The 49,627-nt window shown below is 58.3% G+C and carries 46 protein-coding genes, 2 tRNA genes and 2 pseudogenes; 17 read left to right on the forward strand and 33 right to left on the reverse strand.

The annotated features are described in order from the left end of the window. Window positions 1-335 (forward strand): hypothetical protein (locus RWS31_RS09970; protein WP_314598018.1); only part of this gene is annotated, 335 nt, incomplete at its 5' end. 286 nt (window positions 336-621) lie between these two features. Here RWS31_RS09970 and RWS31_RS09975 read toward each other — a convergent pair. The 6 genes from RWS31_RS09975 to RWS31_RS10000 form a co-directional block, all read right to left on the reverse strand. Further along, window positions 622-1,092: a hypothetical protein gene (locus tag RWS31_RS09975; RefSeq protein WP_314598020.1), complete on the reverse strand. Its 471-nt coding sequence runs from the start codon at window positions 1,090-1,092 to the stop codon at window positions 622-624. A gap of 30 nt (window positions 1,093-1,122) precedes the next feature. After that, window positions 1,123-1,845: a zinc-ribbon domain-containing protein gene (locus RWS31_RS09980; RefSeq protein WP_314598022.1), complete on the reverse strand. Its 723-nt coding sequence runs from the start codon at window positions 1,843-1,845 to the stop codon at window positions 1,123-1,125. Between the two features lie 156 nt (window positions 1,846-2,001). Next, window positions 2,002-2,370: a DUF1232 domain-containing protein gene (locus RWS31_RS09985; protein WP_314598024.1), complete on the reverse strand. Its 369-nt coding sequence runs from the start codon at window positions 2,368-2,370 to the stop codon at window positions 2,002-2,004. Between the two features lie 96 nt (window positions 2,371-2,466). Next, a complete protein-coding gene (locus RWS31_RS09990) occupies window positions 2,467-3,075 on the reverse strand; it encodes a hypothetical protein (protein ID WP_314598026.1) in 609 nt (202 codons plus the stop codon). Next, window positions 3,038-3,640 carry a hypothetical protein gene (locus tag RWS31_RS09995; RefSeq protein ID WP_314598027.1) on the reverse strand — a complete coding sequence of 201 codons (603 nt, stop codon included), beginning with the start codon at window positions 3,638-3,640 and terminating at the stop codon, window positions 3,038-3,040. Before RWS31_RS09995 ends, RWS31_RS09990 begins: the two co-directional genes overlap by 38 nt. 102 nt (window positions 3,641-3,742) lie before the next feature. Continuing rightward, window positions 3,743-5,575, reverse strand: coding sequence for an acyltransferase family protein (locus RWS31_RS10000; RefSeq protein ID WP_314598029.1), 1,833 nt, complete (start codon window positions 5,573-5,575; stop codon window positions 3,743-3,745). A 260-nt stretch (window positions 5,576-5,835) separates the two neighbouring features. Between RWS31_RS10000 and thiT the strand changes: the two genes are divergently transcribed. From thiT to RWS31_RS10040, 8 genes are all read left to right on the forward strand, one after another. Beyond that, on the forward strand, window positions 5,836-6,477 hold the full coding sequence (gene thiT, locus RWS31_RS10005; protein ID WP_314598031.1) for an energy-coupled thiamine transporter ThiT: 642 nt from the start codon (window positions 5,836-5,838) through the stop codon (window positions 6,475-6,477). A 40-nt stretch (window positions 6,478-6,517) separates the two neighbouring features. Then, on the forward strand, window positions 6,518-7,396 hold the full coding sequence (rarD, locus tag RWS31_RS10010; protein WP_314598033.1) for an EamA family transporter RarD: 879 nt from the start codon (window positions 6,518-6,520) through the stop codon (window positions 7,394-7,396). A gap of 169 nt (window positions 7,397-7,565) precedes the next feature. Then, complete coding sequence (locus RWS31_RS10015; RefSeq protein ID WP_314598035.1) at window positions 7,566-8,525, forward strand: YybS family protein; 960 nt, start codon at window positions 7,566-7,568, stop codon at window positions 8,523-8,525. Between the two features lie 48 nt (window positions 8,526-8,573). Further along, entirely contained in the window at window positions 8,574-10,607 is a 2,034-nt protein-coding gene (locus tag RWS31_RS10020) for a DHH family phosphoesterase (protein ID WP_314598039.1), read from the forward strand. Next, entirely contained in the window at window positions 10,558-11,004 is a 447-nt protein-coding gene (gene rplI, locus RWS31_RS10025) for a 50S ribosomal protein L9 (RefSeq protein WP_006193949.1), read from the forward strand. Before RWS31_RS10020 ends, rplI begins: the two co-directional genes overlap by 50 nt. Window positions 11,005-11,020: 16 nt before the next feature. Continuing rightward, window positions 11,021-13,075: a Lon family ATP-dependent protease gene (gene lonC, locus RWS31_RS10030; protein ID WP_314598040.1), complete on the forward strand. Its 2,055-nt coding sequence runs from the start codon at window positions 11,021-11,023 to the stop codon at window positions 13,073-13,075. Between the two features lies 1 nt (window position 13,076). Then, entirely contained in the window at window positions 13,077-14,402 is a 1,326-nt protein-coding gene (gene dnaB, locus RWS31_RS10035; RefSeq protein WP_314598042.1) for a replicative DNA helicase, read from the forward strand. A gap of 15 nt (window positions 14,403-14,417) precedes the next feature. Beyond that, on the forward strand, window positions 14,418-15,899 hold the full coding sequence (locus RWS31_RS10040; RefSeq protein ID WP_314598043.1) for a glycoside hydrolase family 32 protein: 1,482 nt from the start codon (window positions 14,418-14,420) through the stop codon (window positions 15,897-15,899). A gap of 87 nt (window positions 15,900-15,986) precedes the next feature. On the opposite strand, the gene cptIN is transcribed toward RWS31_RS10040, so the two are convergent. The 10 genes from cptIN to RWS31_RS10090 form a co-directional block, all read right to left on the reverse strand. Next, window positions 15,987-16,463 carry a type III toxin-antitoxin system CptIN family toxin gene (gene cptIN / locus RWS31_RS10045; protein WP_314598045.1) on the reverse strand — a complete coding sequence of 159 codons (477 nt, stop codon included), beginning with the start codon at window positions 16,461-16,463 and terminating at the stop codon, window positions 15,987-15,989. A 179-nt stretch (window positions 16,464-16,642) separates the two neighbouring features. Further along, window positions 16,643-18,295, reverse strand: a complete 1,653-nt coding sequence (locus RWS31_RS10050) for an FAD-dependent oxidoreductase (RefSeq protein WP_314598047.1) — start codon at window positions 18,293-18,295, stop codon at window positions 16,643-16,645. A 1-nt stretch (window position 18,296) separates the two neighbouring features. Continuing rightward, the gene (gene ahpC, locus RWS31_RS10055) at window positions 18,297-18,860 is read right to left on the reverse strand and encodes an alkyl hydroperoxide reductase subunit C (protein WP_314598049.1); all 564 of its coding nucleotides are present in this window, start codon (window positions 18,858-18,860) and stop codon (window positions 18,297-18,299) included. A 266-nt stretch (window positions 18,861-19,126) separates the two neighbouring features. Further along, window positions 19,127-19,903: a histidinol-phosphatase HisJ family protein gene (locus RWS31_RS10060; protein WP_314598051.1), complete on the reverse strand. Its 777-nt coding sequence runs from the start codon at window positions 19,901-19,903 to the stop codon at window positions 19,127-19,129. Beyond that, window positions 19,900-20,766 carry a 16S rRNA (adenine(1518)-N(6)/adenine(1519)-N(6))-dimethyltransferase RsmA gene (rsmA, locus tag RWS31_RS10065; protein WP_314598053.1) on the reverse strand — a complete coding sequence of 289 codons (867 nt, stop codon included), beginning with the start codon at window positions 20,764-20,766 and terminating at the stop codon, window positions 19,900-19,902. Before rsmA ends, RWS31_RS10060 begins: the two co-directional genes overlap by 4 nt. Continuing rightward, entirely contained in the window at window positions 20,763-21,362 is a 600-nt protein-coding gene (rnmV, locus tag RWS31_RS10070; protein ID WP_314598055.1) for a ribonuclease M5, read from the reverse strand. Before rnmV ends, rsmA begins: the two co-directional genes overlap by 4 nt. A 149-nt stretch (window positions 21,363-21,511) precedes the next feature. Further along, entirely contained in the window at window positions 21,512-22,186 is a 675-nt protein-coding gene (locus RWS31_RS10075) for a thymidylate kinase (protein WP_314598057.1), read from the reverse strand. A 55-nt stretch (window positions 22,187-22,241) separates the two neighbouring features. Next, on the reverse strand, window positions 22,242-23,666 hold the full coding sequence (locus tag RWS31_RS10080; protein ID WP_314598095.1) for an ATP-binding protein: 1,425 nt from the start codon (window positions 23,664-23,666) through the stop codon (window positions 22,242-22,244). Between the two features lie 43 nt (window positions 23,667-23,709). Continuing rightward, a complete protein-coding gene (locus RWS31_RS10085; RefSeq protein WP_314598059.1) occupies window positions 23,710-24,474 on the reverse strand; it encodes a response regulator transcription factor in 765 nt (254 codons plus the stop codon). A 106-nt stretch (window positions 24,475-24,580) separates the two neighbouring features. Continuing rightward, a complete protein-coding gene (locus RWS31_RS10090) occupies window positions 24,581-25,456 on the reverse strand; it encodes a LysR family transcriptional regulator (RefSeq protein ID WP_314598061.1) in 876 nt (291 codons plus the stop codon). A gap of 432 nt (window positions 25,457-25,888) precedes the next feature. On the opposite strand from RWS31_RS10090, the gene RWS31_RS10095 reads away from it, so the two are divergent. Further along, window positions 25,889-30,682: a TonB-dependent receptor domain-containing protein gene (locus RWS31_RS10095; protein ID WP_314598063.1), complete on the forward strand. Its 4,794-nt coding sequence runs from the start codon at window positions 25,889-25,891 to the stop codon at window positions 30,680-30,682. Between the two features lie 210 nt (window positions 30,683-30,892). Here the strand turns inward: RWS31_RS10095 and RWS31_RS10100 are convergent. The 15 genes and pseudogenes from RWS31_RS10100 to RWS31_RS10170 form a co-directional block, all read right to left on the reverse strand. Then, a pseudogene (locus RWS31_RS10100) lies at window positions 30,893-31,231 on the reverse strand (autotransporter outer membrane beta-barrel domain-containing protein); the annotation flags it as partial. Continuing rightward, window positions 31,176-31,379 (reverse strand): hypothetical protein, encoded by a 204-nt coding sequence (locus RWS31_RS10105; protein ID WP_314598065.1) that lies wholly within the window; start codon window positions 31,377-31,379, stop codon window positions 31,176-31,178. The pseudogene RWS31_RS10100 and the gene RWS31_RS10105, both read right to left, overlap by 56 nt. Before the next feature lie 16 nt (window positions 31,380-31,395). Further along, window positions 31,396-31,487, reverse strand: a tRNA-Ser gene (locus RWS31_RS10110). A 294-nt stretch (window positions 31,488-31,781) separates the two neighbouring features. Next, the gene (hypE, locus tag RWS31_RS10115) at window positions 31,782-32,783 is read right to left on the reverse strand and encodes a hydrogenase expression/formation protein HypE (RefSeq protein ID WP_314598066.1); all 1,002 of its coding nucleotides are present in this window, start codon (window positions 32,781-32,783) and stop codon (window positions 31,782-31,784) included. After that, window positions 32,773-33,879 (reverse strand): hydrogenase formation protein HypD, encoded by a 1,107-nt coding sequence (gene hypD, locus RWS31_RS10120; RefSeq protein ID WP_314598068.1) that lies wholly within the window; start codon window positions 33,877-33,879, stop codon window positions 32,773-32,775. The genes hypE and hypD overlap by 11 nt, the downstream gene beginning before the upstream one ends. A 16-nt stretch (window positions 33,880-33,895) precedes the next feature. Beyond that, window positions 33,896-34,126, reverse strand: a complete 231-nt coding sequence (locus tag RWS31_RS10125; protein ID WP_006192758.1) for a HypC/HybG/HupF family hydrogenase formation chaperone — start codon at window positions 34,124-34,126, stop codon at window positions 33,896-33,898. After that, complete coding sequence (locus RWS31_RS10130; RefSeq protein ID WP_314598070.1) at window positions 34,126-34,863, reverse strand: HyaD/HybD family hydrogenase maturation endopeptidase; 738 nt, start codon at window positions 34,861-34,863, stop codon at window positions 34,126-34,128. Before RWS31_RS10130 ends, RWS31_RS10125 begins: the two co-directional genes overlap by 1 nt. Further along, window positions 34,860-35,525: a hydrogenase nickel incorporation protein HypB gene (gene hypB, locus RWS31_RS10135; protein ID WP_314598072.1), complete on the reverse strand. Its 666-nt coding sequence runs from the start codon at window positions 35,523-35,525 to the stop codon at window positions 34,860-34,862. The genes RWS31_RS10130 and hypB overlap by 4 nt, the downstream gene beginning before the upstream one ends. 4 nt (window positions 35,526-35,529) lie before the next feature. Next, on the reverse strand, window positions 35,530-35,871 hold the full coding sequence (gene hypA / locus RWS31_RS10140; RefSeq protein ID WP_314598073.1) for a hydrogenase maturation nickel metallochaperone HypA: 342 nt from the start codon (window positions 35,869-35,871) through the stop codon (window positions 35,530-35,532). 101 nt (window positions 35,872-35,972) lie between these two features. Further along, entirely contained in the window at window positions 35,973-36,215 is a 243-nt protein-coding gene (locus RWS31_RS10145; protein WP_006192754.1) for a hypothetical protein, read from the reverse strand. A gap of 15 nt (window positions 36,216-36,230) precedes the next feature. Next, complete coding sequence (gene cybH / locus RWS31_RS10150) at window positions 36,231-36,947, reverse strand: Ni/Fe-hydrogenase, b-type cytochrome subunit (protein ID WP_264918159.1); 717 nt, start codon at window positions 36,945-36,947, stop codon at window positions 36,231-36,233. 81 nt (window positions 36,948-37,028) lie between these two features. After that, complete coding sequence (locus RWS31_RS10155; RefSeq protein WP_314598075.1) at window positions 37,029-38,936, reverse strand: nickel-dependent hydrogenase large subunit; 1,908 nt, start codon at window positions 38,934-38,936, stop codon at window positions 37,029-37,031. Beyond that, a complete protein-coding gene (locus tag RWS31_RS10160) occupies window positions 38,933-40,039 on the reverse strand; it encodes a hydrogenase small subunit (protein WP_314598076.1) in 1,107 nt (368 codons plus the stop codon). Before RWS31_RS10160 ends, RWS31_RS10155 begins: the two co-directional genes overlap by 4 nt. Window positions 40,040-40,373: 334 nt before the next feature. Next, on the reverse strand, window positions 40,374-40,757 hold the full coding sequence (locus RWS31_RS10165) for a hypothetical protein (RefSeq protein ID WP_314598079.1): 384 nt from the start codon (window positions 40,755-40,757) through the stop codon (window positions 40,374-40,376). A gap of 130 nt (window positions 40,758-40,887) precedes the next feature. Then, on the reverse strand, window positions 40,888-42,420 hold the full coding sequence (locus RWS31_RS10170) for a Ppx/GppA phosphatase family protein (RefSeq protein ID WP_314598081.1): 1,533 nt from the start codon (window positions 42,418-42,420) through the stop codon (window positions 40,888-40,890). A gap of 259 nt (window positions 42,421-42,679) precedes the next feature. Between RWS31_RS10170 and glyA the strand changes: the two genes are divergently transcribed. From glyA to RWS31_RS10185, 3 genes are all read left to right on the forward strand, one after another. Continuing rightward, on the forward strand, window positions 42,680-43,927 hold the full coding sequence (gene glyA, locus RWS31_RS10175) for a serine hydroxymethyltransferase (protein ID WP_314598082.1): 1,248 nt from the start codon (window positions 42,680-42,682) through the stop codon (window positions 43,925-43,927). A gap of 11 nt (window positions 43,928-43,938) precedes the next feature. Next, window positions 43,939-44,589 carry a uracil phosphoribosyltransferase gene (upp, locus tag RWS31_RS10180; protein ID WP_314598083.1) on the forward strand — a complete coding sequence of 217 codons (651 nt, stop codon included), beginning with the start codon at window positions 43,939-43,941 and terminating at the stop codon, window positions 44,587-44,589. A 120-nt stretch (window positions 44,590-44,709) separates the two neighbouring features. Beyond that, window positions 44,710-44,797, forward strand: a tRNA-Ser gene (locus tag RWS31_RS10185). A 167-nt stretch (window positions 44,798-44,964) separates the two neighbouring features. On the opposite strand, the gene RWS31_RS10190 is transcribed toward RWS31_RS10185, so the two are convergent. Next, window positions 44,965-45,222 (reverse strand): hypothetical protein, encoded by a 258-nt coding sequence (locus RWS31_RS10190; RefSeq protein WP_314598085.1) that lies wholly within the window; start codon window positions 45,220-45,222, stop codon window positions 44,965-44,967. Between the two features lie 183 nt (window positions 45,223-45,405). Here RWS31_RS10190 and RWS31_RS10195 point away from each other — a divergent pair, with 183 nt between their 5' ends. From RWS31_RS10195 to RWS31_RS10210, 4 genes are all read left to right on the forward strand, one after another. Next, window positions 45,406-45,789, forward strand: a complete 384-nt coding sequence (locus RWS31_RS10195) for a helix-turn-helix transcriptional regulator (protein WP_314598087.1) — start codon at window positions 45,406-45,408, stop codon at window positions 45,787-45,789. A gap of 189 nt (window positions 45,790-45,978) precedes the next feature. Beyond that, complete coding sequence (locus RWS31_RS10200; RefSeq protein WP_314598089.1) at window positions 45,979-46,380, forward strand: DUF4236 domain-containing protein; 402 nt, start codon at window positions 45,979-45,981, stop codon at window positions 46,378-46,380. Between the two features lie 337 nt (window positions 46,381-46,717). Further along, window positions 46,718-47,758 (forward strand): hypothetical protein, encoded by a 1,041-nt coding sequence (locus RWS31_RS10205; RefSeq protein WP_314598091.1) that lies wholly within the window; start codon window positions 46,718-46,720, stop codon window positions 47,756-47,758. A gap of 319 nt (window positions 47,759-48,077) precedes the next feature. After that, on the forward strand, window positions 48,078-49,133 hold the full coding sequence (locus tag RWS31_RS10210) for a mechanosensitive ion channel family protein (RefSeq protein WP_314598093.1): 1,056 nt from the start codon (window positions 48,078-48,080) through the stop codon (window positions 49,131-49,133). Here the strand turns inward: RWS31_RS10210 and RWS31_RS10215 are convergent. Then, window positions 49,070-49,627 (reverse strand): annotated as a pseudogene (locus RWS31_RS10215) (hypothetical protein); the annotation flags it as partial. The gene RWS31_RS10210 and the pseudogene RWS31_RS10215 overlap by 64 nt on opposite strands.

A 49,627-nucleotide genomic window follows, 5' to 3' on the forward strand; every position in this document is an offset into this window, starting at 1 on the left:
CGCCAGCGTTCGTCCTGAGCCAGGATCAAACTCTCCGAAAAAACTTGGTCTTTTTCCGCTATGCTGCGTCACGGCTTCGTCGCGTTTCCTCAGCGCACACGAGTGCGCTTCCGGGTCGCGACTTCGCCGTTCCTTGCCTAGCGAAAAAATCCCTGCGTTTTTTCTCTACATCCAACATGGTTGCATTGGATGCAGAGAACTTTGCATTCAGTTTGCAGAGAGCCGAATTGGCTCTTTTTATCTTTGGATACGATTCTTTCGAACCGCATAAAGAAATTGTCGATTGCTTTTACAATTGTAGTTCACAATCGATGTTTCATCAAGATTTCTCTTGATGGACATCTGGCTTGAATCATATAGATGATTCATTTCTGCATTGTTTAGTTTTCAAGGAACACCGCCGAATTGCTTCGGCTGTTCGCCGCTCGTTCTTCACAGGCGGCTCGACTATCGTACTTCATCCACGAGGGATTGTCAAGCACTTTTTTGAAGTTTTTTCGAGCGTCTTGCTGTCACTCGCCGCAACAGCAAATAGTATGATACACGAAAGCGGACGGACTGTCAACACCTTTTTTTAAAAAGTGGAAAGTCCGCCCGCCGATTGATGCACCAGAAGTATGCTCAGTCGGAATATCCTGTCCAGATCTTATAGACCTTGCCTTTGCCATCGACATAGAAATCCAGCGAGATCAGCCCCCAACCATAGGAATAGCAGTAGCCTTGATTTTCCTTGTGCCCCTGTGGCAATGTGCCATAGGCGCGCTGTATATCCGTCAGTGTGCTGCCCACATGGATGCCGCGCGGCGTCGCGATGCCGTTGTTTGCCGTAGTCATAATGGAAGATACACTCATCCGCGTGGCCTCAATCGCCACAACGAACGAATCGCCGTAGTGATAAATCCAAAGCGGGATATCACCAGAATATGGCGTTCCCTCATGATAATCGACCCAATCAGGCTCCCCGTAGACATTTTTCACATAGTCCGCATCAGCGCCGAACTTTATGCCGCCGAGCGCATAATCCGCATCAGGCAGACGCGCCGCCGAGCAGAGATTCGCTGCAAGCAACAGGGCGGCAATCAATGAAAGCATCACACATCTCTTCATAAAGAACAACCCCTTTCACTGCAGTGGGTCTGGACCGAAACGATTCGGACCGGGTGTGCCGGGCTTGAAGAGGAGCAACAACTCCAAAACAATATTCGCAAGCGGCACGAAACCGAGAAGGACGAGCCACCCCGACCAATCATTGTCGTGGCAACGACGGATTTCTAAGGAAATGCTAATGACCGTTGCTGGAATATATAAGACGAAGATGACCGCATAGAGGAAGATCAAGAGCACTATACCAAGCTCAGCCGAACTTCCAGCAATCTTAGCGATAATTAGACCGAGGATAAAGGAAACAATCTGCACGATAATGGAACTGACAAACCAGACGGCCAGAAGGCGCAAAACGTACGGCTTGCGATTCAATCGGCCTTCAAAGGAAAGAAGCTTTTCCTTCCATCCGACCAAAGCTCCGGCCGCCCCCGCTGCACTTGCCCCGTCACCGAAAGCGTCTCCTCGCATGCCAAGCGGCGGAATATTGGTCGGGCGAGGCATCGGCTGTTCATCAGTCGGCGGTGCAGACGGTACACCTGGTGCTTGCGCCTGCGACGCCTGCTGTGTCGTTCCTTCAGAAACAGCCTGTCCGCATTCAGGGCAGAAGCACATACCTGCCTGCACAGCGGCGCCGCAGTGTGCACATTTGCACTCTTCGGGCTGTGTCATACCGCATTGCGGGCAATATTTCGCGTCGCTCCCCAATGGGATGCCACATCCCACACATTTTTTCAAGGCCATAAATCTCATCTCCTTGCAACTACAGAAAAATCATCTTCTTGTTTCACTATAAGAGTATCTTTCTCTGCCGGATGAGAAAATCCTTCCCTCTAAAAAGAAAGCAGCCCATAATCCTATGAGCCGCCCAAATCCATGCATCCCTATACCGTATAATAGTCAGCGAAAGATCGCCACGATGCCCCAGACGATCAAGGCGATCCACGCGATAAGTACAATTGAGGCGAGTGCAACGATGTACGGCAGACGTCGTCCGAGTCGCTCAGCCTTCACCTGTGCATCCGCACGCACGTGTGGCGGCAGAAAGCGGATCAGACCGAAGACCGCCGCCGGCAAAATCACCGCATCGTCGACCATGCCGAGAACAGGAATGGCATCTGGAATGATGTCGATCGGGCTGATGCAGTAGAACAGTCCGATGAGAAACGCCGCCTTGATTGCTACAGGCGTGCGAGAATCCTTGAGTGCCACCATCATGACGAGCAAATCTTCACGAAACATCTTCAAAAAGGAAAAGAGCTTCCACATAAAAACGCCTCCCTGCCAAAATCATCTCGCAACAGAGTCACAAGCGAAAAGAGAGAACGCCCTGCGTCCTCTCTCGTATTCTTCCGCCTTGTATGTTCACGGCGCTGCAGCGACCTTTTCCTGCTCACACATGACCTGAGCCAAATCTTCCTTGGAAACGCCCAGATCGACATCCGTATCGACGACAGCCGTAAAGAATGAACCTTTCTTGTAAACGGCCTGCGCGCCCTTGATGAAAAGGCCGCCGACAACCCCCTGTGTGAGAGCATTGTCGTGATGGGCGACCTTCTTTTCTTCCGTGCCGCGCAGTGGAACCGTGATTCCGTTTTCCGTTTGCACAGACTTCATCTCTATCACGAGGAGACCCGAGCGCCCATATACGCCAGCAGGGCGGTTCTTTGCGACAACGGCGCGCACATCCGCCTTCGAGCGAATCACCACCACGCCGTTCAACCGCAAGTCACCGAGCACGACGACGGGAACAAAATCTCCCTCGCTTACATCCTTGGATGACACCTCTCGCTCCAAGCGAAGGGAAAGCTCCGTGCCAGCGGGGATATAGGCATGTCCTTCTTCCACCCCCTCCGGCGCAGAAGCCTCTGCAAGATGTGCAAGCAGCATCAAGCACGCAACAAGACCCGTAAGGCACAGAAAATGCCCCCACGCCTCACTGCGCAAGGTCAACGCCGCTATTTTCTGCCACAAACGACTGAATCTTTGCATTTCCCTTCTCCATCGCATCCGTCAGCGCATTGACGATCGGGGACTTGAATCCGACACCGCCAAATACCGTCTTGTTATCGTCCGAACTCGTCGTCTTGAAGGCGTACAGCTTGTCTGCTTTTGCCGCATAAACTTTGTACGCGAGCTTCGTCTTCACCGTGACCTTCACCTGAAAAAATGACTCGTGGCGCGAAGCGTGTAATTCGGCAATTTCCATTGCCACGACGTAGTCTGCGCCCGTCGCCTCCGCAACGGCCTTCATCTGATCCTTGTCGGGAAGCTCCTCGTCCTCCGTCGTATAGCCAGTCGTTGAGAGGGCGCTTTGCGTTTCAGCATTCGGCACGACCATGTAACCTGCCGCCGAGAAGTAGTTCGTGTACTTTTCCGCCACCGTTTCGTCCACATATCCCTGTTTTTCCTCCGAAGAATTGAGATATTGAACCACGGCGATTTTCGCGCCATTTTGCATGCCTGTCTCTGCGGGAGAAGCCGCACAGATGCTGCAGACAGAAAGCGCCATAAGTAAAACACAGAAAATTTTGTTCATCCAAAACACCTCACAAATAGAACCATAAAAACCCTCTACGCCTTGTAAAATTCGACTAAAATTTCTCAAATCCTTTTCTTATCTCATATTTCTTAGCAAATCTCACTTCGCCAACGCTTCCGCCAGCGCATCGTGCACGAGCTTTGCGTACTGCTCCGTCCCCGCGTCGTTCGGATGCACGCCGTCGCCCGAGAGCCATTCGGGGTGCTTCGATACGAGTCCATACCAGTCGATGACTGTCACATTCTTATTCTCGGCGGCCATCTTTCGGATGTATTCATTGTTCGGATCCTGCCACGAAAGGTGCGGCGCGTATACATTAACCCAGAAAATGCGGCGGCTCGATCCCAAAAGCTTCAAAAGTCCCTGCGTCTGTTCCACATAGCGCTCGCCGGCAGCGAGTGGCCCGTTCGTGCCGAGCGAGACGACGACGATGCTGCCGAGCCTGCCCTGCGCCGCAAGGCTTTGCGCGGCTTCGATTCCGCCGCCCACATAGCGCGAGACTTCCGCATCGACCGCGCAGCCGGGCAGCGCCTTCTGCAAATCTTCCGCCGCAGAGAGCATGACCGAATCGCCGATGCAGGCGACGCCTGAAAGATCCACCGCCTTCATGCGTGCCGCCTTGTCCTCTGCGGCTTTTGCCGCCGCTGCCTTCTCAGCTTCTTCCTTCTGCCGCGCGAGTTCTGCTGCATTCTTTTCAAGACGTGCATTGAGCTGCGCGCGCGCTTCCGCCTTGTAGCCAGCAGGCGCCGCAAGCCCCTTGCAACCGAAGCCCATCAAAAAGACGCCGCACAGAGTGAAGGCGAGAAAGCACGCTCCCTGCACATAGACGAGGCGATTGCCGAACGCAGGCAGTTCACGCCTGCCGATGCTCTTCGTCAACGCCTCCGTCCACATGGCGAGCAGCAAGATGACGGCGATCTCCCACGCGGCAAAATACGGCATCGCTTCCCAGCCCTTTTGTTGAAACAGGAAGATCACGGGGTACTGCCAGAGAAAGATGCCATAGCTGCGCGTGCCAATCCAGCGAAAGACGCGCATATCAAGAAACTTGCCAATCGTCATGCCGCGATCCGCCGTGATCGCGAGCAAAAGACAGAACAGAAGCGTCACAAGGAACATGCCGCCCCGATAGAGCAGCGGATTCGCGCCGTCGAGGAAAACGCACGCGAAGAGGGCGGCGACGAGCAGAAGCTCGAAGCTGACGAACTCTGCGATCTCGCGCCAAAGCGGATTCTTCTTCGCCGCAGAAGTCCCCGCACGCCAAAGCCCCATCGCCGCTCCCAAGAGGAGCGCAAAGACACGCGTATCCGTGCCATAGTAAAGGCGCGTCACATCTGCCCCCATCTGATACGAAAGCGGCATAAGGAACGCCGTCCCCAAACCGAGCGCGGCGATGATCGCTATGCCCGCCCCTCTCCCCAAGCAATGCGAGGCAAGCGTATAAAGAAGAAAGAGCAGCGGCCATAAGATGAATGCATATTGCAGCTCGATGCCCATGAACCACAGATGCGTGAACGGCGATGCATTGGCGATGCGCGTGAAATAGTCGGCGTGCGCAGCAATCTGCCACCAGTTGTTATAGCCGAGCACGACGGAAAGGACTTCTTCGCGCATGTCCATGACCGTCTCGGGAAGCACGAAGGAATACACGCCGAGAGTCACGAGGAGCACGACGACGAGAGCGGGATACATGCGCAAAAGGCGTTTCAAAAAATAGCGTCCGAGAGAAAATTCGCCCGCGAACCGTTCTCGCTCCGTCGTATAGGCGAGAAGATACCCCGTCAAAACAAAAAACAAGGATACCCCGAGGTATCCTCCTTTCACCACATCGGGAAATATATGAAACAACGTGACGCCGACGATCGCCAAGGTGCGCAGAGCATCGAGACCTTGAATCCGATTCGTCGGTCTTCCTCCAACGTAATCCGCCATAAATCCACCATCCTTTGTGTGCTCTCCATTATCGCATAAACGAAAAGGCTCTTCAAGGGATTTTCGTTTGCTTTCGTGAGGGACGAATTGTATAATTAAGAAAACGACGCCCCCTGCTCGGACTTTTGAAAGAGGCTCCTGCAGATCTAGATACAGAGTCTATACGAAAGGAGCGTCTGCAGCGTCATGAAGGCACTCTGTGATACAAATATCATTCTCGACGTACTGTTGGCAAGAGAACAATGAAAGGACGGATAAATATGGACACTCTGCTGCAAAACATCTCAGCCATTCTTGAGCATCCGGCGAGCCTCATCGCGCTTATCGCCGTGCTCTTCGCGATTCTCTCGCACCTCTACTTCAGGCGCGTGCGGCTCACGACGCCGATGATCGTGACCATCGCCCTCATGCTCGCGATGACCGTCATACTGCACCAGTTTCGCCTCTACCACATGCCGCAGGGCGGCAGCGTGACGCTCGGTGCGATGGTGCCGCTACTCTTCGTTTCCTATCGCTATGGAGTCGGTACAGGCTGCCTTGCCGGCTTCCTCTACGGCATCTTCAACATGATGCAGGATCCCTATCTGCTGCACCCCGTGCAGGTGCTCTTCGACTACCCGCTGCCCTACATGGCGCTCTCGCTCGCCGCACTCTTTCCCGCACACCGCATGGCGTCGACGGCGCTCGCCTTCCTCGCGCGCTTTTTCTGCCACATCGTGAGCGGCGTCGTATTCTTCGCGTCCTACGCTCCCGCAGGCACAAGCCCCCTCGTCTACTCGCTGACCTTCAACGCGACGTACCTCGTTCCCGAGTGCCTGATCTGCTTCGCCCTCTTGAAGGTGCTGCCCGTAGATAGGCTCATGGCTGCGATGGATCGCCAAACGGCGCCGCACGCGCACTGATCATCCCATTCACACAAAACAGAAAGAAGTTTTTCATCCTATGGAACAAAAAAAGCGCGGCATGATCGCCGCCCTCTCCACCTATATCATCTGGGGTTTTCTGCCGCTCTACTGGAACCTCCTCACTGCGGCTTCCGCCGCTGAAATCCTCGCGCATCGCATCTCATGGTCGTTCGTCTTCATGCTGCTCGTCCTCGCCGTCTCCAAACGCTGGCAGAACTTCTGCCAGGATTGCAGCGCACTCCGTCAAAACCGACGGCGTGCGCTGCTCCTTTTCGGCGCTTCGATCCTCATCACCATCAACTGGCTGACCTATATATGGGCGGTCAATAACGGTCACGTCATCGACACGAGTCTCGGCTACTACAGCACTCCGCTGATGAACGTCGCGCTCGGCGTCGTGCTCTTCAAGGAACGGCTCACGCCGTCCGCACGCGTCAGCGTCCTCCTCGCCTTCTGCGGCGTCGTGCTCATGACCGTGCAGATCGGCAAACTGCCGTGGGTCGCGCTCGTGCTCGCCCTGACCTTCGGGCTCTACGGCGCACTGAAGAAGAAGCTCGCGCTGCATCCCTTTTCAAGCATCACGCTCGAAACCCTGCTCGTACTGCCCATATTCCTGCCCTACGCCGTCTATCTAGCAGGTGAGCCGACGAGTCAGTTCAGCCTGGCGACGCCGCGTGAAATGCTGCTCCTCATCGGCTCCGGCGCTGCCACCGCCACGCCGCTCATCCTCTTCTCCTACGGCGCGAACCTCCTGCCCTTGAACGTCCTCGGCTTCTTCCAATACCTGAGTCCGACGATCGCACTTCTCCTCGGCGTATTCTTCTTCCACGAGCCTTTCGGCGCAGCTCAGCTCTCCGCCTGCGCCTGCATCTGGACGGCTCTTTTGATCTTCACGCTCTCCGAGCGCGTGCGTTGAGCTGTGACTTCTCACATAGATATGCTCAGGTGTAGCTTCAATCTCGCCACTATTGCTCCCGCTATATATAATGTTTAACAATCGCCGCCTTTTCTGCTATAATAGAGTATCGCGACAAAAATAGCCGCGGCTTGAAAAGAGCGTCGGCTTGATTCAGAGAGGATGGAATATGACGATGCGACAGATCTCGCCGGGGCAGGAGCGTTGGGCTCTCCTCATCATGGCGTTTCTCTTTGCGCTTGCCGCACCGTTTCTGCCGGTTTTGGGCGTGGTCTTTCTTCTGGGCTGGACAGCGCCGCTGGTCGTCTTGATCGTGCGCCATGGCTACGTCTATGCCGTGCCCAGCGTCGTCCTTGCGGCCGGTTTCTACTACGCCGTGCTCGGCGCTCTGGGGGCACTGCATACGCTTTTTCTCGTCGTGCCGCTGGCGTTCTTCTTAGGATTCGGCCTTCGCCGCAAATGGGAGGCAGTGCGCCTCATCAAGTGGGGCCTCGTGATCTCGCTTTCGGGCACGCTCGTCTCGCTGCTCTTTGCAGCGCTCATCTTCGGCGTTGACCCGCTGGCGCCCTTTATCGAAGCTGTGCGCGAGTCGTACCAGGGACTCGGCTCTGCCATGCAGTCGAGCGGTAGCCTTACGCCGACCGAGACACAGGCTTTGGAGAAGCAGGTCGCCTCGCTCGTCGAGACGGTCTCTCTGATCGCACCGACAATCTTCGTCGTGGAATCGGCTCTCGCTGTCCTCGTGAACTTCGTCGCCGCGGGCGTCCTATTCTCTCGTATTGGTCAGAAGATGCCGTCCTTGCCACCGTTTCGCGAGTGGCGCTTTTCCGTCTACTTCCTCTTCCTCTTCGGCTTTTCCCTCGTGGGGCTTTACTGGGGCGGCACGCGACACATTTCTCTTCTCTACGAAGCGTCGCTCAACGGCGATATCATCGCGACGTTCGCGGGTCTCATCCAGGGCTTTTCGCTCTTGTGGTATGTGGCCGACCACTGGAAGATCGGACGCTTCTGGCGCTTTACGCTCGTCGCCTTCGCCGTTTTGAGCGCATTTCTCATGCAGCTCATCGCCTTTACGGGGCTTTTCGATATGTACTTCGACTACCGCCGCCGCTTCAGCCGTCGGCGCTAGGAGATGCCGTCCCAGCGGCATTTTCCAATCTCATAGGAGGTGGCTTTCTTGCCCCGAAATCTGTCGGCGTGGGTGGACGCCTGCGTCCACCTCGCCGCTTTGCTGGCACTCGTTTTGGTGCTGTCTTATTACAACACTTATGTAGCTTCGATCGCTTTTGTCGTCTGGCTGCTCGTCGCGCTCTTCGCGCGTGAGCGCTGCCGTGCACGGCACTCCGCTTTCGACTCCTACTGCCGCGACGTCGTGCGCAACGTCAGTGAGGTGACGAACTTCGCGATCGAGCGACTGCCGCAGGCAGTCGTCATCGTCAACCCCGAGGGGCGCATCGCTTGGACGAACAGTATCGCCAAAGAGTATCTGGGGGAGAATCCCGAGCCGGGACTTTCCCTCAAGGATTTCTGGCCGGGCGTCATCTTAGAGCCAATCTGGGGCGCGTCGGGCGAGTATGTGTTCGCCCATGAAACGCACTATTACAAGGTGCGCTACCGCCCCATCGTGACGTCGGACGACATCCAGGGCCTCATGGCGCTCTACGTGGAAGACTGGACGGAATACGAGGAGATGCGCATCTTCTTCAAGAACAGCCGCGCCGTACTCGCCTACATCCAAATCGACAATTTCGACGAGGTCATGCAGGGACTTTCAGAGGCGGAGCGCACGGCGCTGCTCTTCGAGGCGAACCGCCGTCTTGACGAATGGCTCAAGGGACTCGGCGGATTCATGCGCCGCGTGAGCGACGATCTCTACGTCGCTGTGCTGGAGCGAAAATCCCTCGACCGCGCGATCGAGGAGCACTTCGATATCCTCGACCGCGTGCGCAACCTGCAAAGTACGAACCGCCTGCCGCTGACGCTTTCCATGGGGCTTGCCGTCGCGGAAGAGCAGTCGATGGAAGAGCTTGGCCGAGAAGCGCAGGCGGGACTCGACCTCGCGCTCGGGCGCGGCGGAGACCAAGTCGCCGTGCGCATGGGCGGCAAGAACCAGTTCTTCGGCGGCAAAGCGAAGGCGGTCGAGAAACATACGCGCGTCAAGGCGCGCGTCGTCGCTCACGCCGTGCGCGAGATCATCGAGAATGCCGACGAAGTCTTCATCATGGGGCACCACAACGAGGACTTCGACTGCTTCGGCGCAGCGATCGGCGTGGCGAAGATGGCGCACGAACTCAAAAAGCCCGTTCATATCGTCTTGAGCGATATGAATGAGGGCATCGACAAGCTCACCGATCTTTTGCGGAACGCGCCCGAATACGAGGGCCTGCTCATTCGTGCCGAGGACTTGGATACGATCGATTCCTTGAATCCCGTGCTCTTCGTCGTCGACACGCACATCCCGCACCTCGTCGCCGCGCCCGTGCTCCTAGAGCGCATCGCGCAGGTCATCGTCATCGACCACCATCGCCGTTCGGGCGAAAGCTTCATCAAGTCGCCGTTGCTCGTCTACATCGAGCCGGCATCGAGCTCGACGAGCGAGCTTGTGACGGAGCTTCTGATGTACTTCAGCGACGACCTCGTGCTCTCGCGCCTCGCGGCGACAGCGCTCTATTCAGGCATCGTCGTCGATACGAAGAATTTTACCGTGCAGACGGGCATCCGCACCTTCGAAGCAGCGGCCTACCTTCGGCGAGGAGGCGCGGATCCCGTCGTCGTACGACATCTGTTCCGCGCGGACTTCGATACGGAGAAGGCGCTGTCCGCAGCGAAAGCGGGAGCGCGTCTTTTCCCTGGCGGACTCATCACGGCGCGATTCCCTGCCGTCATTCCGAACGTGCAGGCGATCGCAGGCCAAGTCGCAGACGCACTCCTTCGCATCGAGGGCGTGCGCATGAGCCTCGTCTTCTTCCAGCTCGATGCCGACACCGTCGGCATCAGCGCCCGCTCAACGGGCGAGCTGAACATGCAGGTCATCATGGAAAGCTTCGGCGGCGGCGGCCATCAGAACGTCGCAGGCGCACAGGTCAAGGGCGAGCCGCTCGCCTCAATCGAGGAGCGCGCCATCGCCATCAGTGAGAAACATATAGAGGAGAATGATAAAGATGAAAGTGATATTGCAGCAGGACGTCAAGAAGGTCGGAAGCAAGGGTGACATCGTCGAGGTTTCGGAAGGCTACGGCAGGAACTTCCTGTTGCCCAAGAAGCTCGCCGTCGAAGCGACAGCGGCGAACCTTGAGACGGCGAAGCAGAAGGCGAATTCCGCCGCAAGGAAGAAGCAGCAGGCGACCGACGAAGCGCGTCTTCTGGCCGCGCAGCTCGAAAAGGTCAGCGTCAAGGTCGCCGTACGCATCGGTGAAGGCGGCAAGCTCTTCGGCTCGGTCACGGGAAAAGACGTCGCCGACGCACTCGCCAAGGAGCACGGCATCGACGTCGACCGCCGCAAGATTTCTCTGAAGAGCGAGGTCACGGGCGCGGGCGAATACGAGGCAGTGATCAAGGTACATCCCGAGATTCAGAGCACGATCCGCGTTCTCGTCGTCGCCGAATGAAGAGGAAAGAGGTATCATGCTGAAATTTTTCAAGCGTCTTTTCTCAAGCCCTGCAACGCCCGCACCTGAACCTCAGGCCGATGCGGCGACAGAGCGCCTCGACCGCGAGATCGACGCGCTCTATTCGATTCTCGCCGACGAGGCGGGATCGGACAGGCTCGTCATCAAGGCGGGCAAGATGGATGCCATGCGCCTCATGCGCTCGCCCGTTCGCGGCGAGCGCGTTCTTGCGCTTGAGCGCATCGTTTACGAGAACCCGACGATCGAGCGCGTGCCGACGGAGTCGGAGATTCCCGCCATCCTCGTCGAGCTTTCCGAGCGCATCGCCGACATCATGGCGCGGCGCAGCATGGAGGACAAGATCGAGCAGAAGATTCAAGAAAAGCTTGAAGAGAACCATCAGGACTATGTGCAGGACATCCGCATGCAGGTCTTGAAGGACGAGAAGAGCGCGATCGAGTCGCCGCAGGCGGCGAAGAAGCGCGAGGAACTTGAAGCGCTCGAAAAGGTTCACCTCACGCAGTCCGTCATGGAGCTTCTGCGCCCCAAGACGCTCGAAGAGGTCATCGGCCAAGAGCGTGCCGTCAAGGCGCTCGCCTCGAAGCTTGCCTCGCCCTACCCGCAGCACCTCCTGCTCTACGGACCTCCGGGCGTCGGCAAGACGACGGCGGCACGCATCGTCCTCGAAGCCGTCAAGAAGGAGGCGCACTCGCCTTTTGCCGAGAACGCGCCCTTCGTCGAGACGGACGGCACGACGCTGCGCTGGGATTCGCGCGACATGACGAACCCGCTCTTAGGCTCGGTGCACGATCCGATCTATCAAGGTGCGCGCCGCGACCTCGCCGACGGCGGCATCCCCGAGCCGAAGCCCGGCATGGTCACGGAAGCGCACGGCGGCATCCTCTTCATCGACGAGATCGGCGAGATGGACGAAATGCTGCAGAACAAGCTCCTGAAGGTGCTCGAAGACAAGCGTGCCTTCTTCGAGTCCGCCTACTACGACCATACGGACGAGAAGGTGCCGCCTTACATTCGGAAGCTCTTCGAGGAGGGCGCACCGGCTGACTTCGTGCTCATCGGCGCGACGACGCGCGACGCCTCGCACATCAACCCCGCGCTTCGCTCGCGCTGCGCGGAAATCTACTTCGAGCCTCTGACGCCCAAGCACATCGAGGAGATCGTGCAGAATGCGGCGAAGAAGCTCAAGGTCGAGGTCGCAGAGGAAGTCGTGCGCCTCATCAGCGAGTATACGACGGAAGGCCGCAAGGCGATCAACATCCTCGCCGACGCCTACAGCCTCGCGCTCTCGCGCACAAAAGAAGGCGAAGACGTCAAGATCTCCAAGGCAGACATCTACGAGGTCGCACAGGTCAGCCGCCTCTACCAGTTCGTGACGAAGAAGGCTTCGAAGAAACCCGAGGTCGGACACGTCTTCGGACTCGGCGTCGCGGGATTCCTTGGCTCCGTCATCGAGATCGAGGCCGTCGTCTTCCCCGCCGAGGAAAAGGGCAAGGGACAGGTGCGCTTCAACGAGACGGCGGGCAGCATGGCGAAGGACTCCGTATTCAACGCGGCCTCCGTGCTTCGTCATCTGACGGGCAAGAGCATCCACGACTACGACGTGCACATCAACGTCATCGGCGGCGGCAACATTGACGGCCCGAGCGCGGGCACGGCGATCCTCGCGGCGCTCGTCAGCGCCGTGACAGAGAAGCCGCTCAGGCAGGACGTCGCGGTCACGGGCGAAATCTCGCTCGCTGGACGCGTGCGCCCCGTCGGCGGCGTCTTTGAAAAGGCGTACGGCGCGAAGCAGGCGGGCATCCGGACGCTCGTCATCCCGAAGGAGAACGACAAGGACATCCCCGAGGGGCACTTGGGGCTTGACATCCACGCCGTCGAGACGGCGGAGGAAGCCTTCGCCGTGCTCTTTGCGCCCGAGGCGGACGGCGAGCCGCTGCGGCTGAAACTCGAAAAGCCGCAAGACAGTGAAAGAGACCGCGCCGACAGCGCGATGATCGACACGAAAAACTCCGCTGAATCATCACTCGAAAAGCCAAAGGAGGCCGTCTGAAATGGATCGCATGCCGCCCGCAAGCATCGAGGCCGAACAGGCCGTTCTCGGCGCAATGCTCTTAAAGCCCGACGCCGTGACGACCGCCGCCGAGGAACTGTCGGCGGACGACTTCTACCGTGAGACGCATCGTCTGATCTTCGAGGCCATGATGGAACTCAAGGAGCGCACGGAGCCTGTCGACCTCGTGACCTTGACCGAGCAGCTCAAGAAGGCGGACAAGCTCGCGAAGATCGGCGGCATCCCCGCGCTCTCTCTGATCGCGAACTCCGTGCCGACGGCGGCGAACGTGCATTACCACGCACGCATCGTGCATGAGAAAGCGCAGCTTCGCTCGCTGATCAACGCCGCGACGGAGATCGCGAGCGCCGCCTATGAGAGCGCCGACGAAGTCGAGGACATCATGGACAGCGCGGAAAAGCGCATCCTCCAAGTCGCTTCGGGCAAGCGCAGCAAGGACTTCGTGCCGCTGCAGGACATCCTTCTCGACACCCTGGAACAAATCGATCTGCGCTACAACAACAAGGGCAGCATCACGGGACTGCCGACGGGCTTTACGGAGCTTGACCATCTGACGGCAGGGCTTCAGAAGTCCGACCTCATCCTCGTCGCTGCACGCCCCTCGATGGGCAAGACGGCATTCACGCTCAACATCGCGGCGCACGTCGTGCTGCGCGCGAAAGAACCCGTTGCCTTCTTTTCTTTGGAGATGAGCAAGGAGCAGCTCGTGCAGCGTCTCCTGTGCTCGGAAGGGCGCATCGACTCGCAGCGCCTGCGCGTCGGCGAGCTTGAGGAAAAGGAGTGGGGCGACCTCATCGACACGGCGAACCGCCTTTCCGCCGCGCCGCTCTACATCGACGACACACCGGGCATCACCGTCATGGAACTGCGCTCGAAAGCGCGCCGCCTGAAGGCCGAGCACGGGCTTTCTCTCATCGTCATCGACTATCTGCAGCTCATGCAGGGACGCGCGAGCAAGAGCGGAGACAACCGCCAGCAGGAGATCTCGGAGATCTCGCGCTCCTTGAAGGCGCTCGCGCGTGAGCTGAACGTGCCCGTCATCGCGCTCTCGCAGCTTTCAAGAAGCGTCGAGTCGCGCCAGATCAAGCGTCCGATGCTCTCCGACCTGCGCGAATCCGGCTCTTTGGAGCAGGACGCCGACATCGTCATGTTCCTCTACCGCGAGGATTATTACGATCCCGAGACGGAGAACAAGAACATCACGGAAGTCATCATCGCCAAGCACAGGAACGGCCCCGTCGACACCGTCGATCTTACGTTCCTCAAACAGTTCACGAAGTTCGGCAATCTCTCACGCATGCAATAGACCTAGGAGGACACGATGGAATACGACAAGAAGGAACTTGACGCCCGCTTGAAGGACGAGCTGCACCATGCGGGTCACCGCTGGCGCAACCGCTTTCATCTGGAACTGCCATTCGGCTTCACAGGCAGTGTGAAGGGCCTCGTTTTCTTCCAGGGCGAGTACCATCTCTTCTGCCAGTGGAATCCCTTTTCTACCGAGGACAAGAACAAGGGCTGGGTCGAATTCAAGACGCGCGATTTCGTCTATTGGACCGATCCAAAGCTCGTCCTGTGGCCGACGGACGACAACGACCGCGACGGCTGCGGCTCCGGCTGCGCCTTCATCAACGGCGGGAACTTGCGCGTCTTTTACACGGGCAGACGCGAGGAAGAGGGAAAGCGTGCAAACCGCCAGATTCTCGGGACCATGACGAAAGATGGTGTCATCCGCAAAGACATGGTGCTTATCAAGGAACAGCCCGAGGGTTATACCGACCTCTTCCAGGGGCCACACTTCTTCGTGCGCGACAGCCATGCTTACGCGCTCCTCGGCGCACAGGCGGCGCCCACGGACGACGCACGCGGCTGCCTTCTGCTCTACCGCGAGGAGAAGGGACTCTTCCAATTTGCTGGTGAGCTCAAAACCCAGCTCGGCTTCTTCGGCAAGGTCTGGGAATGTCCTGCGCTCCTCTCCTTCGGCAAGCACGACGTACTCTTCTTCTCGCCGCGCGGCCTCTCTGATCGCGAATTCGATTGGCAGAACCTCTTCCAGTCGGGCTACATCGTGGGGCATCTGTCTCTTGCGGGACGCGAGATGATCCACGGCAAATTCCATGAGCTTGACCGCGGCTTCGACTTCTTCGCGCCGCATGTGGGCGTGCACGAGGGGCGTGCGCTGCTCTTCGGCTGGCTGAGCATGCCGCACAAGGATGAGGACTATCCGACGGGAGAGCACGGCTGGATGCACACCTTGACCCTGCCGCGCGTCTTGACGCTCAAGCAGGGCAAGATTTTCTCAAGACCCGCGCCCGAACTCAAGGCGCTTCGCGTAGCGAGGAGCGCGCGCGAACTCTCGGGACGCGCCATGCCGTCCCTCAAGACGGAGCTTGCCTACTGCTCGGAGATCCTCATGAACATCGTCATGGGCGTCGCCCAGCGCATCAAGATCGAGCTTCGCTACGGCAGGGAAAAGGTGAAGGTCAGCTACAACCGCGAGACGGACATCGTCGAGGTCAGCCGCGAGGGTATGAAGCTCGGCGGGCGCGGCGTGCGGAGCTTCAAGCTCTACACCTATCATTCGCTCGCCATGAACATCTTCATTGACCGCACAGCCATCGAGATCTTCTTCCAGAACGGCGAGGAGGTAGCTTCCTTCCTCGTCTTCCCCGAAGAGGACGTCGCTCCCGTCTTCTCTGTCGAGGCCGACTCCCCTATGGAAAAGGTCATGGGTTCAATCTGGGATCTCGACCGCCTGCGCTACGGAGAGCTCAAGTCACAGAAGAGAAAGTACAGGTTCTAGGAAATGAGAAAAAAGCCGCAGTCCACGCAATTTTGCGTCGACTGCGGCTTTTTTCTATGCGTAACGACTCCCAGTATAGCAAGTGTATCATCGTTGTGGCTTCTCAGACAATATATGATAAATTCGCATCACATCTGGCTGCGTAGGCAAAAACTTCACGCCATGTCGTATGAGCTTCAATACTTTGCGCGCTTTTTTCTCCAGTATTTTAATCTCATGTTCACTGGTAAGTCGGAGATGATTTCCTGCAATCGTATATTCTCGTTCGATGTATGAGGCGGTGATAGGAAACATATCTTGCAGAAGAAAGACGCTTTGATGGGAATCATCCAGCTTGATGATATGAAGCGTGTCGCATGGCTTTCCCTTTTGCGTTTTTTGCTTAATGATCCGCTGGAACTTTTCTATTTTGCTGGATAAAGGAATCATCCAATAGATGCCATCTTGTTCATCTTGAAAGCAATAGTAATGAGGACGGTTTCCCTGCTTATTTCCTTTCAGAAAGGGATCTGACATATCTGTGAAAAATTGCTCTTTAATGATATAAAACCCACTTGTTTTCATCCTATCACCTCAAAGAAATGACCCTCCGCATAATGCGGAGGGTTCACTTACAACCCGACCACTTATATACCGCATATCGGTCAGCGGTCCACTTGCAACCCGACCATTTATATACCGCATATCGGTCAGCGGGATACTTTCTATGCTCATTATAGCAAAGCTTCAAACACCTTGTCAATTCATGCGTGCGCTTCTTCCTGTTCGAGCAGGTCGAGGAGCTGCGAGATGTTCTTCTTGCCGAAGTGGAATTTCGCATCGTCGTCGATGAAGAAGCACGGCACGCTCATGATGTTGTACTGTTCCTTGATCTCGGGGAAGAGGCTCAAGTCGTAGACATCCGTCTTGACATGCGGGTTGAGCGTCGCGATGCGCTGAGCGCTCGTGACGAGCTCGGGGCACATCGTGCACGAGAGGCTTACCATGATGGTAATATGGTGATCCTCCTTGATCTTCTCGATGCGTGCGAGATCCTCGTCGGCGACCTTCTGTCCGGCGCTCGAGGCGTTGTAGAGGCCGAGCACGAAGCTCGTGAACTCGTGCCCGCCGGGGACGCCGTGGAAGGCGAGTCCCGCCCAGCTGCCGTCCGCATTGTAGATGCGCACGTTCGGCACGCCCATGCCGCCTGTGATCTCGACGGACAGCTTGTCCGTCATCTCTGCGAGCTGCGTCATGAAGTCGAGAAGCTCGCTTGAGCGCGGATCGTCACTCAGCGCGACCTCAAGGTGCAGAGGACGCTCCATGCGATCAAAGACCGTCATGAGCTGCTTCTTCATGTCGGCCGTGAAGGGGCCGGTCGTCGGAGCCGCCGCCTCTCCCTTCCCCGTGTCCTTCGCCGTGTGCTGCGCGGCGCGGCACACCTTGTGGTCTGTCTTCCGCCCCGTCTTCTCCTCCATCTTCATGGCGTACTTTTCCATCTCGGTCGCAGCGAGAGCGCCGTCTCCCGTCGCCGTCACGACCTGCCTGAGCGGCTTGATGCAGACGTCGCCCGCCGCATAGAGTCCTTCGACCGTAGTCCGCTGCTGGCGGTCGGTCACGATGTAGCCATGCTCGTCAAGCTCCGCCAGTCCCTTGACGAGATCGGTCGACGGCTGGTATCCCGCGAACACAAACACCCCGAAGGAATCTCCGCCCTCGGGTGTGAACACCGTGCGCTCGCCCGTCGCGAGATTTTTCCATGTGAGCTTTCGTGGCAGGGTGTCGCCCTCGACCGACTCGACCTCCGTCTGGAAGTGAATCGAAATCTTCTCATTGTCGCGTGCGGGCTGCGCCGTCGCGGGAGCGCATGTGAAGTCTTCCTCGCGCACGAGGATCGTCACATGCTTCGCGTACTTCGTGAGGAAGACGCTCTCCTCCGCCGCTGCAAAGCCGCCGCCGATGACGAAGACGTCCTTGCCCGTGAAGAACTCACCGTCGCACGTCGCACAGTAGGCGACGCCGTGCCCGCGAAATTCCTTCTCGCCCGCAAAGCCGATCTGGCGCGGATGTGCGCCCGTCGCGAGCAGTACGGTAAAAGCCTCATAGTCGCCGCGGCTCGTATGCACATGCCAAGTATCGCCCTTCTTTTCGAGCGAATTGACTTCGGCGAGCAGAAACTCCGCGCCGAAGCCTTCCGCCTGACGGTGCATCTTCGCCGTGAGGTCAGCGCCGCTCGTAGGGTCGCTGCCCGGATAGTTCACAACCTCCGCCGTCAGGGCGATCTGACCGCCGAAAGTCTCCTTCTCCACCACGAGCACACGGCAGCAGGCTCTTGCCAAGTAAAGCGCGGCGGTCAGCCCCGCAGGGCCGCCGCCGATCACTACTGCATCATAAAGCTCGTTTTTTTCCGCCGCCATCTCAGAGCGCTCCCACGAGGTCGAGCGTCGGCTTCAGCGTCTCGCCGCCAGGCTGCCATTTCGCCGGGCAAACCTCGTCGCCATGCTCCGCCACGAACTTGCAGGCCTGCAGCTTCCGCAGAAGCTCGTCCGCGTTGCGGCCGACATTGCCCGCGTTCACCTCGTAGGCGACGATCTTGCCCTCGGGGTTCACGATGAACGTGCCGCGCTCGGAAAGGCCGGCGTCCTCGATAAGCACATTGAAGTCACGCGCAAGAACGTGCGTCGGATCGGCGAGCATCGGGTAGGTGATCTTCTTGATGCGCTCGGAATGGTCATGCCATGCCTTGTGCACGAAGTGCGTGTCGCACGAGACGGAATAGACCTCGCAGCCCGCTTCCTTGAACTTCGCGTAGTTGTTCTCCAAGTCTTCAAGCTCCGTCGGGCAAACGAACGTGAAGTCTGCCGGATAGAAGAAGAATACGCTCCACTTGCCGAGCACATCCGCCTTCGTCACCGTGCGGAAGGCCTCATTCTGGTAAGCCTGTACAGCAAAATCTCCGATTTCCTTGTTGATTAACGACATTTTCAATCACTCCTAGCGAATAATTATTATTTGTTAGCTGATGAATAAAGAATATCACAGCATGCGACGATTGTCAAGCACTTTTTGAAATAAATTTTCATTCACGTCTGCTGTTCCTTTCTTTGAGAGATTCGCGTCGCCTAGAAAGGCGCATGACTCCTCCCCATAAGGGCGTGTACGACGATGGCTGCGAAGCGAAGTTCACAGGCAGCCGTCTGTTTCCATCCCCCCGGTCGGTCGATCCTCCTCTTAAAATTCGCTAAGATTCAGCAATATTCCTTCTTGCGGGCAAAAAAAGTTACGATGTGAAGGCCGAGATTTTCTGCCATATCGTGCGCTTCACGAAAGGCGAAGCCGATCGCAGCCGCATTGTGCGCATCCGAGCCGAGCGTGACCTCGCGCCCGCCCAGATCGCGGTAGCGACGGAAGATCGGCACGAGCGACGACTTGCCCTGCGGCGCGTCGAAGCGGCGCGTGTTCAACTCAAGCACGGTGTCCGTCTCGATGAGTGCAGCAAGTACCTCGTCGATCTCCTCACCGTAGGCCGCATAGGTCAGTTCCGTATCGAGGTAAGCGGCATAGCGTGCGATGTAGTCGATGTGCGCGAGGATGTCGATGAAGTCGCCGTGCGAGCGCACGCAGTGCGCCATCGTTTTGAGGTAGAGTCGGTAGACCTCGTCCTTTTTGCGTCCCTCGTAGAGAGTCTCGTAGTAGAGGTCGAAGCCCATGAGCGTGTGGATTGAGCCGATGACCTGATCGAAGGGCGCTCGAAGGAGAAAGGCGCGGTTCTTTTCGGCAAGGCCTTCCTGCATGCCGAGTTCGACGCCGAGCCGAAGCCGCTCTCCCTTGCCGCGAAGCGCTTCGTACTTCTTCCAGTAGTCTTCGGGCGAAAAGGTGAAGTCCTTCTCGCCCGGAAAGTCCATGTCCTCGTGCTCAGTGAATACCGCGCCGACGCCGAGCTTTGCGGCTCTTTCGAGTGCGTCCTCGGCCTTCATCGCGGAGTCAGCGGAGACTTCCGTGTGCATGTGACTGTCGAATATCATGCTTCTCCCTCCATTTGCATGGCAGAAAAGACGTTGGCAAGGCGCGCGAACTCGGCAAGACTCAGCGTCTCGCCGCGCCTTTTCTCGTCGATCGCGGCCGCGTCCAGCGCACGGCGCACGGCATCCTTCGACGCTCCCGTGCCGAGGAGCGCGTTGGCGAGCGTCTTGCGCCTCTGGCCGAAGGAGGCGCGCGCGACGCGGAAGAACATGCGCTCGTCGGTTACCTCTACAGGCGGTTTCCCGCGCTTTTGGCACGCGATGACGGCGGAGGCGACCTCGGGCGCAGGAATGAAGGAGCGCGGCGCGACCTCACGCACGATGCGCGGCTCCGTATGGTACTGCACGGCGACGGAGAGCGCACCGTAGATCTTCGAGCCGGGCGCGGCGATCATGCGTTCCGCCACTTCCTTCTGCACCATGGTCACGATGTGCGTGATGGGCAGATGCTGCTCAAGAAGTGCGAGGAGGATCGGCGTCGTGATGTAGTAGGGCAGATTCGCCGCGACTTTGAACGGCTGATTTTCCATGAGGGCACGGATGTCCGTCTTCAAGATGTCGCCGGGCACGATGCGCAGATGATCGTAGGCAGCGAGCGTCTCGGCGAGGACGGCAGGCAGCTTCTTGTCGAGTTCCACGGCGGTGACGCGTGCGCCGGCTTCGAGAAGCCCCTGCGTCAGCGTGCCGATGCCCGGGCCGATTTCCAAGACGCGGTCGCCTTCTTCAATTTCCGCCGCCGCCACGATGTCCTTGACGACAGAGCCGTCGACGAGGAAGTTCTGCCCGAGCCGCTTCGAGGCGCGAAGGCCGAAGGCCTTCAGAATGTGACGCGTGACGGCAGGACTGGCAATCTCGGGAGCGATCATAATGCGCCTCCTTTCGCGGCTGCTTTCGGCTCGTCATTTCGCACGGCAGCCATTTCAGCGCCGTCCTCCAATGACGCCAGCGCCGCCTCGAACTCCTCGCGCGTCACGCCGTAGCTGTTGAGGCGCTTGCAGAATGTACGCGCGTTCGCCCAGCCGACGCCGAGCTGCTCGCCGAGCTGCGCGCGCCGCCGACTCGCATCCTCGCCGCCCGAAAGCCCCGCGAGGATGAGATCTCGGCTCGTAAAGACTTCGCGCGGTGTGATCGTGCACGTGCGCACCTTGGCAAGTGCTCGGCGGATCGACTCGGGCGAGGCCTGCTCGACGCCGATGTCGCCCTTGGCTGTCGCCTCCTCCTTCGGGATGAAGGCATGACCCGCCTCGGGAAATCTCTTCGCGAGGAAGCGCCTTATGCGCTCGCCCGCAGAATCCGGATCGGTGAGGATGATGATGCCGCGCCTCTTGTACGCCGCCTCGATGTCGGCGAGCGCACGCCTGCCCAGCGAGAAGCCGCCCGTCACGATGCAGTCGGCGTCGAGCGCCTTGCGGACAGCGACGACGTCCATCTTTCCTTCCACAACAAGAACTTCTTTCAGCATATCTTTCCCTTCCACAAAGGGGCTGTGCATAAGCCCGCTTCGACTCATGCACAGCCCTCGTTCACTGCAAATCATATATCCGCCTTCCACAGGGGCGGTTTTGCGAGCGGCGCACAATGTCCGCTTTGCGGACACTGTGCATGTATTCCTCACAGGATGCTCCGCACCGCTTCGTAAATTTTTTCATGCACCGCCTCGCGCGAAAGCGGCTCGCCCGCCTCGCTGCAGCGGATGCGCTGCCAGCCGCAGCGCGTGGCAAGATTGACCGACGCCCGATGGCAGCGCACGAGGTAATCCTCGTCGCGCTCGTGGATATCCTGTGCCATGCCGCTTGCTGCTGCGCGCGCTGCGATGAGGCGACGACTCACGGCTGGATCCATGTCGAGAAAGAGGACGAGATCGGGGCGCGGCAGCGCAAGCTTTTCGTACTCGAAATCCTCAAGCCACGCGAGAAACAATTCGCGCTCTGCTTCATCCTCGATCTTCACGGCCTGATGCACCATGTTCGCCGTCGTGTAGCGGTCGGCGAGGACGATCGCACCCGCCTCAAGATCTGCACGCCATTTCATCTGAAACGAAGCGTAGCGGTCGACGGCAAAGAAGGTGGATGCAGCGTAGGCGTCGACTTCGGACGCACGTTCGCCGAAATCGCCGCCGAGGTACATGCGCACGAGCGCCGACGACGGCGAAGCATAATCGGGGAACTCGACCTGCCGCACGCAGCGGCCTTCGGCGACGAGCCTTTCCTTGAGCATCTTCGTTTGCGTCGCCTTGCCCGAGCCGTCGCCCGCCTCCAAGACGAGGAGTTTCCCATTCGCCTGCAAGTTTCCAACCTCCTTCACACTTCCGCGATTTCCATCCTTGGGGCAGCTCCTGCGCTCACTCCACACACGGCACATGGAGGATGAACTTCGTGCCCTTGCCGAGATCGCTCTCCAGCTCGATGCCGATCGCATGCTGCTCAGCGATCCAGCGCGCGATCGAAAGCCCGAGTCCCGTGCCGCCCGGCGCATCCTTGCCGCGCGTCCGCGCGGAATCGACGCGATAGAATCGCTCGAACACTTTGTCCTGATGCTCCTTCGCGATGCCGATGCCGTTGTCGGCAAGCGTCAGAACCATCTCACCCGCTCCACGGCGCAGCTCGATTGTGATGCGGCCGCCCTTGGGCGTATACTTCATGCTGTTTTCGAGGATGATGCGCATCATGTGCTTCATAAGCAGCGGATCGGCGTAGACCGCGCCCGGTTCATTTGCAAGAAGCTCGACCTCGTGCCGCGTCGCGATGAGCGCCATCTTCTTCACGACATCCTCAACCAGAGGCGCGAGTTCCAACCGCTCCTTATGCATGGCGAGCCGCTTCTGGTCAGCGCGTGCGAGGAACAAGAGCTTCTCGATCAGCCCCTGCATGTCCTCGGCTTCGGAAGCCATGGCAGCGAGTCCCTCTTCGAGCGTTTCGGGATCACTCGCACCCCAGCGGCGCAGCATGTCCGAATAACCGCGGATGACCGTCACAGGCGTCCGAAGCTCGTGCGAGGCGTCGGATACGAAGCGCCGCTGCTGCTCGAATCCTACCTGTATGCGATCAAGCATGTGGTTGAACGTCTCGGCAAGCTCGGCAAGTTCGTCCTTGACAGGAGGTACAGCGATGCGCCGCCCAAGGTCGGTGACCTCAAGGGAACGCGCCGCCTGCGTCATCGTGCGGATCGGCCGCAGGATGCGGCAGCTGATGAAGTAGCCGGCGGCGAGCGCCAGAACGATGCCCGCGAGATTCGTGATGGTCAGCACCTTCTGCAAAGTCGTGAGGAAGTGACGCTCCGCTGTGATCGTGCGGAAGAAGTGCAAAACATAGGTATGTCCGCTCTGGTTGATGATGATCTTGTGGTAGTAAATGTGTGTATTGCCAATGGTCGAAACGTACATTGCCGAATTCGCCCAAAGCGGTGGATGCTGGTCAATGTGCGCCTCGACGAGGCGGATAGACGGATAGTGCGTATCCGACTCGTAGACAACAGGGCCATCCGCGCCCTCCGTCACGCGCAGCACGACGCCGGGCATCAAGAGATCGTCCTCGTAGATGGAGAAGGCGAGTGGATAACGATGGCGCATGTCGGGCGCCGTCTCTTTAAAAATCTCCGTGCCATGCTCGATCGCGGAGAGCACATGCTCCTGTGATCGCGTAAGTTCGATCTCCGCCTGATGATAGAGGGAATAATAGATACCGATGGCGGAAACGATGCTCGTGAACACGAGCACGAAGACGAGCACCGCCGCATAGACGAGCGTCAACCACGTCGATATGCGCATATGGCGCGAGGAGCGCAGGCGGGAAAGTGCACGCCAGAGCCACCTAGCCTTTGATCGCATAGCCGACGCCCCGCACCGTGTAGATGTACTTGTCGTCGAAACGCTCATCAATCTTCGCACGCAGATAGCGGATGTAGACATCAACCACGTTCGTGTCTCCTACGTAATCGTAGCCCCAAACCTCCTGCAGGATCTGGTCGCGCGTGAGGACATTGGGCTTGTTGCGCAGCATATATTCAAGAAGTGAATACTCCTTCTTCGTCAGTTCAACGAGATCGCCCTTGACGCGCACCTCGTAGCGCCCCGGATAGAGCACGAGATCCTTGACGGCGAGCACGCGTTCGTCGCGGTTACCCGCCTCGTTCGCCTTGTGCACGCGAATCGCCGCGCGCACGCGGGCCAGCAATTCCTGGATAGCGAAGGGCTTCGTGATGTAGTCGTCCGCGCCGATGTCGAGTCCGTTGACCTTATCCTCGACATCGTCCTTCGCCGTCAGCATGATGATCGGCACGTCGCTGATCTCGCGCACACGGCGGCAGACCTCAAGGCCATCCATATCGGGCAGCATGATGTCGAGGAGAACGAGATCGTACTGCTCCTGCACGATGCGCTCGTAGGCGCGGCGTCCGTTCTCCTCGGACTCCGTCTCAAAGCCCTCGTGCTCCAGCTCCATCTGCAGAAAGCGCGCGATGCGCCTCTCGTCCTCGACGATCATGATCTTCTTCGGGGACTCTGCCGTCTCCGCCGCACTCACGGCTTCCGCCGTTATGCTTTTCGTTGCTTTTTCTGCCTTTGCTGCTCTCGCCATGCTGTATCCTCCTGTTCTTCACTGCGCCCCGCGCTTCTTTCGTGCGGACGCTTCCTCTCATCACTCCCGGCGGCTTATAGGAAGCGCGGACCCCCCCCACTGCATCCTATCGAAGTCGCTCGCGAAGGAGCGACAAAAAGCTTGCAGCCGCCGCCGAAAGCGGTCGATCACGTTTCCACGCGATCACCGTATGCGTCAAGATCTCCGGCTCGACGATCCGCTTGCAGACCATCGATTCATCCGTCAGAAGGCTCTTCGCCGACTGCGGTAAGATCGCCGCGCCGAGTCCTGCCTTCGCTGCCAGGACATCCTGTACGATACTGTCGCTCAGGCACAGGATGCGCGGCTCGAAACCTGCCTTGCGGCAGGCAGTAAGAAAGATGCCCTGCCAACGAAGCGGGATGATGATTGACTGCTCGGCAAGCTCTGCGAGCCGCACGAAATCTTCGGCCGCACCGCAGGGCGCCGTGCGGTTCATCATCGCCGCGAGCGGTTCGTTCGCGAGCACGATGGACTCGTAGTTCTCGCGCTCGACCTCCGTGCGCGTAACAGCGATCTCGATAAGCCGGTTGTCGAGCATGTCGAGAACTCGTGCGCCCTCAGCCTCGAAGATCTGGAATGTCACGCGCGGATGCGTCTCGTGAAACGCCGCCAGAAGCCCCGGCACGAGATTTGCGCCCGAGCTTGTGATCGTGCCGATGCGCACCTCGCCCGCCGTGCCTTCGCCCACATCTTGGATCTCGCGCACCGTGCCGTCGACAAGGCCTAGAATCTGCTCGACGCGCTCCTTGAGCACGCGCCCCGCCTCCGTCAGTCGGATGCGGCGGCTGCCGCGCTCGAAGAGCTTCACGCCGAGCGCACTCTCCAGTCGCTTCATCTGCCTAGACAGCGCGGGCTGCGCCACGGCGAGCCGCCCTGCGGCATGGCTGATGTTGCCCTCCTCCACGATCGCATAAAAGGCACGCATGTCCTTGATATCCATTCTTTCTTCTCCCCTTCGGCGCCAAAGCGCCCGTGCAGCATCCAGCCGCCGCACAGTGTATACTCTTCTTATTATAGGGGGGAATCTTTCGCAAAGCAAATGAATTTACTATGAAAGTCCAAGAAGCCAAGCCAAAGGCGCAGGCTGATTGGCTAACTTTCATTAAGGCGTGTGGGCATATGTACAGTGTGCCGCTTTGATGAAACTGCTGCGAGAAACGGGCGCAAAAGCAACTCATGCCGCTCTGCGCAACGGCTGAACATATGCCCACAGAGTTTACTATGAAAGTCCAAGAAGCCAAGCCCAAAGGGTGTAGATGATAATAATTATATTTTTAATTTATAAAACTCCAACTTTGTAATTGTATTCATTTTTATTTTCTTTTATAATAGAAACCGCAATTCATTTCATACTCACCAAGGAGGAAACAGCATGGCAAGGAAGAGATTCCGTCCCCGCGATTACAAGCTGCTCTCGCTGGGCGTAGCGCTTTGGCTGGCGGCGCCTTTGGGTGCGGCGCACGCAGAAGAGGCTCCCCCGCAGGAGACACAGCGCGTTCAGACGGAAGCCGTCGACGTCGAAGCACAGGCGGCACAGGAAGAAGCGAAGTACGAGTCGCAGCAGAAGACGATCATCACGAAGGAAGACATCGAGAAGAAACAGGCGAAATCCGTCGAAGAAATCATCTTCTCCGAGACGGGCGTCTCGCGCACGGTCGACGCTATGGGACGCGTCGGCGTTTCAATCCGCGGCGCAGAGCCGCGCCACACGTTGATCCTCGTAGACGGTCAACCTGTCATGGGCGACTTCGCGAAGTATTATGGCGCGGCGGACGAAGTCATGCGTCTCGGCACAGAGAACGTCGAGCGCATCGAGATCATCCAGGGCGCGGCAAGCGCGAAGTACGGCTCGGACGCCATCGGCGGTGTCGTCAACATCATCACGAAGAAGGCAGCAAAGTCTCCTTCCGTGAAATTCAACGTAGAAGGCCGCTCGACGGAAATGGATTCCATCTTCCCCTACCGCAACATTTTCCTCCGCGCTGATTCTGGTGCCATGGGCAAGGTGCAACTCGGCGTTTACGGAAGCAAGCGCGACATCATGCCGGTATATAGCGACGAGGCGCGTATCCAGACGGGGCTTGCCTCGTATGTCACGGATTTCGAAGATAACAGTCTTCGCTACTACGGGGAAGCAACGAATCTCGGAATGGTCGGCAGCTACAAAGCTAACAAGAACAATACCTTCAATTTCCGTGCGGAACGCTACACGGAGAACCTCGATCGCTATGTCAAGCGCACGGATTCCCTTATGGAGCCGCAGCAACACTACAGTCGCAGATCGGGACGCAACACCTACAACTTAGGATGGACAGGACGCAACAAAGATACGGACTGGAACATCGAGTTCAACTACGCCCGCCTTTTGGAGAACGATCTCACGCTGACCAGCAACTACGGCCGCTCTTCCTATACGGGAAAAAACATGCTGAACTATGTCGACAACGTCGATCATGCGCAGATGAACATCGATGCGACCTTCAACACGCAGCTGAACGACAAGCATCTGCTCACCTACAGCCTCGGCTATGCACACGAAACGGGATCGGGCAGCCGCCTCAAGAGTGCGCCGAAAACCTCGCTGCGCAGAATCGACCCGTGGGACTACGACAAAAGCCTGCTCGTCGTGCAGCGCGACGCCAAGGATTACGGGCTGAAAAAAGGCGACGTCGCCTCCTTTATCCATGCACACAAACTTCTGCCCGATGCTGAGCGCGGCCTGCGCTGGGATGTGGACAACGAACTTTACGGCTATGTGAGCGGCGATTCGAACTCCTACAAACCCGAATTCACCTACGAGGATTATCTGAAATACTCCAACGACGGCGCGAAAAACTTCTATTCGACGCTGGACGCGATCGACGCCGACGGCGCTAGAGCACGCTACGATGCCTTTAACAGTAGGGTTGGATCCGAGAATACGGACCATCTCATCGGCTGGAATCGCGATTTCGACGGGCTGTCCTACTACAGCGATCCCAACAAGATCTTTAACTACACGCTCAACGGCAAGCTCTTCAAAGAAATCCAGGAATCCCTAAAGAATCAGGTCATTGTCGGCGAGGCAACCATCAATAAATATCACATCACCATCGGTGATACATGGATGATGAATAACAACACCATCTTCTCGCCCATCGTACGTCTCGACCACAGCAGCCTTTTCGGCACGCATGTGACGGCAAACTTCGGCATCACGCACAACATCAATGGCAACCCCCACCTTCGCTTCAAGTCCAACATCGGTACGGGCTACTCCGAGCCGGGCATGGGCGAGTTGTACTACAACTGGGAGATGTACGGAGGCAGCCCCGTCGACCAAGATCGTGCACGCCTTGGTTGGTATTGGACTGGCAATCCGAACCTGAAGCCCGAGAAGTCCGTTAACTTCGACATCGGTATCGAAGGAGAGACAAAGAAGACCACGATGCGGGCGAACCTCTTCTACAACTCGATTCGTGACTACATGACCACTTACTACACGGGCTATAATATCGACTTCCATCCGAATCTTAAAACCGCGGAAAAACTCGGTTACCCCCCCGATATGCTCTACAGCTTCAAAAATATCGGCAAGGCGGAGATCACAGGTCTGGAACTGGAAGTGAAGCAAAAGTTCGACAAGCATTGGTCTGGAAAATTCGGCTACACTTACCTCCATGCAATTAACAAGAGCGATCCGAATATGCCGCGTCAACTTCTTGATAAGCCCAAGCATAAGATTGATATCGGCATCGATTATGAGAATCCTGCCAGCGGCTTTCGTGCGTCCCTTTGGGGGGACTATTATATCCACATGCTCGACAGCAACTCTGTTACGGGCGGTGCGAACTACATGAAGATGGACAGCGATATGAGGGGAGGCTACATCTTCGAGAATCAGTATGCAACCCCTGGAGCCCGGCGCTACCAGCGCAAGACCTTCGGCATCTGGAATCTCATGCTCCAAAAGAAGTTTGGCGAGGACGCGATGGCGTACATCGGCATCGATAACATCTTCAACCATCGTGACGATGATCGCGCGACACAAGCACGCGTCTATCGTCTCGGTGCCAACTTCGCCTTCGGTCCGGACAGCAACACCAAGCCAAAACCGCCCCTCACAGAGGAGGAAAAGGCTGCTCTCGCCGTACAGGAAGCCGATTCGGCAAAGGAATTTCTCTCGCAGTCGAGTGGAACTTCCGTCAAAAACTCGACCGATGCGCTTTTTGATCATTCCTTCGACACCAAAAAGCCGCTGGGTGTGGACCTCATCGGTGACTATCGCTTCGAGTGGGATTCCCACGGCGGCTCGAATCGCCCGCCCGTCAAGATGACGTCTGATTCGTCAGTCGGCTCCGCTGAAAAGAACATGAATGACCCCAAGGAGCACGGATTCGCTCAGCGTCTGCGTCTCGGTGTCAACGCGCGGCTCAGCGATCATCTGAACGTTGCCTTGCTCGCCTCCGCATCGGGCAAGGATGGCACGGAAACAAGGACGACCAATCCCGAATCGCATGGTCTCAACAATCTGCGCATCGGTACCCTAGATGTTACCTATCACGAAGGGAATTTCGACATCTCCCTCGGGCGTCTGCAGGAACGCATGGGGGTCACGGGATATTATTTCGGCAAGGATTTCGACGGCATCCGTGCCGCATGGACGAACGACCGCACACAGGTGCACCTCGGCTACGGCACATTCGAGCACAGCACAGGCATATCTGACTCAGCCTACACCCATGCGACGCACGCGGTCTTCTACCGCCCACCGACCATCGCCGAATTCATCGGTCTGAATCGTTCCCTCTTCGGAAGTACGTTCGATACCCCTGCGCCCGTCGCAGATGCGAACGACAAGATGAACTTCTATCAGCAGCTGACGGCAGCAAAGGCACGCGGTGCAAGCGTCGCGGAGCAGGCGGCCATCGTGAAGCGGATGTACGACATCGCGACCGCCGCATACGGCAGCGATCTACTGCGAAAGAATGAGCAGGACGAGACCGAACGCATGCAGATGAACGCGCCTGGAACTGTCAATTATCAATACCTCGATTCGAGCAACACGCTTCAGACAGGAACGATCGGCTCCTTTGAAACACTTGTCTGGGGATTCGATCATCCGGAAGATAAAGAAAACTTCTATATGACGATGGCGGACTACCCAAGTGTCCTCGACGGTGATGGCTCTGCGGCATTGCAGAAATGGTGGGCTACAAACAAGGCGAAGGTCATGACGATGTATGAAAACATCGCCAAGGCGAACGCCGGCACCGGCGCGACGAATATCACGCTCACGACATCCGAGAACGACGTTTACAACGCGCTGTTCAACGACAACTTCGTCAGCGAAACGACAGACGATGCGCTCCCGGGAACATACTACTACCCGAAAACTATCACGTCATACTTCAATTCCCTCGGCAAGCGGCTGTACTGGACGGAATATGCAAGCGCCCTACCCCGCGATGCCCTCGCAAAATACACGGGCACGCCGATCCGCGCGGAGGGAACGGTTCTGGAAAGCGACCGCATTCCGCCCATCGAAAAGGCCTTCTTCGTACAGGCGAAGCACGCACTCACACCGAATCTCGGCCTCTCCCTCTGGTATCTCGGCTCGACCAGCAATAAGACGTTCCAGGCGCTCCACGCCAACGGACATGGCAATGACACGTATACATACGACAAGCTCGCGAGCGTCATCGGCATCGGTGCACGCTGGAAGATCGGTGCCAACGCGGCCATCTCTGTCGATTACGGCCAGAATCGCACGGACTTCGCTCGCCATATGAACGGTCATACCATCTACGAACACGTCTCGGGAACGGATCGCTTCAACATCAACGGTCATGCGGACGGCGGCACGCCGCATTTTTGGACGGTGCGCTTCGATATAGGCAGAAGCGACATGGACGTCAAGGGCAGCTGGAATGTCTTTGCCGACTATAAGCGCTTCGATCACGGCTCTTTCTTCGGCGGCAACGGCACGAACTACCTGCCCGACCGCTATCTTGACGGCATCCGAAGCTTCAGCATCGGTGCAGGCTATGTACCTATGAAGAATCTTCTCGTCGAGCTGTTCTACACGTTCGATGCAAAGGGCATCGGCAAACGCGACACGCTGTACGGGCCTGAGAACTTCTCTCTCGGCAACTATGCACGGGCGCAGGTCACCTACCGCTTCTAAGCCCCCGCTGAAAGCAAGCAGCTTCAAAGAAGCAAGCAAAAAAACAGGAGCACAGACCCCTCGAGGTCTGTGCTCCTGTTTTTTTGCTGCCGTACGTCCTGCCCTACAAAGCACCGTCAGGATGCAGTTTAAACTTGCCGTCGAGGAAGATGTAGTCGCTGTCGTCGCCTTGGATGTGCCGACGCTCGCGCTCGCCTCGCCGCCGAATTCATGCTCCCATGCCAGTCCCGCATAGCATGCGCCCGTGTTCTTGTCCTTTTTGCTGTAGCGGAAGCCGAGACGCAGGCGATGCGAGTCGATGTCAACGAAGTCGTAGGCGTCGCCCGAGCCGCGCAGTTTCACCGATATACCGTCCTGGTGCGACCAGAAATAACGCACATAGGCGTCGAGGGAGGAGCTTTCCGACAGGGCGAAAGTCTTGCCAATGCCGAGGTGGAGGCCGCAGTAAGCATTCGAGCCGTCATATCCGGCATTCTCGCCGTGCAGGCTATAGTCACTCTTGGCGCGGCCTGCGCGTGCGGAGGCGACCGTGACATTGCCGAGGTTCAATGTTATTCGACGCCGCGCCCATGGATCTGCCGCCTGTGACGGCTGCGGCGTTCGCGCGGACGTTCACGGTGTTGCCCGTCGTCGTGTTGCCGATGGCAAAGCGGCCGCTCCAAGACACAGAAAAGGCGTCATCCCCGAAACGGGACAACGCCTGCCTTCATCACTGGCGGAGAGTGAGAGATTCGAACTCTCGATACAGGTTTCCCCGTATACACGCTTTCCAGGCGTGCTCCTTCAACCACTCGGACAACTCTCCAATGCTTGAATCTGCCTGCGGCAAGCCGCAGTCGATATGAAGTTTTCGTCAGCCTGCAAATAAGGCTACACAACAAGGATGAGTATACCATTTCCCATGCGGCTTGTCAATCGCAAGTTACAGGGAAATTACAGCAGGTAAATGAAGTGACATCGCAAATTCCAATGCTTCTTGCGCGTACTCCTATCGACTTTCTTAGACTAAATCCCACAGACTTACATCGCGGAAGTTACTTTACGAATTTACGCCGTTCCATGAAAAATTGCTATACATGCGGCGATGTGCGCCGCCGCCCTAGCAGATGCGCGGCACGAGATTGCCGAGCGGCATGTCGACGATGCGCAGGCCTCCGAGCGCCGTCTTGAGTGCGACGATACCCGGCTCCTCCGCTGTCGTGCGGCCGATGCAGCAGGCGTTTCTGCCGTAAGGATGCTCGTGCATGGCGGCGAGAAGCGCCTCTGTTTCTTCGGGCGCGCAGAAGGCGATCGCCTTGCCCTCGTTCGCCAATTCCAGCGGATCGAAGCCGAGAAATGCGGCGATGCCCTCGACCTCTTCGCGCACGGGAAGCGCCTCTTCGTCAAGGATGACGCCGACCTGTGCCGCACATGCGATCTCGTTCAAGACCGCCGCCGCGCCACCTCTCGTCGGATCTCTCATGCAGGCGATCGAGGGCGCGGCGCGGCGCATGAGGGCGGCGAGTTCTCCCAAGGGCGCACAGTCGCTATGAAGCGTCGCGGGGATCTCGATGCCGTGGCGCTCTGCCATGACGGTCGCTGCATGATCGCCGAGCGTGCCCGAGAGAATGACGTCCATATCCGCCTTGACATTCTGCGGCTCCATCGCGCGTTCGATCTCGCCGATTCCCGCCGTGTTGATGTAGATGCCGTCTGCCGCGCCCTTGCCGACGACCTTCGTGTCGCCCGTGACGATGGCGACCTTCGCTTCTGCCGCAGCCTCCTTCATCGAGTGCAAAATGCGCCTGAGCTCCTCGATGGGCAGGCCTTCTTCCAGAATCAAGGCGCACGAGATGTAGCGCGGCACGGCGCCCGTCATCGCGAGATCATTGACCGTGCCGCAGACGGCGAGCTTGCCGATGTCGCCGCCGGAGAAGAAGCGCGGCGCGACGACGAAGGAATCCGTCGTGAAGGCGGTCTTGCCGCCAAGGTCGAGCGCCGCGCCGTCGTGCATCTTCTGCAGGAACTCATTGCCGAAGGCAGGCAGGATGACGCTCTCCATCAGCGCCTGGCTCAGGCTGCCGCCCGCGCCGTGCGCGAGCGTGATCTTCTCATTTTCCAAAGTGAAACCTCCCTCGGCCGTACTTGTACCAGGCGGCGCACACGCCCTCGACCGACACCATGCACGGCCCTACGGCGTGCGTCGGCACGCACGCCTTCGCGAAGAGCGTGCAGTCCGTCGGGCGCACCGCGCCGCGCAGAACCTCGCCGCAGCGGCATGCCGTCTTCTTCTCTGTGCGCTCAACTTCGACGGGCAGTCGGCGCTCGGCATCGAACGCGGCGAACTCCTCGCGCATGCGAAGCCCCGAGCGCTCGATGACGCCGAGGCCGCGCCACTCGTCCGCCGTCTCCTCGTAGACGCGCGCGAGGACGGCGAGCGCGGCGGGGTTGCCCTCTTCGCGCACGACGGAGCCGTACTCGTTTTCGATGCGGGCTTCATTCGCCGCCGTCTGCCGCACGAGCCGCCAGACGGCACGCAGGATCGCGAGCGGCGTGAAGCCCGCGACGACGCCGGGCTTATGCGCCTCATCGGCGAGAAAGGCGTAGGGGCGCGTGCCCGTGACGACGCACGCGTGCCCGGGCAGCAGGAAGCCGTCGACATGCACATCGGGATCAGCCAAGAGGAGCTTCACGGCAGGCGGCACGAGTTTCTGCGCCGACAAGACGCAGAAGTTCTTCAGTCCCTCCTCCTTTGCCGAGAGCACCGCCGCCGCCTCGGTCGGCGCTGTCGTCTCAAAGCCGACGCCGAGGAAGACGACCGTCCTTTCAGGATTCTCCCGCGCGGCAGCGAGCGCGTCGAGCGGCGAGTAGACGACGCGGATGTCCGCGCCCGCCGCACGCGCATCTGCGAGGCTTTCGCGGCTACCCGGCACCTTGAGCATGTCGCCGAACGTCGCGACGGTGACCGCCTCCATCTTCGCGCAGGCGATCGCCTTGTCCATGTAGGCGTCGCTCGTCACGCACACGGGACAGCCGGGGCCGGAGACAAGCTCAATATTCTCGGGCAGAATCTGCCGAAGTCCCGCGCGGAAGATGGCGACCGTGTGCGTGCCGCAGACCTCCATATAGCGAAGATGCCTGCCCGCGGCAAGGCGCTCGATGTCAGCAAGGAGCGCCCTTGCCGCTTCCTTTTCTTCTTGCGGCGTGAGTTTCTTCAAGGCATTTCCTCGCTTCCTACATCACCGTGCGCGGCGCACCCTTCATCTCGGCGAGCAGCGCGTACGTTTCTTCGGCGTCTTTTTCCTCAACGATCTGCATGGCAAAGCCCGCATGTACGAGCACGTAGTCGCCGAGCTTCGCCTCAGGCAGCAGCATGAGGCTCGCCTCGCGCTCCACGCCGTTGACGGAGACGCGCGCGACGCTGCCCGCAATATCGAGCACCTTCGCCGGTACAGCAAGACACATCAGCCTTCGCCTCCCTTCGTCAGAAGCTCATGCGGCAAAGTCTGCCGCGCCGTGCGCATCGCCTCGCCCGCCTGCTTCATCGGCACATCGAGCGGCGCATCGGCCTCGTCCTCTGCGACGAAGCCGCACGAAGCGCCCGCCTTCTCATGCTTCGCCTCGGCGACGCGCGTGAAGGCGACCTCGCGAGAAGCACCCTTCGCCCGCACCTCGACGCCCCAGCGCGAGAGCACGTCGATGGCTCGACGCTCGATCTCGGGCAGAAGTGCCTCCATCTGCGGGCTGAGCGCAACGCCCGCACCGACGGCGTAGGGCTGTGCGCCGAGCACGACGACGTCGGGAATCGCGCGTCCCGTCACGGAAAGCGTCGCGAGCACGTCCTGAATGCCGACCTCGTGCACCGACAGCTTGTCCTGGAAGTGCGCCGAGATTCCCTCATTCTCAAAATGAAAGAGCGTGCCCGCCTCCTTGCCGCCGTTGACGGAATCGAGCACGAGCAGATGCTCCGTGCCCGTGATGACGCCCAGAAGCTCCGCGCCGAGCGTGCCGCCGTCGATGATCTGCACGGTGGGCGGGAAGTCGTACTTCTCGCGCAGGAGTTCGGCGGCGCGCACGCCGAAGCCTTCGTCCTGCAGGATGACGTTGCCGATGCCGAGAACCGTCACGGCGGGCGTCGCCTCAAGCTCTTTTCTCGCACGCTCGATCTCTTCGGGCGATACGTCCAAGAACGCTGCACTCATCGAGCCGCCTCCTTCTTCTCGCGCACATTCTTCCGAAGCCACGAGAGCCATGCGGGGAGTCCCTCGCCCGTGCGGCACGCGATCGCCATGACCTCGATGCCCGGATGAAGCGTCTGGATGTCGTCTGTCGCACTCTCCAAGTCGAAGTCCGTGTAAGGCAGGAGATCGACCTTGTTGAGGAGAGCCGCGTCGGCCTCCTTGAACATCAGCGGGTACTTCAATGGCTTGTCGTCCCCCTCCGTGATCGACAGCACGACCGCCTTCTTGTCCTGACCCAGCTCGAATTCCGCCGGGCAGACGAGGTTGCCGACATTCTCGATAATGAGCATGTCGAGCGAATCGAGGTCGATGGACGAGAGCGCACTCTTGACCATCGGCGCGTCGAGATGACAGCCGCCGCTCGTGTTGATCTGCACGACGGGCACGCCGAGGCGGTCGATGCGCTCGGCGTCCTTCGACGTGAAGAGATCGCCCTCGATGACGGCGAGACGCATCTCCTCCTTCAGGGCTTCCAACGTGCGCTCCAGGAGCGTCGTCTTGCCCGCGCCCGGCGATCCCATGAGATTGAGCACGAATACGCCGCGCGCGCGAAAGTCTGCGGCATTCTCAGCCGCCACCTCATCATTCATCGCCAGAACGTTCTTCATGACCTTGACTTCCATTTTCTTAATCCACCTCCAAAGATTCCACCTTGAGTTCGCGTCCCGAGATGATTTCAAGTGCACCGTTCCTGCACGAAGGGCACAAGAAGCTGTATCGCTCGACATGCTGCTCCTTACCGCAAGCCGCACAGCGTCCGACGAGCGGCACGCGCTCGATGTCGAGCGCCGCGCCGTCTGCCGCCGTGCCTTTTGTCAGAGCCTCGAAGCAAAAGAGCAGCGACTCGCATTCCACGCCCGCCATTTCACCGACGAGCAGCTTCACGCGCGCGACGCGCTTCGCCTCGTTTTCCTCCATCGTCTTGAGCGCGATGTCCAAAATCCCCTCGGCGATCGCCATTTCATGCACCGAACTTCCTCCTATGCGAAAAGCGCCCCCTCCGGCGGCTTGCCGAAAGGGGGCGCCATCTTTCCCTGTTGAAACGATGCGGCAAACGCGCACCGTCCGACTCAGAGCGCAGCCGAAAGGCCTCGCTCCTCGAAAATGCCAAGAATCTCCGTGAGTTTCGTCTTCGCCGGATCGTAGTCGACCGTCGTTTCACCGTCGTGCGCGTGGATGTGCACATAGAGCACGCCCGCGAGACCCAAAAGCGCCTTTTCCGCGCCCTTCGCCGATTCCTCCGTATAGCCTTTGACGTTGAACTGCAGGCGCGTATTGCCGTTCGACGCGCCGCAGCCGCATTCTTTACACATAGACCTCTTCCTTCCTCAGCTCGCCCTGCCCCTATGCTCTTCCTCGGGGTGACTGAGCTGATAAGCGTCAAGCGGCTCGTGCGTCAGGATCTTCCTGCCGGAGAACATGCTCGACACTTCGCTCTCGCCCTCCATGAACTCCGCGCGGATGACCATGTAGAGATGGCCGATGGCAAAGAGGATGATGAACCAGGCGACGTAGTGGTGCACGAGGTGCACCATGAACTCGTTGCCCAAGAGCGTGATGACCCAGCCGAAGAGCATGAAGGACACGCTTTCCGGCTCGTTCGCGCCGTACATCGCAAAGCCCGTCAAGACCTCGATGGCGACGAGCACGTAGAGCAGCGTGTACGACATGCGCGCAATCGGATTCCTCAAGTACGACTTGTGCTCGTAGCGCACGAAGATGTAATGCAGGATGACGTCGCCGATCGCCCGCCAGAAAAGCCCCTCCCAGAAGCGCGGGAAGAGACGGTCGCCGCGGTTCACATAGAAGCCGTAGATCCTCAGGAGGAAGGCCGCCATGAAAGTGAACGCTGCGATGAAATGGATGTTTCGGATGTTGTCCGTCGTCATGCCGCTGAACGTCGGCTCGACGGAGTAAATGAGCCAAGGCTCGGTGATCATCAATCCCGTCGCAAAGAGGACCGAGATGCAGACGACCATGATCCAGTGAAAGATCCTGAGCCAAGGACTGAAAACGTAGTAAATCCTGCGTTTGACTTCTCTCATATCACATGTCCCTGCTGCCGCGAAACGCGCGATGAACGCCCCACTCGCGGCAGTTTCTCCTTTCCACGATGCGTGATCGTTCTATTCTTCCACCTGCAGTCCTGCATAGGGATCGGTCGTCATGATCTTGAGCGTGTCGCCGTTCGCGTTGTAGACGTGCGTGGAGCAAGCCATGCACGGATCGAACGAGCGGATGACGCGCACGATCTCCAAGGGCTTGTCGGGCACGGCAACGCGCGTGTCCATCATCGCCATCTCGTAGGCGCCGTGTCCTGCCGCATCGTCGCGCGGGCAGGCGTTCCATGTCGTCGGCACGACGCACTGGTAGTTCGCAATCTTGCCGTTCTTGATGACGACCCAGTGCGAGAGCGCGCCGCGCGGCGCGTCGTAGAGGCCGACGCCCTTCGCTTCCTTCGGCCACGTCACGGGATCCCACTTGTCGGATGTTGCGACGGCAAGGTCGCCGCCCTTGATGTTCGCGATGAGCTTGTCGAAGTAGTACTTCTCGATCTCGGCGTTGAGCTGCGCGTCGAGCGCACGCGCCGCCGTGCGGCCGACCATCGTCGGCAGCCAGACCTCGGGCGCGAGGCCGAGCGCCTTCGACACGGCGTCCATCTGATTGAGCATCATCTGCTCCGCCCACGTCGGATCGGGCAGGAGGCCATTCTTCGCCTTGACGTAGATGATGATGTAGCGCGCCAGAGGACCGACCTCGGCGAGTTTACCGCGCCATTTCGGCGTTTTGAGCCACGAGTACTTGCCCTTCTCGTTGAGCTCCTGCCAGTTCGTCTGCGTGCCGACCTTCGGCGCCGTGTACTTCGGCTTCGTCTGTCCTGCCCACGGATGGAGATCGCTCTCCGCGCCCTCGTACTCATACCACGAATGATCGACGCCCTCGGTGAAGGCGACGGGATCGGACAGATCCTCCGCCTTGACCTCCGTGAAGGTCGCCGCCGCAAGGCCTGCGCCGAAGTTCTCGACGACGCCGTTCGAGCGGATCAAGAGCTGGCGCATGAAATCGCCGTTTCGCGTGCCCGTGTAGCTCTGATCGGGGAACTGGCCGAACGCCATGACACAATGCTTGGCGAGGCCGCCGCCGTCCACCTTGCCCGCCTTGACGTAGAGCGAGCCGATGGCGAGCACATCGGGCAGATAATATTCGTTGACGAGCGTGCGCGTGAGGTTCACGGCGCGGTCGACGATGGCGAGGCGAGCCGTGTTGATCGGCGCATTGCCGTCGTCGAGGGAGATTGCGCACGGCATGCCGCCGACGACATAGTGCGCGTGCGGGTTCTTGCCGCCGAACACGACGTGCGGCGTCATGATCTCACGGTGCTTGTCGAGCATCTCAAGATAGTGGACGACCGCGATGAGATGCACCTCGGGCGGCAGGATCTTGTAGTCGGGGTGATCCCACCAGTTCGCCGCAAAGATGCCGAGCTGCCCGCTCTTGACGATCTGCTCGATCTTCTGCTTGAATGCCGCGAAGTATTCAGGCGTCGCATTCGGGAAGTCCTTCGGATACGCTTCCGTATTGAGCCCTGCAGGGCCTGCGAGCGGCAGGCGCAGCTTGAGAATCTCACGCTGCAGGTTCGCCGCCGCAACCGGGTCTGCCGCCAGAGCCTCGACGGGGCTGACCCAGTCGAGAGCGTGCAGATGATAGAAATGCACGAGATGATCCTGCACCGTCAGGCAGCCCGCCATGATATTGCGGATATAGTTTGCATTCGTCGGGATGCGGATGCCGAGCGCATCCTCAACGGCGCGCACGGAACACAGCGCGTGTGCCGTCGTGCAGACGCCGCATATACGCTGGATGTACGCCCACGCGTCGCGCGGATCGCGCCCGTTCATGACGAGTTCGAGACCGCGCCACGCCGTGCCGCTCGAAAGAGCATCCGTGACCTTGCCCGTCGCCTCGTCCACCTGCACCTCGACGCGCAGATGCCCTTCGATTCTCGTTACCGGATCGACCGTTACATGTTTCATTTATGCACCTGCTCTCTCTTCGCCTTCTCCTCTTCCTTCTCGATCGCCGCATCCGCCTTTGCGCGCTGCGCGAGGCTCAGAGCGCCGTGTACGACGACGCCCGCCGCCGTGCCGACCGCGAGTCCGACGCCGATCTTGTCGATGCTGCCCAGAGGCCCGTACTTCGGCAGACGGTCGGAGAACGGCGCATCGTCCCAGAAGTTCGCGTTCGTGCAGCCGATGCACGGCGCGCCCGACTGAATCGGATAGCTCATGCCTTGGAACCAGCGCAGATTGCCGCACGAAGCGTACGTCTCGGGGCCTCTGCAGCCGAGCTTGTAAAGACACCAGCCCGCCTTCGAACCCGCGTCGTCGAAGCGCTCAGCGAACATACCCGCATCAAAGAAGGGGCGGCGGTAGCACGTATCGTGAATGCGGTTGCCGTAGAACTGCTTGGGACGGCTCTCCATATCGAGGTCGGGAACCGAGCCAAAGAGAGCGACGTGCATGACGACGCCCGTCATGACCTCGGGGATCGGAGGACAGCCCGGGACATTGATGACCGGCTTGTTGCCCACATAGTGGCTGACGCCCGCCGATCCTGTCGGATTCGGCGCAGCCGCCTGGATACCGCCCGACGTCGCGCACGTGCCGTAGGCGATGATCGCCGCCGCATCCTTGGCTACGCGCTGGAACGTATCGATGAACGGATGACCGCCCGACATGCAGTAGACGCCATTGTCCTTCGTCGCAATCGCACCCTCGACGGCGAGGATGTACTGCCCCTTGTACTTTTCAATCGTCTGCTCAAGATGCGCCTCGAACGGCTCGCCCGAAGCCGCGCTCAGGACGTGGCTGTATTCGAGCGCAATCATGTTCAGCACCAGATCGGATGCCATCGGCGCCGCCGAGCGGATGAACGACTCGTCGCAGCCCGTGCACTCATGACCGTGCATCCAGATCACGACCGGCAGAGGCTTCGACTCCGCCGCCTCGACGACCTTCGAGACCATGCTCGTATCAAGCCCCATCAGAGATGTCAGCGCGACGCACCCTTTCAGGAAGTCGCGGCGGCTCAGGCCGTTGCGGAGATAACGCTCCCACATGCTTTCCCGCTTGTCCACATTACTGCCTCCTCTTTCGCCCCACCACGGGGGTATGCAGGAATACTTCTTCAAAGAGAGCGCCGGGCGCTCTCCAAGGATCGCTGATTGAGTCAGTCTTCCTTAATTAAAACATAATTATCCTTAGTTTTCAAGTTCTCCTTTTTCCTCAAAATTCCTGCTTGCAGTTTACATTTTTTCACACTTTTTTCTCATATTGAGATGTCAAGCCTAAGGGGAGCAGACGGATCGGGGATCTTTCATTACTTTTCCAGCCCCACGCAAAACGCCCCAGCACAAGGCAAAACGAAATCCTGTGCGGGAGCGTTTGCGTCAGCTCATACGGCAACCCGTTTCACAACCCAGAAGCGCGATGCAGCTTGAGCCTGCCGTCGAGGAAGATGTAGTCGTTATCGTCACCTTGGATGCGCCAGTCGAGCTGCATCATGCGCTCGCCTTCCTCTTCCAAGATCCAGAAGACCGTCGTTCCCATGGTCGAGCGATCAACGAGATCTTCGTACTTCGTGATCTCACAGCCGTTGATCTTCTGCCCCTCAACCTCCAAAATAAGTGTCCCCTTGGGACTGAGCCATTCCCCTGCGAGGAGCTTCAGTCGCGTCTCCATGCCAGACGGCGAAGACACCGCTTCCGGCGACGCAGCCACCGCTGCTTCCGCTCCCGCCAGGCTTGCGGTCAGAAGCAGTAGGACGCAAACGACGAACAAGAATTTTTTCCACATGACACATCCCTCCTAATACAGTTTTCCCTCAAGACTTTTCTACTATAATCTCAATTCTCTAAAAGAATGCGTTTCCTTGCTCGAAAAGAAATTTTCTAAGGAAATCCTTTCTTATGTTAGATACGCGCGCCTACTTGCGCCACACGATGACGAGCGGCCGGCCGAACTCTTTCTTGAACTGCTTGCAGAAACTCTGCATCTCGAAATCCGTAGCGCGGGTGTCGGCATCGGGCGCGGCGATGACGGAGAGCGCGACGCCCTCAGACGTTGCCGCCGCCTCAAACCCTGTGACAAGACCCTCGTAGGTCACATCGGCGGCCTCGGCGAGCGCGAGCAATGTCGCGAGCTTGCGGATCTCCTTCCATTCGGGCTGCGTGACCATCATGGCGTAACGATACGAGCGCATGATCTTGTTGCTGATGCCGTGATGGAAACCCGCGATGAAGGACGCCTTGAGCTGTTCTTTCTGCGTCATGCCGTAGAGCGGCGCGTTGTTGATGATGAAGGCGGAGTTTCGCGCGTGCTCGTAATAGTTGACGATCTTGCCCGCATCGTGCAGCCACGCGGCAACGGACAGGAGGTCGCGCGAACGCTTCGGAGCACCGTGCAGGCGCCTCAGCTGGTCGAAGAGGCTCAAGGCGAGATCGTGAACGCGCCCTAGATGCTCCATGCGCCGCTCCACGCGCTTCAGGTAGTTCTCTACGCTCGCCTTGAGCACGTCCTTGACGACGGGCGATCCTGCACCGTATTTCTTGCCGTAATACTCGTAGAAGACGCCGTCTCGGAGGCCGCAGCCCGAAACGATGAGGTCTTTGCCGCCGCTGAACTCCATGAGGCAGCGTGCAATCGTCGCACCTGCGACGATAATGTCGGCGCGCTCCGTAGAAAGCCCGCCGAACTTCCTGCGGTTCGTGCAGCTCGACTTGATGATGGCCTGATAGCAAGGCTCGAAGCGTTCGCGCGGAATGATGTAGTTATGGATGCGCGCGAGCTGGTAGCTCGTCTTGTACTGATCCATCTTCGCGAGGTTTCGGACGGTACCGCCGATGCCGATGACGGGCAGGTGTCTGTCCTTCGCCCAGGGAATCATCTCGCGGAACTTCTTTTCCACATGTTTCACGCACTTGTCGAGGACCCCCTGCGTCACGATATCCTGCATGCCAAACTTATCCGTCATCGTCACCGCGCCCAAGGGTACGGAAACCGACTCCTTAATCTTGCGGTTCAAAACGAGCGAAACCTCGATCGATGCGCCGCCGAGGTCGAACTGGATGAAATCCTTCGCGTCTATCGTGTTCACGACACCGAGGTATCCAAGGTATGCCTCGCGCTCACCCGAGATGATCTCAATCTCGATGCCCGTCTCCTCGCGAATACGCTCGATGAACTGCTGTCCGTCGGATGCGCTCCTCGCCGCCGCCGTCGCGACCGCGATGCAGCGCGTGACCTGCATGACCTCCATCATGTGCTTGTAGACGTGCAGGCACTCAAGCGCACGCTTCACGCCGTCAAGATTGAGTTTCCCCGTCTCCGACATGCCCTTGCCAAGCCGAATCGCCTCCTTTTGCTGATATTGCAGGAAATACGAATGGTTGTCGTTGATCTGCATGACGATGAACCGAATGCTGTTCGACCCCATGTCGATGATCGCCAGATTTTCCATCGATGCTCCCCCTCGCTTTGATACTACTTTAAAGTAAGTATAGTATAGCAATTCTGCCGCGATGCTTCAAGATTTGCCTGCGCCCTATGGGCTTGTCGCGTCTAAGAATTCGTAGCCACAGCGTTGCTGGACAATGACTTCTAACCCTCGTCTGCGCCCTGCGGGCTTGTCGAGGCTAAGAATTCATAGTACAATAAGATGGTATGGATAGGCAGGAAACGGGGGTGTCCCCGTTATCGACAGATCAGGAGGGAAATGTATGGCATTGATGGATGCATTGAAGAAGACCGATGCGAAGATCGCTTCGGCACTTGAGGCGGAACTTTCGCGCCAGCGTCACAAACTTGAGCTGATCGCTTCGGAGAACATCGTGAGTCACGCGGTCATGGAGGCGCAGGGAAGCGTGCTCACGAACAAGTACGCCGAGGGCTACCCGGGCAAGCGCTACTACGGCGGCTGCGAGTGCGTCGACGTCGTCGAGACGCTTGCCATCGAGCGTGCGAAAGAGCTGTTTGGCGCAGGCTATGTCAACGTGCAGCCGCACTCGGGCGCACAGGCGAACATGGCGGTGTTCTTCTCGCTGCTTTCGCCCGGCGACACCTACATGGGCATGAATCTCACGGACGGCGGACACCTCACGCACGGCAGTGCCGTCAACATGTCGGGCAAGTACTTCCACGTCATCCCCTACGGCGTGGACAAGGAGACGGAGTGCATCGACTACGATGCGCTGGAAAGGCAAGCGAAGGAAGTCAAGCCGAAGCTCATCGTCGCCGGCGCTTCCGCCTATGCGCGCATCATCGACTTCGAGCGGCTCTCCGCCATCGCCAAGGCGGTCGGCGCCTACCTCATGGTCGACATGGCGCACATCGCGGGACTCGTCGCGGGCGGCATGCATCCGAGCCCGCTGCCGTGGGCGGACGTCGTGACGACGACGACGCACAAGACGCTCCGCGGCCCTCGCGGTGGCATGATCCTCACGAAGGACGCGGAATTCGGCGCACAGTTCAACAAGGCGATCTTCCCCGGCATCCAGGGCGGCCCCTTGATGCACGTCATCGCGGCGAAAGCTGTCGCCTTGGAAGAAGCGCTGCAGCCCGCCTTCAAGGAATACGCTGCACAAGTCGTGAAGAACGCCAAGACGCTCGCCGCGGCCTTGCAGGAAAAGGGCTTCCGCATCGTTTCGGGCGGCACGGACAACCATCTGATGCTCGTCGACCTCAGGAGCAAGGGCGTCACGGGCAAGGATGCGCAGAACCTCCTCGACGGTGTCGGCATCACGGCGAACCGCAACACGATCCCCTTCGAGCCTTTGTCCCCCTTCGTCACGAGCGGCATCCGCCTCGGCTCACCCGCGCTCACGACGCGTGGCTTCAAAGAGGCCGACATGGAAGAGGTCGCCGCCATCATCGCGCTCGTGCTCGATCATGTGAAGGACGCGGCTGCGCAGGAGGAAGCAAAAAAACGCGTTGACGCCCTTTGCGAAAAATATCCCCTTTACGAGTGAGGAGGCCTCCCATGACTCAGGAAAACCAAGCGGATCTCGCCGTACATATCGTCGATCATCCGCTCGTTCAGCACAAACTCACGCTCATGCGCCAGAAGGAAACGGGCACGAAGGACTTCCGCGAACTTCTCGAAGAGATCGCCATGCTCATGGCTTACGAGATTACACGCGACCTGCCGCTTGAGGATGTCAAGATCGAGACGCCAGTCGCAGCCTGCCATGCGAAGAAGCTCGTGGGCAAGAAACTCGGCATTGTTCCCATCCTTCGTGCGGGACTCGGCATGGCGGAAGGCGTGCTGCGCCTCATCCCCGCCGCCCGCGTCGGACACATCGGACTCTACCGTGATCCCGAGACGCTGCAGCCCGTCGAATACTTCTGTAAACTGCCGGGCGACATCGGTGAGCGCCTGTTCATCGTCGTCGACCCCATGCTCGCCACGGGCGGCAGTTCCGCCGCAGCGCTCGACCTCTTGAAGAAGAAGGGCGCGAAGAACATCGTGCTCCTCTGTCTCGTCGCTGCACCAGAAGGTGTACGCGCGGTCAATACGGCACACCCGGACATCCCCATCTACACCGCTGCCGTCGACGACCATCTCAACGAACACGGCTACATCGTCCCCGGCCTCGGTGATGCCGGTGACCGCATCTTCGGCACGCTGTGACCTCGCACGAGCATTCACTTTGTAAGTATCGTGCAGCATCGTGCGCAGTGCGCCAAGGAACGTGCACCGCGCCCCTTTACAAGCGGAAAAAGATGTGGTAAACTAGCACAGTACCTTTGAGGAGAGGTGTCCGAGTGGTCGAAGGTGCTTGACTCGAAATCAAGTGTGCAGCAATGTACCGTGGGTTCGAATCCCACCCTCTCCGCCAGATATTTCAAGACTTCCGAGCGTTTTGCTTGGAAGTCTTTTTCTTTTGCTTTTTATTTTTGACAGCCTTCTCGACATCTTCTATATTTTCCCATAACGTTTTTGTAGGTAAACTGTAGACAAACAAAAAGCCGTGACAGTCTTCATACGAACTGTCACGGCTTATCTTTATTCCACTTCCATTTCTTTACACAGTGCAAGGATTTTCTCCTGCATCTTCGCCGCCTCTTCCGTCAAGGGAACATCAATTTCAGGAAGATGCAGGAGTAACGCATCATACAAAAATTCTCCTGTCTTCGGGAAGTCTTTTTCTGCCTTCTCGATTGCATCGCGCACTCGCTTTTCTCTGGACTGTCCCACCGAAACATATTTTTCAAGGAACTTTTTGCGTCGGCTTCTGACGCTGATGTTTTTCCGATGTACCACTTCCCTCCCATAGCCTTTTTAATTCATTCATTTCCTCACCCCCGTACATCTATCAATAACACTGTACTTTTAGTATATTGCCAATAGCTTTTTAAAAAAATTTGAGCTACAATAGAGCTGTCAATACTAAAGGAGCGATGATAAATAGATTAGTCAACGGATAAAAGAGTTACGTCTTACGAATTGACACAAAAGAAGCTATCTGACTACTTAGGATTGACACCTAAAATGATTTCGTTTTATGAGCTCGGGCAACGTGTTCCTCCTAGTGATGTCACTTTGAAACTTGCAGAGAGATTCCAAGTCTCGACAGACTACCTTTTTGGCAATGATACACCTGTACCGCACGAAGCCCACTTTAATGAGAGCAACGCTTCCGCTCCTCATCACATGGATGCCCGCACGCGCCTCCAGCTGGAAAAGGTCCTCAACGAAGACCAGTTGACCTACAACGGCGTCATCCTCAACGGTGAAGACAAAGAAAAAGTGAAGCGTGCTCTTGAACTCGTCTTTTGGGATATAAAAGAAAAGAATAAGGAAAAATACGCCAGACGGAAAAAGAAATAGCTCGCACGACAACAGACACGCTCTCCTTTAGATATTGTTCTACCAACATGCCAGGGATATTATACGCAAGTAGATGTTTATGACGTTCCTACTAGAGATTATCTACACACGATTCTTTATACAGGGAACTACGACGATCCAGACACGATGTAAAACCATCTTTGCAAACAAGAAAGGGGGCTGCTCCTCATGGGATGGAGATTTCGCAAGTCCATCAAGATTCTGCCGGGCATCAAAGTCAATATCGGTAAAGACGGCTTTTCGAGCGTTTCCGTCGGCACACGCGGCGCACATCTCACGATGGGCAAAAACGGAACGACCGTATCGGCAGGAATTCCCGGCACAGGGCTTTCCTACGTCAAGCGGCTCGATAAGCCTGTCGGACAAAATACCACCGAATGCCCCTACTGCGGGCATCGCATGAGAAAGCAATGGGATGCTTGCCCAAAGTGTCAGCAGTCCTTGATCCAGCAAGCACCCCAGCCTACGTCAGACAACGTCGCACCGAGTTCTCCTGCTGATCGCCGCATCGGGTGCGGCGGCTTGTTCGCCCTGTCGCTTCTTGCACTCATGCTAGTGTATATTTGCTAGACACGGAACTTTCACTATGGATCGCTACGTGCATAATACCGAGAAAATGCAGTATGACATCTATAAAACCACGGACGAAATCGCCGAGAAACATGGGCGATAGTTTGACAGCCCGACAGCTTTACAAAGAGCTTAATACAAGCTAATATAGGATAAATGCGAGGCCTAGTATTTCAAGGATTGTTGAAGATACGGCATTTCCGGAGAGAGGCAAACAGGAACTCGAATCAAGTGTGCAGCAATGTACCGTGAGTCCGAGTCCCACCCTCTCCACCAGATGTCTCAAGGCTTCGTGGACTTTTCTACGAAGCTTTTTCTGTAGGGAGAAGGGATTTTCATGGCGATTGCAGGACCTCAGGCGCCGCAGGCACCAACGCCGCCGGCTGTTCCGGGACTTGACGCTGCATCGGAGGCGGTCGGCGGACTGCCGGACTTCGGCGCTTCCGGACAGTCGGCGATCAAGGGCGCACAGCAACGGGCTGCCGACGCTGCACAAGCCGGCCAGGATGCGGCGGCAAACGCACGCGCGGCGGGCGAACGGCTCATGGGAACGCCCGAGCGAAAGACACAGGAAAAGACGGCGGGAGAAGAACCGGGCAAGGAGGAAAAGCTCGCGCAGAAACCGGCTGCCGCCGCGCCCGAAGCGGGCGGCACAAAGAGTCAGACGACCTCCTCCGAGGCGACAAATCTGCCGCCGGCGGCACAGGCGGTGCAGGAGAAACCGGGCACGGAGACGCGTGTGCCGAAGCCGTCCGCCGACGAGCCGCCGCAGGGCTTCGGCATGATGCACCTCGCCGTCGTCGCCGTCCTTTGCGCTTGTCTCGCAGGCATCTTCGCCTACAAGTTCTTGCACAGGAAAAAGGGCGAGCCGACACCCGCCATGCGTGCCGCACATGAGGCGGAGCTTCTGGCCGACCTTGAAACGATGCGCGCCGCACGCGAAAGGCGCGAATCTGACCGCGCCGCCAAGGTTGCCGCCGCCGGGCTTTCCGCCATCGCGGGCGCGGCGGTGCGCACCGCGCCAGAGGCGGCAGGTGCGGCAGAGGCGCCGCCCGCGGCTGCAGCAAGTGCGGCGGCCTCGAAGGGCGCACGCACACAGGCTTCCTCCCCCGCGGCCGTCCCGAGCGGCGTGGTTGTAGCACCTGCACCGACCCCGCCGCTCTCGACAGGTGTTCCTGCCGCCTCGCCCGACGCCTCGATGCTCGCCTCTCTTTCCGAGGCGCTTTCCGCCTTCCGCGAGGCAAGTCGCATGATGGAAGGTGAAGCAGGCGTCAAGGCGACAGAAGAGGCGAAGAAAGCCGCACGCACCGCCGCCATCCGCCAAGACCGCGAAGAGAATCAAGACGGCGAGCACGGCGGTTTCGGAATCCGCATATAAGTGCAAACTTTTAGGACATATTCTCAACCGCCACTCGGAGTGGCATAATTGTTTTTGTCCCCGTTTCCTGTGATGGCGTATCAGAGCGTCATGCTGTGCATATGTCCTCACGCCTTATATGAAAAAGCCAATCGGTCTGCGCCCTTTGGGCTTGACTTCTTGGACTTTCACGCTAAACCTTCGCATACGGTCTGTTATCCACAAAGAAAACACTTGTTTTCCACAGTTATCCACAGATTTTTGGGGATAAGCCCGGCACGGCTTGCCATGCCGAAGCTTTTCCTGCTCGACTTATCCACATGCTAGAGGAGGAGAGATTTTGTCCTTTTTTATGAAACTTCAGGAGCTGACATGGCATGAGATGACCGATTTCCTGCTCATGCCTGCGTGCATCATGCTCGCGGCGCTGACGGTCGGCATATTCCTCAACAAGCTCATCGACCGACAGATTCGCGAGAGGGTCACGGTCGGCGAGGATACGGCTTGGTCGATCTTCATCCATGCGCTTCGCGGCGTGCCCGTCTCGTGGTGCATGGGCGTCGGCGTCTACTGGTCGATCAAGACCATCGACGTCTTCCCAACAATCGCGCAGTTCCTCTCCTACATCCTCTTCGGTATCATCGTCTTCACGCTGACGCGCGTCGCTTCGCGCACAATCACGGGATTCATCGAGATGAAGACGCGCACGAGCGGCGCGGCTCTGCCGAAGACGACGCTCCTGTCCTCCATTCTTTCCGGCGTCATCTACGCCATGGGCGTGCTCGTCGTCCTGCAGTATGCGGGCATTTCCGTCGCGCCGATCCTCACGGCGATGGGCGTCGGCGGCGCGGCGCTCGCCCTCGGTATGCAGGAGACGCTGTCGAACATCTTCTCGGGGCTGCAGCTCATCCTCTCGCGCCAGATTCGCATCGGCGACTATGTCCGCATGTCGGCGGGCGAGGAAGGTAAGGTCGCCGACATCAACTTCCGCTTCACGACGGTGCAGACCCTGGGCGGCAACACGATCATCGTGCCGAATCAGAAGCTCGCGTCTTCCGTTCTCACGAACTACGACATGCCCGCGCAGGAAATCTCCGTCGCCATCCCCGTCGGCGTCAGCTATGCGAGCGATCTCGACGAGGTGGAGCGCGTGACCCTTGAAGTGGCGAACGAGGTCATGGCAGCGTTCGATCACGACGTTGAGAGCGATCCCGTCGTGCGCTTCCACACCTTCGGCGACTCTGCCATCGAATTCGACGTCGTGCTGCGCACGAGCAGTTTCGTCAACCAGTTCCTGTTGAAGCACGAGTTCATCAAGGCCTTGACGCGCCGCTACCGCGAGGAGGGCATCGACATCCCGTTCCCCATGCGCACAATCATACAGGCGAAGGAGTAGCTGCCGCCTGTGCATAACTTTTTTGAAAGAATTTTTCGCCGCGCCAAAAGCCTTGAAAATCTTGCGGAAAGCGCCCTTTTCCCCTGTGGATAAAGGGCGCTTTTTCTGTGGATAAACCACAATATGTAGTTTAGTCCCTTGACTGCCCAATCTACATCTTGTATAATCTTGCTGAGTCGTCCAAGAGGCAAGCTCACAGGGCGCAGCTGATTGGGCAACGACTCGTATGCGAAAGCGTCCCAAGAATGCAAGCGCAACGCGCGCAGCATGATTGGCTGACGTTGACCGCTGCTGAACTGTCCAAGAAGCAAGCGCAAAACGCGCAGCTGATTGGGTAACAGTTCGTATGCGAAAACGTCCCAAGAATGCAAGCGCAACGCGCGCAGCATGATTGGTTGACGTTGACCGCTGATGAACTGTCCAAGAAGCAAGCGCAAGGCGCGCAGCTGATTGGGTAACAGTTCGTATGCGAAAACGTCCCAAGAATGCAAGCG

The organism is uncultured Selenomonas sp., from assembly GCF_963528755.1.
Classification (GTDB): Bacteria; Bacillota; Negativicutes; order Selenomonadales; family Selenomonadaceae; genus Selenomonas.

Bases quoted from the DNA above. Each gene is read 5' to 3' on its own strand.
- RWS31_RS09975 (WP_314598020.1), bottom strand. From the start codon at position 1,092: ATGCTTTCATTGATTGCCGCCCTGTTGCTTGCAGCGAATCTCTGCTCG.
- RWS31_RS09980 (WP_314598022.1), bottom strand. From the start codon at position 1,845: ATGGCCTTGAAAAAATGTGTGGGATGTGGCATCCCATTGGGGAGCGAC.
- RWS31_RS09985 (WP_314598024.1), bottom strand. From the start codon at position 2,370: ATGTGGAAGCTCTTTTCCTTTTTGAAGATGTTTCGTGAAGATTTGCTC.
- RWS31_RS09995 (WP_314598027.1), bottom strand. From the start codon at position 3,640: ATGAACAAAATTTTCTGTGTTTTACTTATGGCGCTTTCTGTCTGCAGC.
- RWS31_RS10000 (WP_314598029.1), bottom strand. From the start codon at position 5,575: ATGGCGGATTACGTTGGAGGAAGACCGACGAATCGGATTCAAGGTCTC.
- thiT (WP_314598031.1), top strand. From the start codon at position 5,836: ATGGACACTCTGCTGCAAAACATCTCAGCCATTCTTGAGCATCCGGCG.
- rarD (WP_314598033.1), top strand. From the start codon at position 6,518: ATGGAACAAAAAAAGCGCGGCATGATCGCCGCCCTCTCCACCTATATC.
- RWS31_RS10015 (WP_314598035.1), top strand. From the start codon at position 7,566: ATGACGATGCGACAGATCTCGCCGGGGCAGGAGCGTTGGGCTCTCCTC.
- rplI (WP_006193949.1), top strand. From the start codon at position 10,558: ATGAAAGTGATATTGCAGCAGGACGTCAAGAAGGTCGGAAGCAAGGGT.
- lonC (WP_314598040.1), top strand. From the start codon at position 11,021: ATGCTGAAATTTTTCAAGCGTCTTTTCTCAAGCCCTGCAACGCCCGCA.
- dnaB (WP_314598042.1), top strand. From the start codon at position 13,077: ATGGATCGCATGCCGCCCGCAAGCATCGAGGCCGAACAGGCCGTTCTC.
- RWS31_RS10040 (WP_314598043.1), top strand. From the start codon at position 14,418: ATGGAATACGACAAGAAGGAACTTGACGCCCGCTTGAAGGACGAGCTG.
- cptIN (WP_314598045.1), bottom strand. From the start codon at position 16,463: ATGAAAACAAGTGGGTTTTATATCATTAAAGAGCAATTTTTCACAGAT.
- RWS31_RS10050 (WP_314598047.1), bottom strand. From the start codon at position 18,295: ATGGCGGCGGAAAAAAACGAGCTTTATGATGCAGTAGTGATCGGCGGC.
- ahpC (WP_314598049.1), bottom strand. From the start codon at position 18,860: ATGTCGTTAATCAACAAGGAAATCGGAGATTTTGCTGTACAGGCTTAC.
- RWS31_RS10060 (WP_314598051.1), bottom strand. From the start codon at position 19,903: ATGATATTCGACAGTCACATGCACACGGAAGTCTCCGCTGACTCCGCG.
- rsmA (WP_314598053.1), bottom strand. From the start codon at position 20,766: ATGATCGCTCCCGAGATTGCCAGTCCTGCCGTCACGCGTCACATTCTG.
- rnmV (WP_314598055.1), bottom strand. From the start codon at position 21,362: ATGCTGAAAGAAGTTCTTGTTGTGGAAGGAAAGATGGACGTCGTCGCT.
- RWS31_RS10080 (WP_314598095.1), bottom strand. From the start codon at position 23,666: ATGCGCATATCGACGTGGTTGACGCTCGTCTATGCGGCGGTGCTCGTC.
- RWS31_RS10085 (WP_314598059.1), bottom strand. From the start codon at position 24,474: ATGGCGAGAGCAGCAAAGGCAGAAAAAGCAACGAAAAGCATAACGGCG.
- RWS31_RS10090 (WP_314598061.1), bottom strand. From the start codon at position 25,456: ATGGATATCAAGGACATGCGTGCCTTTTATGCGATCGTGGAGGAGGGC.
- RWS31_RS10095 (WP_314598063.1), top strand. From the start codon at position 25,889: ATGGCAAGGAAGAGATTCCGTCCCCGCGATTACAAGCTGCTCTCGCTG.
- RWS31_RS10125 (WP_006192758.1), bottom strand. From the start codon at position 34,126: ATGTGTCTTGCTGTACCGGCGAAGGTGCTCGATATTGCGGGCAGCGTC.
- RWS31_RS10130 (WP_314598070.1), bottom strand. From the start codon at position 34,863: ATGAGTGCAGCGTTCTTGGACGTATCGCCCGAAGAGATCGAGCGTGCG.
- hypB (WP_314598072.1), bottom strand. From the start codon at position 35,525: ATGGAAGTCAAGGTCATGAAGAACGTTCTGGCGATGAATGATGAGGTG.
- RWS31_RS10145 (WP_006192754.1), bottom strand. From the start codon at position 36,215: ATGTGTAAAGAATGCGGCTGCGGCGCGTCGAACGGCAATACGCGCCTG.
- cybH (WP_264918159.1), bottom strand. From the start codon at position 36,947: ATGAGAGAAGTCAAACGCAGGATTTACTACGTTTTCAGTCCTTGGCTC.
- RWS31_RS10155 (WP_314598075.1), bottom strand. From the start codon at position 38,936: ATGAAACATGTAACGGTCGATCCGGTAACGAGAATCGAAGGGCATCTG.
- RWS31_RS10165 (WP_314598079.1), bottom strand. From the start codon at position 40,757: ATGTGGAAAAAATTCTTGTTCGTCGTTTGCGTCCTACTGCTTCTGACC.
- RWS31_RS10170 (WP_314598081.1), bottom strand. From the start codon at position 42,420: ATGGAAAATCTGGCGATCATCGACATGGGGTCGAACAGCATTCGGTTC.
- glyA (WP_314598082.1), top strand. From the start codon at position 42,680: ATGGCATTGATGGATGCATTGAAGAAGACCGATGCGAAGATCGCTTCG.
- upp (WP_314598083.1), top strand. From the start codon at position 43,939: ATGACTCAGGAAAACCAAGCGGATCTCGCCGTACATATCGTCGATCAT.
- RWS31_RS10200 (WP_314598089.1), top strand. From the start codon at position 45,979: ATGGGATGGAGATTTCGCAAGTCCATCAAGATTCTGCCGGGCATCAAA.
- RWS31_RS10205 (WP_314598091.1), top strand. From the start codon at position 46,718: ATGGCGATTGCAGGACCTCAGGCGCCGCAGGCACCAACGCCGCCGGCT.